Genomic DNA, 56,292 nt, shown 5'->3' with positions numbered 1-56,292 from the left:
GACCCCGGCCCCGGACCTCGTCAGAGTCCCTCTCGGCCGTTGAGGCCCCGCGCCCGGCGTTCGGCGAGGTCGGGTGCGGCCAGAGTGCCGAGCAGAGCCAGCGCCTCCGCCGACGGGGAGCCCGGTTCGGCCTGGTAGGTGACCAGGCACTGGCCGGGCGTGCCGGCGACGAGGAGGACCTCCCTGGCCAGGCGGAGCTCGCCGACCTCCGGGTGGAGGAGGCGGGCGCCGCGGCGCGGGACCGGGCCGGACGCTCGCCCGGCCCACAGGCGCCGGAACGGCGGGCTCTGGACGGACAGCTCGCCCACCAGCTCCGTCAGGCGCTGCTCGCCGGGCGCCGTGAGCACGGTCTCGCGCAGCTCGGCCACGGCGGCGCGGGCGGTGGCGTCCCAGTCACGGAAGAACTCTCGCCCCGCCGGATCGAGGAAGATCATGCGCAGCAGGTTGTCGCCGCGGGCGAACCGGCCGTGCAGCGCGCCGGCGAGCGGGTTACGCGCCAGTATGTCCTGCGACAGGCCCAGCACGTACGCGGGGACGTCCGTCCAGCCGCCCATGAGCCGGAGCACCTCCGGGGCCACGCGCTCTCTGCGCGCCGGGCGCCGGCGGCAGGCGGACGGGTGGGCCAGCCGGTGCAGCTCGGTCGCGGCCGGCTCGTCCAGCCGCAGCGCGCGGGCCAGGCTCTCCACGGTCTGCCGGGTGGGATGGAGCTCACGTCCCTGCTCCAGGCGGGTGTAGTGGCCGAGGCTCAGGCCCGCGAGCCGGGCGACCTCCTCCCGGCGCAGCCCGGGCACCCGGCGGCGGCCCTGCGCCCGCAGCCCCGCCTGCTCGGGGTGCGTCGACGCGCGGTGGCCACGCAGGAACTCTCCCAAGGTCGTGTCACGACCGTTCATGGAATCGAGGCTAGACGAGAGGGCCGGCCAAGGGATCGCCACAGCCAGGGCGTACTTTTCCTAGGAAAGTCCCCATGGGTCGGTCATGTCATAGAAAACCCGGAATTCATCATCTAATCTGACAAAATGCCCCAAAGTACACCCTTGGGGGAGTTTCTGCGCGCCCGTCGCGAAGCTCTCACACCACAGGACGTCGGCCTGCCGGAGTACGGGCGCCGCCGGGTGAAAGGGCTGCGCCGCGAGGAAGTGGCGATGCTGGCGGGCATGAGCAGCGACTACTACGTACGGCTCGAACAGGGCCGGGAGTCGAGCCCGTCGCCGCAGGTGGTCGAGGCGGTGGCACGCGCTCTCAGCCTGGACGAGGAGGCAGCCGAGCACCTGCGCCGCCTGGTCCAGCCGGCCGCCCGGCGTCGAGACGCCGCCGATGACCATGTCAGCCCGCAGCTGCTGCGGCTGATGGACGGCTGGCCCACCTCGCCGGCGTTCGTGCTGGGCCCCGCCCTGGACATCCTGGCCGCCAACACGCTCGCCACCGCCCTTCACGAGGGGTTCACCGCCGGCAATCTGGCCCGCATGGTGTTCACCGACCCCGCGGGGCGGGAGTTCTACCGGGACTGGGAGCGGGCCGCGCACTCCTGCGTGGCCGAACTGCGGGCCGCCTACGGCCACGACCCGGAGTCCGCGCGCATCAACCGGCTCGTCGAGGAGCTCAGCTCGGCCAGCCCCGCGTTCGCCGATCTGTGGTCCCGCCACGAGGTGAAGCCGAAGACGCAGGAGACCAAGCACCTGAGACATCCGCGCGTGGGCGACCTGGACATCCAGTTCTCCGCCTTCACCGTCAACGGCGCGCCGAACCAGCAGCTCGTCGTCTATCAGGCCGAACCCGCCTCGGCGACCGCGGCCGCCTTCGAGCGGTTGCGCTCATCGGCCGTGCGGGAGACGGAAAGACCGCTGCGGGCCCGCCAGGCGACCTGACCGCCCGCGCGGACCGCCTCGAGGGAGCTTCGAGGGGGTTTCGAGAAGGTTTCGAGGGGCAAGGCGGCACGCCCGCGCGGGCTCCACCCGGTGTTCCCTTCCCAGGTTTCCTGGGTGGGGAACTCCCAGGAAGACCCTGACCTTCCTCCCCGTGTGCGACCTGCGCAGACTCGAATCCGTCAGTGGCGGGAAACGGATCCGCCAGGACCCACGAAGGAGAAGGACACGACATCATGGCCATCTGGTTCATCACCGGTGCCTCCCGCGGTCTCGGCGCCGAGATCGCCCGGGCCGCGCTCAGGGGCGGGGACGACGTGGTCGTCGCCGTGCGCGACCCCGGCAGGCTTCCCGAGGACCTCAAGACCTCTGGCCGGGTCCTCGCCGTCACGCTGGACGTCACCGACGGCGTCGCCGTCCCCGCCGCGGTCCAGGCCGCGACGGACCGCTTCGGCGGCATCGACGTGCTGGTCAACAACGCCGGCCGCGGCCTGCTGGGCGCCCTGGAGGAGATCGGCGACGACGAGGCGCGCTCCCTGTTCGACCTCAACGTGTTCGGCCTGATCAACATGACCCGGGCCGTGCTGCCCGGCATGCGCCGTCAGGGCTCAGGCAAGATCGTCAACATCGGTTCGCGAGCTGGTTTCGAAGGCGAGCCGGGAGTCGGCCTGTACAGCGCCTCCAAGTTCGCCGTCGCCGGTGTCAGCGAGGCTCTCGCCGCGGAGATGGCGGCTTTCGGAATCCAGTGCATGGTCGTCGAGCCCGGCGTGTTGCGCACCGACTTCCTGGACGCGAGCTCGCTGTCGCTGGCGAGGGAGCGGATCGCCGACTACGACGGCACCCCCGCGCACGCCACCCTGGACTGGGCCCACGACACCAACCACGCGCAACTCGGCGACCCGGCCAAGGCCGCGGCCCTGATCCACGAGGTCGTCGGCCAGGACACCCTGCCCCGGCACCTGTACCTCGGGCCCGACACCATCGAACGGATCCAGGTCAAGCTCGAACAGATCTACGACGACCTGAACACCTGGTGGGAGAAGTCGACGGCCATCGCACGCGACGACGCCGCGTGGCCCGCGGCCGGCCGGCCCTCGACGCCGGCGTACGGCCGATGATCACATCGGTCCTGCCCGTCTAGCGGGGCGGCAGGCGCGGCACCACGAGCCGGGGCCTGGCCGCCGCGTTGGGCGTGTGGGGCGGCTGGAGGACCAGGCGTTCCTTGGCCGCCTCGATCGCCCGGTCCAGCTGGGTGTCCACCCCCGCCGCGTAGTCCTGCGGGGTGATGTCGACCTCGATGTCGGGATCGGTGCCGTAGTTCTCCACCCGCCAGCCCACGTCGTCGAAGGCGAAGGAGAACTCCGGCTGGGTGGTGACCGTGCCGTCGGCCAGGTGGTGCCGGGGCCAGATGCCGATCACCCCGCCCCAGGTGCGCTTGCCGATCAGGGGACCCAGGCCCAGCAGCTTGAACGTGTGGCTGAAGATGTCGCCGTCGGAGCCGGCCCACTCGTTGGTGATGGCCACCATCGGGCCGCGCGGCGACTCGTCGGGGTAGGGCTCGGGCACGCCCCAGCGGGGGTAGTCGTAGCCCAGGCGGCGCCGGGCCAGCTTCTCCAGCAGCAGCGCCGACACGTGGCCGCCGCCGTTGAAGCGGACGTCCACCACGAGGGCCTCGCGGTCGTACTCGGCGAGGAAGCCCCGGTGGAACTCGGCGTAGCCCTCGGGGCCCATGTCCGGGATGTGCAGGTAGCCGATCCGGCCGCCGCCGAGCTCGTGGCAGCGGGCCCGGTTGGCCTCCACCCAGTCGCGGTAGCGGCCCGGCTGCTCGTCGCCGATGGCCCGCACGGTGACGGTCCGCCGCTCGTCCCCGCGCCGGACCGTCAGCTGGACCTCCTGGTCGGCCTGGTTGACCAGCAACTCGTCCGGGCTCGCGTCCGCGCCGACGGGCTGGCCGTTCACGGCCAGCACCGCGTCACCCGGCCGTACGTCCACCCCGAGGCGGTTGAGCGGCGAGGTCGCCTCCGGGTCCCAGCGGTCGCCGCCGACGATCCTCGCGATCCGGTAGACGCCGTCCGCGAAGGCCCAGTCGACGCCCAGCTTGCCCTGCCGGTAGTGCGGCCGGGACCGGTAGGCGCCGCCGCTCTCGTAGGCGTGGGAGGTGCCCAGCTCGCCGAGCAGCTCCCACAGCAGGTCGGAGAACTCGCCCCGGGTGGTGACCCGGTCGACCAGCGGCAGGTAGCGGCGGTAGACGTCGTCCCAGTCGAGCCCGGCCATGTCCTCGGTCCAGAAGTTCTCCCGCTGCAGCCGCCAGGCCTCCCTGAACATCTGCCGCCACTCCGCCTCGGGCCGGATGGAGACCTTCACCCTGGACAGGTCCACCCACCCGCTCGCACGGCCGGGCGCGTCGTCGTCCTCGGGCTCCTCGCCCGCCTTGACCATCCGCAGCCGCTTGCCCGACTGGTAGAGCAGCGTGGTCCCGTCGCGGCCGAGCGCGAACTCCGACACGTCCCCGACCAGGGTCTCCTGCTTCTGCTTGGCGAAGTCGTAGACGTGCAGGGTGCCGTCGGAGGAGTCGGCGTAGTCGTCGCCCAGGCTGCCCTCGACGGGGAAGGTCAGGTAGACGGCCTTGCCCTTGATCCCGGCGATGGCGTCGTAGCGTCCCTCGGGGACGGGGAAGACGACGACCCGGTTCTCGATGCCGTCCAGGTCGATGACCACCTCGGGCGGCCCGTCGCCCTCGCCCTCGTTCTCGCCGCCGTCGTCGCCGTCACCGTCGTCGTCATCGTCGTCCCCCAGCGGCCGGGGCTCGGGGACGAAGGGCGAGGTGACGTCGGCGCGGAGCGCGATCGCGTAGGGGCGGGAGCCCAGGGGGAAGCTCAGGTCGAAGTGGAGCTCGTCGTAGACCGGGTTGAAGACGCGCCGGCCGATGAAGTACAGGTAGTCGCCGCCCGGGTCGAAGGCCGGGCGGGCGTCCCACAGCACCGGCCGGGTGGCCAGGAACGTCTCGCCCGTCTCGACGCGGCACAGCTTCACCGCCGTCGTCTGCGCGGTGTCGCGGCAGGCGTACGCCAGCCAGCGGCCGTCCGGGGACCAGGCCAGGTCCTCGATCGCGCCGAACCTGCTGGAGTCGATCACCCGGCCCCGCGCCCGGTCCTCCTCACCCGTACGGCCGGAGACCCCGCCGGTCGCGGGGCCGGGCGCGAGGTCGACCAGGATCAGCTCGTTGCGGTGGTTGGCCACCGCGACCAGGTCGGCCACGGGGGAGACCTCCAGCTCGATGGCGCGGCCGGTGTCGAGGTGGTCGAGCCTGGCAGGTTCGACGGTGCCGTCGGCGGTGAGCACCGTCAGCACCTCGCGGTCGCCCTCGTCGCTGGCCGCCGCCACCAGCCGCTCGCCGTCGTTGAGCCAGTTCAGCAGCCGGTACCGCACCCCGTACAGCGCCCCGTGCTGGCGCACCGGACCCTCCCAGGCGGCGAAGGAGAACGCCTTGCCGCGGGTGGTGACGGCCAGGCCGACGCCGTCGGGGCTTAGGGTCGCGCTGTCCAGGAAGTCCTCGGCCGAGGCGAAACGGCGGTTGCGCTGGGTGCGCGAGCTGCGCAGCCGCACCTCGATCGGGCGCGACTCCCCGTCCTCCACCAGGTACAGCTCGGCCCCGGCGTGGTAGACGAGCCTGCGGCCGTCGCCCGACAGGTTGCGGGCGTAGTAGTCGGTGTGGTCGGAGTGCCTGCGCAGGCCGCCGCCGTCCGCGTCGCAGGAGTAGACGTTGCCGACCCCCTCGTGGTCGGAGATGAAGTAGACCCGGTCCCCGGTCCAGCAGGGCGAGGCGAGGTTGCCGGGCAGCGCGGTGAGCCGCCGGAACCGCCCGTCCTCGCCGGTCTCGATCCACAGGTCGCCCATGGTGCCGCCCCGGTAGCGCTTCCAGCGGGCGGGGTCGGCGGTGTTGCGGCCGAGCACGATCCGCGGGCCGTACGAGATGGTGTTGGCCGGGCCGTACGGCAGGCGCTCGGGCACCCCGCCCGGCTCCACCCGGTGCAGCCAGGTGCGCCCGTCGAAGGGCTGGCCCTGGTCGCTGGCGTAGACGACGCCGCCGCGGGGGTCCCAGCCGGTGACGCTGGAGCGCGCCCCGTGGTAGGTCACCCGCTGTGCCGCGCCGCCGTCGGCGGGCATCACGTAGACCTCCTCCGGCCCCTCCTCGCGGCCGACGAAGGCGAGCAGGTCGCCGTCGGGGGAGAAGCGCGGATATCCGGCCTCGGCCACCCCGGCGGTCAGCCGGAAGGCCCGCCCGCCGCCGGCGGTGACCATCCACAGGTCGTCCTCGGCGGCGAAGACGACCATGTCACCGAAGATCGTGGGAAATCGAAGGTAGGCGGGCATCGTGTCACTCCATGATCGGGTGACCGGGTTTCACCCCGGTCACCCGATCATGATTTCACGCCCTCGGCGGCTGGGCGGCCCGCGCGCCCTGGTGGGCGGGCCCCGTCTCCGGCACCCTGGCCTCGGGCTGCCCGGACTGTTTCTTCGCTTCCTTCGCCGAGCGTGTCGCCTTGATCGCGGCCTTCTTGCTCTTCCCCGAGCCCTTCGCGGCCTTGTTCTTGGAATCCTTGGTGTCCTTGGAGTCCGTCATCGTTTCCCCCGTTGTGCTTGATGGACGATGCCGTTGATTAGGCATTCAAAGAGGTTTAGTACCCTTTGCAGGCATCAATCATCCACGTTAGGTGATGTGGCGAACGCGGAGAGTAGCGGGACGGCGAGGTGGGTCAGGGCCTGTTCGCGAGCACGGCCGGCGCGGTGAGACGGCGGGTGAACGTCGATCCGACGATGCGCCGGGCCCGCCGGCGTGCCGCGGGGGCCGCCGGCCGGATGGTTCGTCGCTCGCTCGGTGCTGCTTCGGCGGGCGTCGTCAGCGTTCCGGCGCGGAAGGCCGGCGTGCCGGCCGGTCCGCGCGCCCTGGGGTGGGAGCCGGACCCGGGCGGGGACGGCGTGGTGCCCGGCGGGGCGCGCCGCGGGTTCTCCCGCGGTACGCGGCCACTGTGCGGAACCGGCGTTGACAAGCTGAGGCATCCTCGATTTAACTTGCGGACATAACATGAGGAAGCCTCCGTATGTGCGCGAACAGCATGCCTCCGCATGTGCGAACAGGATGAAGGAGAGGGCATTGCCTGAGGGAATCGCGGTCTCGGTGCACGACACCGCGCCGGTCTGGCGCGGCGACACGGCGGGTGACGCGCTGCGCCGTTCGATCGACCTGGCCAAGGCCGTGGAGGCGCTCGGTTACCGGCGCCACTGGGTGGCCGAACACCACAACACGCCGGCACTGGCGGCGTCGAGCCCGGCGGTGCTCGCCGGGCCCATCCTGGAGGCGACCTCCAGCATCCGGGTCGGCTCGGGCGCGGTGCTGCTGCCGAACCACTCGCCCCTGGTGGTCGCCGAGCAGTTCGGGGTCCTGGCCGGGCTCTACCCCGGCCGGGTCGACCTGGGACTCGGGCGCGCCCCGGGCGGCTCGGGCGAGGTCGCGGCCCGCCTCGGCGACCCGCGCCGGCTGGACTTCGGCGACGCGCTGAACGAGCTGCGCGAGTACTTCGCCGGGGGCAGCGGCGGCGTGCGGGCGATCCCGGAGGCCGCGATCCCGCCCGAGCTGTGGATGGTGGGCTCCAGCGCCGGCAGCGGCGCCTACGCGGGCCGGGCGGGCCTGCCCTACGTCTACGCGCACGCGATCGTGGGGGGCGGCGCCCCCGAGGCGCTCGACACCTACCGGCGGGCCTTCCGGCCCTCGCCGTGGCTGCCCGAACCGCACGCGTGCGTGGCGGCGATCGTCGTCGCCGCGGACACCGACGAGCGGGCGTACCGGCTGGCCTCCTCCTTCGTGTTCGGCCAGATCCTGATGCGCACCGTGGACCCGGCCACCGTGCTCCCCACCGAGGCGGAGACGGCGGCGCACACGTTCACCCCGCAGGAGGAGCGCTTCCTGCGGGAGCGGATCGAGCCGCAGTTCGTCGGCTCCCCGGACAGGATCGCCCCCCGCCTGGCCGGGCTGCTGCGGCGGACCCGCGCCGACGAGCTGTTCGTGCTCACCCAGGTGCCCGACCACGCCGCCCGGATCCGCTCGTACGAGCTGCTCGCCAAGATCGTCTCATCCCTGTAGGCCCGCACGGGCCGGTGCGCCCCGGCACCGGCCGGCGCCGTCCCCCGCCCGCGTTCAGTCCGGCTTTAGAACCGCCGAGCGCTGTGTGTCCAGCCGGAGAACCGCTTCCGGCGCGAGCCGACGTCTGAGCGATGAGGATGAGGATGGGCGCTGCTACGAGGTCCCGGTCACGTAAGCCTGCCACCACGGCAGGGGCCGCCGCGTTGACGCTGGCACTGGCACTGGCCACCGCATGCTCCGCCGGCGCGGACGGCGCCTCGACGGGGGGCGCGAGCCCCACCGGGGAGCCCAGGAACGGGGACACGCTGCGCCTGGCCGTCGAGAAGGAACCGGAGTGCCTGGACCCGCACCAGAGCCCCACCGAGTCCGCCCGGGCGCTCACCCGGCCGATCCTGGACTCGCTGGTCCACCAGGACGCCCGGGGGAGCATCCGTCCATGGCTGGCCACCGGCTGGAAGGTCTCGCCGGACCGGCTCGTCTACACCTTCGAACTCCGCCAGGGCGTGACGTTCACCGACGGGGAGGAGTTCGACGCCCAGGCGGTGGTCGACAACCTCGAGCACGTGGTGGACCCGAAGACGAAGTCGCTGCTCGCCGGCAGCCTGCTCGCGGCCTACCGGTCGGCCAGGGCCGTCGGCCCCTCCACGGTCGAGGTCAGGCTCAAGCGGCCCGACTCGGGACTCCTGGGCGCGCTGGCCCTGCCCAACCTGGGCATCCAGTCCCCACGCACGCTCAAGGGCTCCCCCTCCGCGCTGTGCGCGAAGATCGTCGGAACCGGCCCGTTCCGCAGTGACACGGGGCTCGTGCCGCAGAAGGGCATCGACTACGTCAGGAACACCTCCCACACCTCGCCGCCGGAGGAGCGCCAGGGCCAGGTGCGGCTGGACCGGATCGAGGTCAAGGTCGTGCCGGACAACACGGCCCGGCTGGGCGCGCTCACCAGCGGCCAGGTCGACGCGGTCACCGCGCTGTCGCCGACGAGCCTCAGCACGGTCAGGAACCTGCCCGGTTTCACCGTGCACTCGACGCCGTACCCCGGGATCAACTACAGCTACTGGCCGAACACCGCGAACGGCCCGCTCAGCGACGTGAACGTGCGCAAGGCGCTGCGCGCCGGCATCGACTGGGGACAGATCGTGAAGAACGTCTACTTCGGGGTGTACCAGGGGGCCCGGGGCGTGCTCTCGGCCGGCACGCCCGGCTACGACGGCTCGCTGGCCCGGGCCTACGCCCACGACCCGGCCGGCGCGGCGCGGCTGCTCGACCAGGCCGGCTGGACCGGCCGCGACGAGGCCGGATACCGGACGAAGGACGGCAAGCGGCTGACCCTTCGCCACATGTGGTCCGACGGGTCCGTGGCCAACCTCGCCACGCAGGTCCAGTCCGCCGCCAAGCAGCTCGGCGTCGAACTGGTCGAGGAGAACCTCGACGGCGGGACCTTCGTCAAGCGCCTGCTGGACGGCGACTACGAACTGATCGACACCAGCTTCTCCGCGCCCGGACCGGACGTGCTGCGCGTGCTGTTCGGCGCGGACAACATCCCCACGCCCGAGCGCGGGATCAGCAACAACATGGCACGCTACGACAACCCGGCGGTGGAGGCCGGCTTCCGGCGCGCGCTCGACGCCGAGGACCAGGCCGGGCAGCACCGCGCCTACGCCGAGGTGCAGAGGCGCGTCACCGAGGACGCCGCGGTCCTGCCCGTCTACTCACCCCTGTCCACGGTGACCGTGCGCGACGGCGTCCGGGAGATCGGCTTCAACGCCGACGGCACGCCCGACCTGTACGGCGCATGGCTGGCCTCCTGAAGGCGCCCGCGGCCGAGGCGGCGGCCGCGGGCCCCCCACGCCGCCGCACCGGCCCGGCGCGTCTCGTGCTGGTGCGCGTGGCCGCCTCGGCCGCCGTGCTGTGGGGAGCGGTCACGGCGACGTTCCTCCTGCTGCGGGTGATGCCGGGCGGCACCGCCGACGTGCTGCTCGCCCGCTCCTCCGTGACCCCGGAGGTGCGCGACCGGATCATCGCCGACCACCGGCTCGACGACCCGCTCGCGGCGCAGTACCTGGCCTACCTCGGCAGGATCGCGCACGGGGAGTTCGGCGAGTCGTACGTGCTGCGCAGGCCGGTGTGGGACGCCATCGGATCCCAGCTGCCCCACACCCTGCTGCTGGTCCTGGCGACCCTGCTGGTCACGCTGGTCGCCTCCGTCCTGCTCGCGGTGGCGAGCGCGAACCGCCGGCGGTGGGTGCGGTCGTCGTTCTCCGCGGGCGAGTCGCTGGTGGTGGCGCTGCCGCCCTTCTGGCTCGGGCTGCTGCTGCTGACGGTGTTCTCCTTCAACCTGCGCTGGTTCCCGGCCATCGGGACCTCCTCCCTGTCCGGTCTCGTGCTGCCGACCGCCGCGCTGGCCGCCGGGCCGGTCGCGGTGATGACGGGGGTGCTGCGGGACGGGCTGCTGCGCGCGCTGGAGGACCCGTTCGTGGTGACCGCCCGCTCGCGGGGCATCGGCGAGCTCGCGCTGCGCCTGCGGCACGTGCTGCGGCACGCGCTGCTGCCCGCCACCACGCTCCTGGGCTGGATCGCCGGCTCGCTCGTCGGAGGCGCGGTGATCATCGAGATCGTCTTCTCCCGGCAGGGAATCGGCCGGCTGGTGCTGTTCGCGGTGCAGAACAAGGACATGCCGGTGGTGATCGCGATCGTGCTGCTCACCGCGGCCGTGTTCGTGCTGGTCAACATCGCGGTCGACATCCTCGTCTGGATGATCGACCCCAGGACGCGAGAGGCGGTGAGCTGACCATGGCCAAGAGCTTCTGGCCCGGGGCGATCGTGCTGGCGCTGCTGGCCGTGGCGGCGCTCCTGCCGTCGCTGTTCACCGGGACCGATCCCGACGCGGCGGACCTGAACGCGACGCTGCGGCCGCCGAGCGGCGAGCACTGGATCGGCACCGACCAGAACGGCCGGGACCTGTACGCCAGGATCGTGCACGGAGCCGGCCCCTCCCTGCTGATCGGCGCCGGCGCGGTCGGGCTGGCGCTCGCCGGGGGCGTCCTGGTCGGGGTCGCCGCCGCACAGTTCGGCCGGGCCGTGGACCAGGTGCTCAGCAGGTCGCTCGACGTGACCCTCTCCGTCCCGGGCCTATTGCTGGTGTTCCTGGTCGTCGCGGTGCTGGGACCCGGCGGCGGCCCGGCCAGCGTGGGCCTGGCGGTGATCTCCCTGCCGGGCTTCGCCCGGGTGACACGCGCGGAGGTGATCAGACTGCGCGGAGCGCACTACGTCGAGGCGGCCCACGGGTTCGGCTGGTCGCGCGCCCAGGTGGTCCTGCGGCACATCCTGCCCAACGCGCTCGGCCCGGTCATGGCGCTGGCGACGGTGACCCTGGGCGCGATGATCGTGGCGGGCTCCTCGCTGAGCTTCGTGGGCCTCGGCCCCCAGCCGCCGACCGCGGAGTGGGGCGCGATGCTGGCCGACAGCCAGGAGTTCCTCGCGATCGCCTGGTGGCCGGCGGCGTTCCCCGGGATCGCCATCACCGTCGCGGTCCTGGCCGTCACCGCCGTCGGCGGGCACCTGCAACGGCGGATCGAACGGGGGCGGACATGAGCCCGGCCTCCGGGGACGCGACGGACACGAGCCCGGCCTCCGGGAACACGCGGGAACTGCTCTCCGTCCGGGACCTGGCCGTCCGCTTCCCGGCGGGCCGCGGGCACGTCGACGCGGTGCGGGGCGTGTCCTTCCGGATCGACCGCGGGCAGGTGGTGGCGATCGTCGGTGAGTCCGGCTCCGGCAAGAGCGTCACGGCGCGCAGCCTGGTGGGACTGGCCGGCGACGGCGCCGACGTGCGGGCCGGCGAACTCGCGTTCGGCGGGCTCGACCTGCGCCGGGTGCGGGGCCGCCGCTGGCGCGCGCTGCGAGGGCGGCGCATCGGCTTCGTCCTGCAGGACGCCCTGGGCTCCCTCGACCCGCTGCGCCGCGTCGGCGCCGAGGTGGCCGAGCCCCTGCGCGAGCACCGGATCGTTCCCCCGAAAGAGATCGGCGACGAGGTCGTACGGCTGCTCGGCTCGGTGGGCGTCCCCTTCCCCGAGAGCAGGGCCCGGCAGTACTCGCACGAGATGTCGGGCGGGCTGCGGCAACGCGCCCTGATCGCCTCGGCCCTGGCCGCGCGGCCCGACCTGCTCATCGCCGACGAGCCGACGACGGCGCTGGACGCGACCGTGCAGCGGCAGGTGCTCCGGCTGCTGAGCGAGCGGGCGGGCGACGGCACGGCGATCCTGCTCGTCAGCCACGACCTCGGTGTCGTCGCGGAGATCGCCGACCACGTGTACGTGATGAAGGGCGGGCGGTTCGTCGAGGACGGCCCGACGCGGAAGGTGCTCCAGGCGCCGTCCCACCCGTACACCAGGACCCTGGTCGCCGCCGCGCTCGGGCGGGGCCGCGGGGCCGCGCGGGGGGCGGGCACCGCGCCCGCCGCACCGGACCCGGACCCCGCTCCCGGACAGGTGGTGTTGCGCGCCGGCGGGCTGGTCAAGAGGTACAGGCTGCCGGGCAGGGGCGCGTTCACCGCGGTGGACGAGGTGTCGGTCGAGGTACGGGCCGGTGAGACGCTCGGGATCGTCGGCGAGTCGGGGTCGGGCAAGACGACCGTGGGCCGGCTGCTGCTGGGACCGGTCGCGCCGGACGCCGGCCGGGTCGAGGTCGACGGGCGGCCCTGGACCGGGCTGCGCGGCCCCGAGCGGCGGACGGCCCGCCGCCGGGTTCAGATGATCTACCAGCACCCGCTGGCCTCCTTCGACCCCCGCTACACCGCCCGGCAGCTCCTCGAGGAGCCCCTGCGGGCGGAGGGCGTCCCCGGCGCCGCCGAACGCGCGCGGCGGGTGGCGGAGCTGCTGGAGCACGTCGGCCTCGGCGAGGGGGTGCTCGGCCGGCGGGCGCGGGAACTGTCCGGAGGACAGCGGCAGCGCCTCGCCATCGCGCGGGCACTGGCCCCGCGACCGGACGTCATCATCTGCGACGAACCGGTCTCGGCCCTGGACGCGGTGATCCAGGCACAGGTGCTCGACGTCCTGGCCGACGTCCAGGAGAGGCTCGGCGTGGCCTACGTATTCATTTCCCACGACCTGGGCGTCGTCCGCCGGATCAGCCACGAGGCGGTGGTGATGAAAGACGGGAAAGTGGTCGAGTCCGGCGACATAAGAAAGGTTTTCGAAGCCCCGGAGCACCAATACACAAAGACCCTTCTAGATGCGGTTCCCCGGTTCCACCGGGCCGGTCCCGTCGATTCATGAGCAATTCTCAACCCGCACTTCGGCCTCAAGACGGTCCGCGGGATGCGCCCCCAGTTCGAGGACATCGTGTCCGCGCTCGGCCTGGCCGTGTGGGCGGGCCAGGCGCTCTGGGACTACCTGGACGAGCTGATCACCGTGAAGGAACGCGGGCCCGGCGGCTCGGGGGTGCTGAGCCGTCTGGTGGGCGAGATCGACGAGGACGGTGACCTGACCCGGGAGGACCTGGTGCGCATCGCGCTGGCGCTGCTGATCGGAGGGCACGACACGACGTCCCAGATGATCGCGCTCGGGGTGGTCACCCTGCTGGAGCACCCGGACCGGCTGGCGGCGCTGCGCGCCGACCCGGGCGTGCTGCCCGCCGCGGTGGACGAGTTGCTGCGCATGGTGTCGGTGACGGACGTCTCGGGAGTGCGGGTGGCGACCGAGGACATCGACATCGACGGACCTGTCATCCGGGCCGGCGAGGGAGTCCTGGTGTCCTCCTCGATGACCGACCGCGACCCCGCGGTCTTCCCCGACCCCTACAGGTTCGACGTCCGTCGCGCCGACGGGCGCAACGCCGCCTCCGGACGCCATCACCTCACGTTCGGGTTCGGCATCCACCAGTGCCTCGGCCAGAACCTGGCGCGGACGGAACTGGAGGTGGCGTTCGCCGTCCTTTTCGACCGGATCCCGGACCTGCGGCTCACCGTGCCGCCGGACAGGCTGCCCGCGCGCGGCGGAGGCACCATGCAAGGTGTCCACACCCTGCCCGTCGAGTGGTGAGAGGAGAGACACGATGAAGGTGACCGCCGACCGGCGTCGCTGCATGGCCGCCGGCCACTGCGCGATCAGCGCGCCCGCGGTGTTCGACCACGGGGAGGACGGCCTGGTCGTCGTCCTCGACGCGGATCCGGGCGAGGACGTCCGGGAGGCCGTGGAGACGGCCGAGGACCTGTGCCCGTCCCGGGCGATCGCCGTCGCGCCCGTGAGCGCCGCGCGGGTACCGGGCGGCTGAGGACGGGATCGGCGCGGGCCGGTGGGCCGGTGGGCCGGTGGGACGCAGCGCCGCGTCCCATCGGCCCACCGGCCGTTCCCGGGTCGTTCTCAGGTTCCCGGGTCGTTCCCGGGGCGTTCTCAGCGGTCGACGAACCGCATGCTCTGCTCGTTCCAGCGCTGCCCGTACACCTCGTCCGGGGGCACGGCCGCCTCCACGGCGGCCAGGTCGGCCGGGGTGAGGCTCAGGAAGGCGGCGTCGACGTTCTCCTCCAGGTGGGCGCGGCGCCTCGTTCCCGGAATGGGAATCACGTCCGAACCCCGATGGTGCAACCACGCCAGCGCCAGTTGCGCCGCCGTGACCCGCAGCTCGCCGGCGAGCTCGACGAGACGGTCGGCCAGGGCGAGGTTGCGCGACAGGTTGTCCGGGGTGAACCGGGGCAGCCCGAAGCGGCGGAAGCCGCCCTCCTCCAGCTGCTCCGGGGAACGGATGTCACCGCTGAGGAAGCCCCGGCCCAGCGGGGAGTACGGCACCAGCGCGATGCCCAGCTCCCGGCACGTCGCGACGATCCGTTGCTCGATCCGTTGCTCGATGTCCCGCGACCACAGCGACCACTCGGTCTGCAGCGCGGCGATCGGGGCCACCGCGTGGGCGCGCCGCAGGGTGCCGGGGCCGGCCTCGCACAACCCGATCTCACGGATCTTCCCGGCGGCGGCCAGCTCGGCCATCGCGCCGACGGTCTCCTCGACGCCGACCTCGGTGTCGACGCGCGTGAGGTAGAACAGGTCGATGTGGTCGACACCGAGCCGCCGCAGCGAGGCCTCGCAGCTCCGCCGGACGTAGCGGTTGCGCCCAGGAGCTCACCGTGTCGAGCACCGGTGAGATCCGGGCGGACAGCACGCGGAAATCCATGATCGCCTCCTGGGCGGCCTCCCGAGCCGCCGTCCGGATCGCGGAGGCTCGCAGGAACCGACATTAGGAAGAACGGCTCAAGCGGTCCTAAAAGCGTGCGGCATGGTCGTGGCCGGCCGTTTTCCGCCGTGTCGCCAGGGCGAGTTCCATCCGGGAGCTCACCCCGGTCTTTCGATAGATCCGGGTCAGGTGGACGTCGACGGTCCGCATGCTGATGGTGAGCCGGTCGGCGATCTCGCGGCGCTTCATGCCCGTGCAGATGAGCAGCGCGATCTCACGCTCGCGGTGCGTGAGCCGGCCGAACATCTCCACGGGCCCGGTCTCCGGTTCGAGCTCGGCGGGAACCGGCGCGCTCACCTGCCTGCCGAGCCAGTCGAGCATGGTCACCGCCCCCGACCGGTGCGCCATCTCGGCGGCGAGCCTGGCCGTGCGGGACGACCGGTCGGCCTGGCCCAGTTCGCCGAGCACGCGTGCCTCCTGTCCCAGCGCGTAGCACTGCTCGATCCCCATCCCCGCCGACGCGAAGCGGCCGGCCGCGTCGTGGTAGCACCGCGCCGCCTCGGCGAGCGAGCCTCGTACGCGGCAGAGGTGCCCCCGGGTGAGGTCGGCGTAGGAGAGGTTGTGCGGCATCGGAACGGCGCGGGCGTGTTCCTGGCTTCTGCGCACCCAGCCGTCCAGGGGCATGCCGGCGTCCATCCCGGCGGCGCACAGCATCTCCCAGACGGTGTTCCGGTAGGCCACGGGGATGGTCCGCAGGTCGGCTCCCTTGCCCTCGTTGAGCAGGAGGGCGACGCAGTGCGCGGGGTCGCCGTCGAGCCACGCGCACCTGGCGAGGGTCAGCGCGGCGATCGAGGCGCTTCCGTTGACGTTGGCCTGCGACGGTGACTGCCGGGCCAGCGCCTGCTGTGCGAGGGACCTGGCCCTCCCGCTGCCCACCGGTTGCATCCAGACCTCGGCCGCGGACTTGAGCGCGACCGCCTGGGTGTGCCTGAGGGAGTTGTCCGGGCCGGACTCGATGATGGCGGCGTTGGCGGCCTCGCGCGCCTGTTCGAGCTGGCCCAGGTGGCGCTCGGACTCGCTGAGCAGGACCAGCAGCGCCGGGAGCAGGAAGATCCGCTGACGGTGGCGGGCGACGTCGACGCCCCGCCGCACCTGCCGCTGGGCGTCCACGTAGCGGCCCAGGTAGAGATGGGTGAGGACGACCACGAACAGACCCTCCAGGTGGCGCGCCACCAGGTGCTCCGGAGCGCGGTCCAGCATCTCGCCCGCGGCGGTCGCGTCGGCCAGCGCCCGGTCCACCTCGCCGGAGAAGGTCGCCTCCAGGGCTCGGAGGCCGAGCAGACCGGCGGCGGTGAGATCGTCGCGACCGGCGCGGGCCGCCTGGAGGGCCTGCTCGATCTCGGCCCTCACCGGTATCCGGCCGAGCATGGTCGTGCGGAAGCCCCGCGCGAAGACCAGATGCGGCCAGACCGGTGAGCTTCGCAGGTCCGGCCAGGCGAGATGCTCGTTGAGCAGGCCGAGGGTCTGCACGTCCTGGCTGAGCACGGCCTCGACCATCGACACGGAGGCGACCTGCCCGGCCAGCGCGAGCGGGTCCACCGAGCCGCCGGACTCGTGCACCAGGAAGAGCAGGTCCCGGCTCTCGGTCATCCGCCCGACCCGCCCGAACGCCGTGCTCAGTGCCAGCCGGGCGCGCGTCCCGATCTCACTGGAGACGGGCGCCTCGGCGATCACCGGTGTGAGCCAGGAGACGCACTCGGCGACGTCCGTCTCCATGATCTCGTAGGACGCGTCCACGATCCGCGCCAGCTCGCTCGCGCGGACCCGCGACAGCGAGCTGACCAGGTGGAAGCCGAGCTGCGTGCCGACCTGACCGCGGGCGGAGAGCAGGCGCAGGGCGCGCTGGTGGGCCCGGGTGGCCCAGCAGGGGTCGATCGTCCTGCGCAGCAGCGTGCCGAAGACCTCGTCCCGGACGGAGAACAGCGCGCCGACCGGCTCGACCCGCACCAGGTCGCGCCGGACCAGCCCGCGTACGGCGGCGGAGACCACCAGCGCGTCCAGCTCGGCGACCTCGGCGAGCAGTTCGACGTCGAAACGCGAGCGCAGGATCGCCGCGGCGTTCAGCACGTAGCGCTCGCTCAGCGTGAGGCCCCGGACCTCGGTGAGCACGGCGAACTCGAACGGGGCGACGGCGGTGTCGCTTCCGGACCGCGCGCTGTGCTCGAGGGCCTGCAGGGCGCGCAGGTTGAACGGGTTGCCGCGGCTGCGACGGCGGAGGTCGTACGGGGGCGGGGCGGGCGTCATGGCGAGCATCTGCTCGTCGCCGAGCGGTGCCAGCTCGATGCGCGCGGTGCGGCCGAAGGCCGCGCCGAGGGAGACGGCCTCGGTCAGCGCCTCGGGCGTCTGCCGGGGACGCAGCGACACGACCACGTCGACCAGCGGCGGGCAGGCGCCCTCGGCGATCCCGGCCAGCTCGTGGATGGTCCGCTCGTCGGCGAGGTGGGCGTCCTCGATCACCACCAGCTCGCGGTCCGGCTGCCGCCGGCGGCGGGACAGGCCGGTCACCCCCGGTGACTCCCGATGGCGCTCGGAGGACAGCCGGGCCCGCCGCAGCATCTTCCTGACGGTGTTCATCGTGCCCTCCCTGTCGCTGCGCGAGCAGCGGTAGACGGTGGCGGGCAGGGCGGTCCACTGCCGGTCCCGCACGAGCGCGGAGAGCAGGTGCGTCTTGCCGGCCCCGGGCTCGCCGAACAGGGCGATGAGACGCCCTTCGCTTCCGGGCCCCCAGGTCAGGTGCTGCAATCTGCCCAGCTCGGCCGTGCGGACCACGGCGACGGACGCGGCGACGGACGCGGCGTCGGAGAGGCTCTCTTCGTACGAACTCATGTCTGTGAGGACCCCAGGCGTTCGTGAAGGAAAAACGGCAGGTGGCCCTGATCGCGCTCCCTTGGGCGTACGGGCCGGCGTTTCCGTCGGTGACGGGCTGCGAGGTTCGGGTGCCGGTCCCCGGGTCCGGTGCCGACGGGAAACACTATAAGCCTACCTAATTGGTTGGTTTTTATCACCATCCATCGACGAGGGATCGCGCGGCGCGCCCGGTCGCCCGCTGCCGGGGACGGGCGGGTCGGCCCGGCCCGCTCAGGGCTCCCGGTCGCGCGTGGTGATCCCTTCCAGGAAGAGGCGGAGGATGCGAGGGCTGCCGTCCCTGCCGGGCAGGGACTGCTCGCGCACCCAGGCGACGCCGCTGAGGACGGCGAACAGCTCGTCGGGGGTCAGGTCGGCGCGCACCAGACCGGCGGCCTGCGCGGCGCGGAGCAGGTCCGCGCCGCCGTGATGCATCGCGCTGCACATGGCGTGCGAGGGGGTCCCCTCGTCGTACATGCTCTGCGCGAGGATGCCGACCAGCCCGCGGAAGGTGCTGAAGTGCCGTACGGCCCGTTCCATCCACTCCGACAGTGCCAGCAGCGGGTCGGGGGAGGAGGCCAGCCGCTCGGCGTGGGCGACGAGGTCGGCCAGCCCGTCCCTGGTGGCGGCCTCCACCAGCGAGGCGCGGGCGGGGAAGTGTCGGTACAGCGTGCCGATCGCCACGCCGGCCTGGGCGGCGATGCTCTCCAGCGACGCCTCGGAGCCGTCGGCCTCGAACGCCTTGCGGGCCGCGGCCAGGATCGCGTCGTAGTTGCGCCGGCCGTCGGCCCGTCTGGGACGTTGGGCGATATGGGGCGTACCGGTCGTCATCGAACCTCCCGCTTGACATACTGAGGCGCCCTCAGCTTGACTCTTCCCATCCAAGCTGAGACTTCCTCAGTATAGCTCCGGCCTCTAAACTGAGGGTGCCTCAGTATGTGCCGGGTGATCGGCCCTGGAGGTCCCATTGAGTACCGACAGCGTCTCCGACGGCGTTTCCGACGGGGTTCCGGCCCGGGGCGCCCCCGCCCGGCCGTGGGCCCTCGCGCTCACCGCGATAGTCGGCGCGGAGTTCACGCTGCAGCTCGACGGCACCATCGTGAATGTCGCGCTGCCGACCCTGCAGTCCGATCTGGGACTCTCGATCACCGGCGGATCGTGGGTGCCGAACGGTTTCCTGCTCGCCTTCGGCGGGCTCCTGCTGCTCGCGGGCCGGCTCGGCGACGTGCTCGGCCACCGCCGGGTCTTCCTCGCCGGAATCGGGCTGGTCGTCGTGGCCTCGCTGCTGGCCGGCCTCGCGCCCAACCTGGAGGTCCTGCTGCTCGGCCGGGTCCTGCAGGGTGCCGGCGCGGCGATCGCCGGCCCGACCGGCCTGGCGCTGCTGGCGATCATCTTCGAGGGGGAGCGCCGGCAGCGCGCCTTCGGTCTGTACTCCACCGTCACCGGGCTGGGCGCCTCCGCCGGCATGGTCCTGGGCGGCGTGCTGACCTGGGCGGGGGACTGGCGCTGGAGCCTGCTGGTCAACGTGCCCATCGGCCTGGTCATCATGGCCGTCTCCGTCAAGGTGCTGGGGCTGCGCGACGAGGCCACCCGGTCGCGCCCGCTCGGCCTGCCGAGCGCCCTGCTGGGCACCGTGGCCGTCACCGCCGCCGTTTACGGGCTGGTACGCGCCGCCGAGAACGGCTGGGGCGAGACCGGGGCACTGATCTCACTGGGCACGGCGGTCGTGCTGGCGGCGGCGCTGCTGGTATGGGACCGGCGCACCGAGGAGCCGCTTCTGCCGCTGGTGGTCTTCGCCGGCAGGCAACGGGCGGGAGCCCTGCTGTGCCTGCTGCTGCTCGCGGCGGTGCTCACCGGTTTCCTGATCTACCTGGTCCAGTACCTGCAGGGTGTGCTCGGGCTGGACGCGCTGCGGAGCGGGCTGGCCATCCTGCCCTTCGGCCTGGCGCTGCTCGCCGTCACCCAGCTGCTCACCAGGCACATCGCGTCCGTGAGCCCGCAGGCCCGCGCGATACTCGGCCTGGTCGTGGTGCTGGCAGGGGTGGCGTGGCTGACCCGCCTCGGCACCGACAGCACCTACCTGGCCGGCGTGCTCCCGGCGCTCGTCGTGATGGGACTCGGCGTCGGCGTGGCCATCATCCCGTTCAATATGATCATTCTGACCACCGCCCCGCCCGAGTACGCGGGTGTCACCGCCGGCCTGCTGCAGACGGCGCTGACCATCGGAGGGTCGCTGGGCCTGGCGGCCCTGCTGATCCCGTTCACCGGGGGCGGCGGCGGCGTCGCGGAGAACATCTCGACGGTGTTCGCCTGGGCCTGCGCGGCGATAGTGCTGGCCCTGGCGGTGGCGCTGCTCTTCTGGTTCGGTCCCGGGGCGCGCCGGGCCGAACCGGCCCGGGGCTGAGCGGGACGTGAGCGCCGGCACCGTCCTGCGAGGGGAACGTGCCGGCGCTCTCAGCCCGCGATCGCGTAATCGGTGTCCGCTTCGAGGATCGCGAACTGCAGCCTGCGCATCGTCCTGCGCGGATCGAGGCCGAGTTCCTCCCGCAGCGTCTGCCGGGCGGACTGGAAGACCTCCAGCGCCTCGGCCCGCCGGCCGGAGCGGTAGAGGGCCAGCATGAGGTGCTCGCGGAGGTTCTCGTTCAGCGGGTACTCCTCGACCCACGCCGACAGGTCGCCGATCAGCTCCCGGTGCCTTCCGAGCTGCAGCGAGCAGCGCGCGACCGTCTCCAGGCACTCCAGCCGCACCTCCTCCACCCACCGGGCGAAGGTGCCCACGATGAGCCCGTTGTTGATCCCCGTCAGGACCGGCCCGCGGAACAGGCCCGCGGCGGCGGCGGAGACGCCCAGCGCCCGCTCCGGATCGGTCTCCGGCACGGCCCGTCCCTCGGCGTGCAGGGCCCGGAGGATGAACACGTCGACCGACGACTTCTCGACCTCCAGCAGGTACCCCTGAGCGTGGGTCCGGAGCGCCGCGCCGTCGACCGCCGGTTGGACGAAGTTCTTGCGCAGGTGGGAGATGTAGACGTGCAGCGCGGCACGGGCACGCCGGGGAGGCTCGTTTCCCCACAACTCGTCGATCAGCTCGTCCGTCGAGACCGGCTGGTTCGCGCGGATCAGCAGGGCGGCCAGCAAGGTCTCCACCTTGGGCGCGTTGACCGTGCGCGTGTTCTCGTCCACCAGTCGCAGTGGCCCGAGCAGTTCGTACCTCAATCTGTCTCCCAAGTGGCTTGAGCCTGGCATCAAGTGGTAATCGATCCTTTTTGTCGGCTGAAGCCATTCTTGCGACGGATGAGCTGGTTGCCATCAGCGGAAACGCGTACGACCCCGCTGCCGAGTGCGTAGTCGCCGTGGTCGCTGGGGTCGCTGGGGTCACCGTCTCCGCCGATCACCGCGATGCGCCCGCTCCCTCCGTGACCGCCGTGACCGCCGCGCCCCGGCCGGCCCCGCGCCACCTCCCCGCCCTGCCCCGCTCGGTGAGCCGCCGTACGGCGTGGGTCACGGCGCGGACGCGAAGACGGTCACGTTCGCGAGCGCGGCCGGCGGCTCGGTCCGGGGCTCTCGCTCATGCCCGGCCCTCGCCGTCGGGATCTCCCGCGAGGGCTCGCGCGGCCGCCGCGTCGCGCTCGCTCATGCCCTCGTAGCCGCTGCGCCGGTGCTGCTCGGCCTGGTCGTCGATCCACCGGCCGTGCGCCTCCCACGCCGCCTGCTTGCTCGTGCCCAGGGCCGCGCCGATCTGCGACCACGACGCGCCCGCGGCCCGCGCGGACCGTACGGCGAGCTGGCGCCCGTAGCCCGCCTTGCGCGCGACCACCTCCCCGAGCGCGAGAAGCTCCAGCACCTCGTCGCGGGTGAGGGACGGCACCTCGGGATCGGCGGGGTCATCGGGGTCGTCGGGGTGCTCCCCGCCGGTGGCGTCGCCCGCCGCCGGAGCCAGCGCGTCGCGCACGCGGAGCTCGTCGTAGCGGGCGGCGGCGGTCAGGAGTGTGAAGTCGCCTTCGAGGCTGTCCGGCGTGTACATGTCCCCAGTCTTTCGTCAAGAGGGCTTGACGTCAAGAGGGCTTGACGATGCATCGCAGCCGGGCGCGGAGGTGGCACCACGGAGAACGCCCCGGCCTTCGCGTGGCGTGATGAAGGGAGGTCGGGGTGGTGGAATGTCGAGATCGCGGAGAAGGCTGGGAATCGCCCGACACCCCGCCGGCGCCGCGCCGTCCCCCGTGCGAGGGCATGATCGCGTGCTCGGATTGCGCCCGTGAAAAGAAGAGGTAAATCGAAGCCCTCGGAAAGGATAATGATCTTCACGATTGGGCAGAACGTCCGCACACGGCTTGCGTTCCGGGGAGGTGATGCATGGCCTGGTCACAAGACGAGGAGCGCATGCTGCTGCAGATCGAGCGCCACCTCATCGACGAGGACCCGCGACTCGCCGCGCGGCTGGAGTCGTTCAACGAGCGTGTCCAGCGCAAGGAGGGCGGCGGCCGCGGGCGTGGCACCGGCAAGGGGCGAGGGCGATCCGCCAGACGTCTCCGCCGCTCCACGGTCGTCATCATGTTCAGCTGGTTGCTGATCGCGACACTGATCGTCACGCTTCTCGTCATGGTCCTGCGTCACGAGGCGGTCGCGGCCCTCCCGCTGTGATCGCGGCCGCCGCGTCACCCCGCACCGCGGCCGCCGCCGTGATCGCCGGGGCGCGGGTGACGGCGGCGGGTGGCGCGGTGCGGGGCGCGTGGAGACCGGGAACGGCCGGAGGGCGTCTGGTCCCGGTCGTGCGGGGCGATGGGGGACCGGTCAGTGGTCGGGGTTGAGCGCGGTGCCGATGAACATCGCGGTCAGCAACGTGAACAGGAACGCCTGCAGGAACTGGACGAACATCTCCAGGGCCGTGATGACGATCGCCATCAGCACGCCGGCCACACCGACCGGCACGCCCGGCAAGGTGGGTTCCTCGAACAGGAACCAGAAGCCGACCATGCTGAAGAACGCCAGGATGAGATGGCCCGCGAACATGTTGGCGGCCAGCCGCAGCATATGCGCGAACAGCGAGTTCACGAAGGTGGAGAGCAGCTCCAGCGGGATGACCAGCACGTACGCCAGAACGGGCAGTCCGCGCGGGATCAGCCCGCGGAGATAGCCGACGACGCCGTGCCGCGTGACGCCGAGATAGATCTTCAGGACGTAGACGCTCACGGCGATCACCGCGGGGAAGGCCAGGAACGAGGAGACGGGGATCTGGACGAGCGGGACCACCCCCATCAGGTTCCAGACCCAGACCAGGAAGAAGACGCTGAGCAGCAGGCCCATCCACCGGTCGGTGTCCTTACCGAGAAACGGCCGGGCCGCGTGGTCGCGGACGAACACGTAGCCCAGCTCGACCACGTTCTGCAGGCCGCGCGGCACCACCTTGGGGTTGGCGAAGGCGGCCCAGCAGACGCCGCAGACCAGGGTCGCGGCCAGGACGGCCATCAGGATCGGTTTGGTCAGCCAGTACGGCGCGCCCGCCCACAGCGGGGGGAAGTCGAACAGTTCCAGGCCGGGCGCCTGAAACCCGGGCGACGTGGGCGACGCGGGCGATGTGAACGATTCGAGTGATGAGGTGATCAGGATCGTCATGAGGCGGTCCCAACGGCAGGGGGATACTTTGTGAAGGCTTTCACATGACCCCGTGATCGCGACAATACCTTGAAGGTAATGATCGACTTCGAGGTCAGGGGGAAGGCTCCGGCACCGGTCCCGCAGGCTCCCGTCGCCGCGGGTCACCCCGGGAGGAACCCCTGCCCTCCCGGGAGGGCGCCGCCGGCCGGGAACGTTGTCACCTGAGAGCACCGCCGGCTGAGAGCGCTACCGTCCGAGGGCGCTACCGTCCGAGAGCGCCGCGGGCCGAGGGCGCCGTCAGCCGAGGGCGCGCAGGAAGTCGGCGGCCACCGGGGCGGCGACCGCGCCGCCGCCCGAGCCCTCCTCGACGATCACCGCGAAGGCCACCTCGCCGCGGAAGCCGATGAACCAGGCGTGGGTCTTCAGATCGCCCTGCTCACCGTACTCGGCGGTCCCGGTCTTGCCCCGGGTGCCCTGCGGCAGGCCCGCGTTCTTGGCGGTGCCCTTGGTGACGACCGCGGACATCATCCGGTGCATTTCCGGCACGACGGCCTCGGGCAGGGCCTGCGGCCGAGCCTCCTGCTTGATCGAGGGGACCAGGGTCGGCGGGCGCCAGGTGCCGTCGGCCAGCGCGGCGGCGACCGAGGCCATCATCAGCGGGCTGGCGGTGATCCGTCCCTGGCCGAACGACTCCGCGGCCAGTTCCGCGTCGCTCTCGGCCCTGGGAAAGCTGCCCTTGGCGGCCGCGACACCGATGTCGAGCGGCTTGTTGAAACCGAACAGCTCGGCGGTGCTCAACAGCTTGTCGGCGCCCAGCCGCTCCTTGACCAGTGGGGCGATGGTGGTGTTGCAGGAGTAGGCGAACGAGTCGGACAGCGACACCGAGCCGTAGGCGGCGTGCTCGGAGTTTCGGATCGGCAGGCCGCCGACCGTGACGTTCTTGGGGCAGGTGACCCGATCGCCAGGGTTCATCCCCTCGGCCAGCAGCCCCACGGTGGTGACCGCCTTGAAGGTCGAGCCGGGCGGGTAGTTGCCGTCCAGGGCCCGGTTGAAGCCGCCCTGGTTGTTCACCACCGCGAGGATCTCGCCGGACGAGGGTCTGATCGCGACCAGGGCGGCGGTCTTCTTCAGGTCGCGGACGGCCTCGACCGCGGCCCGCTGGACCCGCATGTCCAGGGTGGTCTCCAGGGCCTCGCCGCTCTTGCCCTCGACCGTGCCGAGCTTCTTGACCGTCTTCTTGTCCGGGCCGACGAGCTCGATCTCGGTGTCCGGGGTGCCGGCCAGACGCTCCTGGAAGGTGTGCTGCAGTCCGCTCGCGCCGACCGCGTCACCCACCTTGTAGGGGACGCCCAGTTTCGCGACGCTCTTCGCCGTGGCCTTCTCCAGGTAGCCGACGAGCTGCTGCACCGAGCCGCCCACGTCGGAGCCGTCGATGCGGTCGCCGTCCGCCGAGGTGATCGCGGCCCGTTCCGGCCACTTCGTCCTCAGCGCGAAGGCGGTGGTCGCGGTCAGGTCGGGGTGGACGGCGCTGGGCGACCACTTGACCCGCCAGTGCCGGTCGACGACCGCCAGGTCGACGTTGCCGGAGTAACTCCACTCGCCGACGTCCTTGAGCCGCAGCGTGGCGGTGTAGGAGGCCTGTCCCGTGCCGTCCCCGGTCTCGCGCACCCCGTCGAGCCGTACCGTCGTGCTTTCCACCGCGAGAGCCTTGCGCATGCCGTCGTACGCCTTGGCGAACGCCGGGTCCGGCGTTCCGAGCTCGGCGCGCATGCCCGCCAGGTCGCCGCCCTGCCAGGCGCCGACGAACCGCTCCGCGGTCTCCTGGGGGGTTCCCCTGGTGTGCAGGTACCACCAGGCGCCGCCGCCGGCGGCCCCCGCCACCAGCACGACGGCTGCCGATGTGATCGCGATCGTCTTGCCCCGTGCCACCTGATCCCCCAGTTCTCTTTTCCCCAGGGCCGCAGCCTAGCGTGACCAACGCGACATATATGGATAAATGGTCACTTGGCCTGTGTGCGACTGGGTGCGTAGCTCGTCACGTATTCCTGGCCGGACAGCTCCTGGATCGCGAACATGATCTCGTCGGTCACCCTGCGCCGGTCGCGCGCGCTCGTCTCGGAGCCGGTGAAGGTCATCGGCTTGCCGATGCGGACGTTCACCCGGCCGAGCCTGGGCCTCGCGGCGCCGATCGGCAGCACCTCGCCGGTGCCCTCCATCGCCACCGGGAGCACCGGCGCGCCGGTGGCCAGGGCCAGCCAGGCGACGCCCACCTTGCCCCGGTAGAGGCGCCCGTCGGGGGAACGGGTGCCTTCCGGGTAGATGCCGAACAGCTCGCCCTTCCTGAGCACCTCCGCCGCCGCGTCGAGCATGTCCTGGGCCGAGGTGGGGCTCTGCCGGTCGATGCTGATCTGGCCGGTGGCGCGCATCCACATCGCGGTGACGGGATTGCCGGTGAAGTACTCGGACTTGGCGACGAAGCGCACCTGGCGCTTGAGCACCAGGGGCAGGAAGGTCGAGTCGAGGATCGACAGGTGGTTGGAGGCCATGATGGCCGGACCCGTGACGGGAACGTGCTCGTGCCCGGTGACCGAGGTCGGCCAGAGCAGGTGCAGGACCGGGCCGCCGACGATCTTGGTCAGGCGATAGAGCACGGGCTCTCCTCATGAGACGGGTTACCCAACACTAGGTGGTGGCCCGGCGGCCGACGGTTGTACGCACCCGCACAAGCGGAGCGCCCAGGTTTGTAGCCCTCCTCCATCGCCGCCGCTCTTTTCCAGGGCGAAACCGGTGAAAACCCCCACCGGTCACGGAGGAAAAGAAACGCCCCGCGGGCCGGGAGGGCTCACGGGGCGTGACGTTTGGTGCCGATGTGGCGGTCGCCTCCTCGGCGAGAGGCACAACACGGCTCCAGCCGAACGGTATTCCGTGAAGGCGGTAATTTGCGGCCCGGGGGACACAAACCACATCGGCACGATCACTCTAACGGACGTCTGCCGCAGGTTATTCCGATTTGAGGTCACCGGCGTGTCCGGCGAGGCCCTCCGGCCCGGATATCCGCAGGTCACAGCCCTCGGTGGTGGTTTTGGAGAACCGCGGGCCGGGGCCGGGGCTGGGGCCGGGGCCATCGGCCCGGTGGGTCCGCCAGGCTCGGCGCTCCGGGAGCGAGGGGATGACGGGAGCGACGGGAGCGAGGGATGGCGGGGGGACGAGGACGGCGGGAGCGAGGGGATGACGGGGGCGACGGGGGCGACGGGAGCGGAGCCGGGCCTGGAGCGCGGGGAGAGGCCGGGTACGGGGGTCCGGCGCCCCCGCGGGGATGCCGGGACCGGCCGTCCCGCCGTCGGGCGGGCCGGGAGCGGGCCGGGAGCGGGCCGGGCCGCCCCTGCGACCTTCCGGGCCGTCGTGGCCACCCCGGTCCCGGCGTCGATTAAAACGTGTTACTCGATCTAGGTGAGACCTTCTCCAAGGCCGGTGCCCGGCCCGGTCCCGCCTCACCTGCGGGATGGCGTAACGCATTGGAAACGAGGCTTTCATTCCCCATTGACAAGGGAGGCGGCCGGGATTAGCGTCCGCTCATTCTACTAAAACGTTTTTAGGGAATGAAGAGGTGGCGCGGTGACCGTACCGGACGAGGGAGAGACGCCACTCCGGCCGCCCTCCGGCGAGCCCCCTCCGGTCCTGGCGCTGGCCGGGGTGAGCAAGGCGTTCGGCGCCGTGCGGGCGCTGCGCGACGTCTCCCTCGACCTGTACGCGGGAGAGGCGCACGCGCTCGCCGGGGAGAACGGCGCGGGCAAGTCCACCCTGGTGAAGATCCTGGCGGGGGTGCACCGCCCGGACAGCGGACAGGTCCTGCTCGACGGCGAGCCGGTGGAGTTCGGCAACCCTGCCGACGCCCAGCGGGCGGGTGTGGCGGTGATCTACCAGGAGCCCACGATGTTTCCCGACCTGTCGGTCGCCGAGAACATCTTCATCGGCCGCCAGCCCAGGAGCACGCTCGGCCGGATCGACCGCGGGGCCATGCGCGCCCGCGCCGCGGAGCTGTTCGCCGGGCTCGGCGTGGCCCTCGACCCCGAACAGCCGGCCCGCGGGCTGTCCATCGCCGACCAGCAACTCGTCGAGATCGCCAAGGCGCTGTCGCGGGACGCGCGGGTGCTGGTCATGGACGAGCCCACCGCGGCGCTGTCGGGCAACGAGGTGGCCCGGCTGTTCAACGTGGTCAAGGCGCTGCGCGAGCAGGGGTGTGCGGTCCTGTTCATCTCGCACCGCCTGGACGAGATCTTCGAGCTCTGCCAGCGGGTCACCACGCTGCGCGACGGCGCCTGGATCGCCGGCGAGCCGGTCGCGGGCCTGACGCACGAGCACCTGATCCGCCGAATGGTCGGCCGCGACCTCGACACCCTCTACCCCAAGCAGGAGACCGAGGTCGGCGAGGTGGCGCTCAAGGTCGACCGGCTCACCCGGGAGGGCGTGTTCACCGACGTCTCCTTCGAGGTGCGGCGGGGCGAGATCGTGGCCCTCGCAGGGCTTGTCGGGGCGGGACGCAGCGAGGTCGCCCGCGCGGTCTTCGGCGTGGACCGCTGGGACGCCGGGACCGTCGAGGTGAACGGCAAGCGGCTGCCCGCCGCGTCCCCGACCGCCGCGATGTCCGCGGGCCTGGCCCTGGTCCCCGAGGACCGGCGCCAGCAGGGCCTGGTGATGGACCACTCCATCGAGCGCAACATCGGGATCACCGGCCTGAGGGCGCTGCGCCGCGGCCCGGTGATCTCCCGCGCCGCCGAACGCGACCGCGCCCGCGACTGGGCGATCCGGCTCCAGCTCAAGTTCAACCGGCTGTCGGACGCGGCCAACGTGCTCTCCGGCGGCAACCAGCAGAAGGTCGTGCTGGGCAAGTGGCTCGCCACCGGCCCCGACGTGCTCATCATCGACGAGCCCACCCGGGGCATCGACGTGGGGACCAAGGCCGAGGTGCACCGGCTCCTGTCCCAGCTGGCCGCAGACGGCCTCGCCGTACTGATGATCTCCTCCGACCTGCCCGAGGTGCTCGGCATGGCCGACCGGGTCCTGGTCATGCAGGAGGGACGGCTCGTCGCCGAGATCCCGCGCGAGCGGGCCACCGAGGAGAGTGTCATGTCAGCGGCGACCGGGAGGGCCTCGTGACCGGGCGGAACGAGAGCCCTCGAGGACGGCGGGGCACGGGCGCCGCCGAGAGCATCGGGGGAAACGTCCAGGGCGTGCGACCGGCGGGGGAGGGCGCATGAGCGCCGTCACCGCCGGGCGGAGCGCCCGCGGCCTGGTGGACCTGGTGTTCCGGGCCCGCGAGCTGAGCATCGTGGCGGCGCTGGCCGTCCTGGTCGCGGTGACCGCGAGCACCAACGGCAACTTCCTGTCCGCGCAGGGCCTGACCGACATCTTCCTCAACGCCTCCATCCTGGTGCTGCTCGCCGTCGGCCAGTCCGTCGTCGTCATCACCCGCAACATCGACCTGTCCGCGGGCTCGGTCGTCGGCCTGGTGGCCTTCACCGTCGGCGACCTGCTGTCCGCCGACCACGGCAGGGGCATCGTCTTCGCCGTCGTGCTGGGCGTCGCGATCGGCGCGCTCTGCGGCATGATCAACGGCCTGCTGGTCAGCTTCGGCCGGGTGCCGGCCCTGGTGGTCACCCTCGGCACGCTGTACGTGATCCAGGGCGTCGACCACTACATCGCCCACGGGCGGCAGATCAACGCCGTCGACCTGCCCCCGGCGCTGCTGTCCCTGGGCAACGGCTCGGTGCTCGGGGTGCCGTACCTGCCGGTGATCGCCGTCGTGGTGATGCTGGCCGTCGGCTACTACCTGCGCTCCTACGCCTCGGGCCGCGACTTCTACGCCATCGGCTCCAGCCCGGAGGCCGCGAGCCTGGCGGGCGTGCCGGTGCGGCGCCGGGTGATGGGGGCCTACCTCTTCAGCGGCGCGCTCGCGGGCCTGGCCGGGGTGCTGTGGCTGTCGCGGTTCGGCACCGTGGTCGCCGACGCCGCCAACGGCTGGGAGCTCCAGGTGGTCAGCGCCGTCGTGGTCGGCGGAGTCGCGATCACCGGCGGCGTCGGCACCGTGTACGGCGCGGCGCTCGGCGCGCTGCTGCTCACCACCATCACCAGCGCGCTGGTCGTGCTCAAGGTCAACCCGTTCTGGCAGCAGGCCATCACCGGAGCGCTGCTGCTCCTGGCGATCAGCGTCGACCGGCTGCTCGCACTGCGGGTCGCGCGGGTACTGCGGAGGAGGAACTCCCGACATGGCTCCTGACGTGACGACCGTGAAGCCCGAGGCACGGGCCGTGCCGCCCGGCGGCCGGCCGGAGCGCGGCTCGCTCGGCCGCCTGCTCCGCTGGGACGTGTTCGTCGGCCTGCTGCTGGTCCTCGTCTTCATCGGCGGCTCGGCCGGATCGCCCGGTTTCGCGAGTGTCGGCAACCTGTCGTTCGCGCTCGGCGACCTGGGGGAGATCGCGCTGATCGCGCTGGCCATGACCATGCTGGTGGTGGCCGCCGAGGTGGACCTGTCGGTGGCCTCGGTGCTGGGCCTGTCCAGCGCGCTGGTCGGCGCGCTCTGGGACGCGGGCTGGGCGATCGAGACGATCATTCCGCTGGTGGTCGTGGTGGGAGCGGTGTGCGGGCTGGTCAACGGCCTCCTGGTGACCCGGCTCGGGCTGCCCTCGCTCGCCGTCACCATCGGCACCCTGGCGCTCTACCGGGGCCTCGCCTACGTGGTGCTGGGCGACAGGGCGATCGCGGAGTTCCCGGCGCAGTACACGGAGCTGGCCGTGGGCGACGTGCCGGGCACGCCGATCCCGTACCCGGTGGCGCTGTTCGTCCTGCTGGCCGTGGTCACCGCCGTGGTGCTGCACGCCACCGGCTTCGGCCGCTCGCTGTTCGCGATCGGCGCGCAGGAGGAGGCGGCGCGGTTCGCCGGCATCCGGGTCAAGCGGATCAAGCTGATCCTGTTCGTGCTCTCGGGCACCGTCGCGGCCTTCGCCGGGGTGATCTTCACCCTGCGGTACGGCAGCGCCCGCGCCGACAACGGCATCGGGCTGGAACTGGCCGTCATCGCCGCCGTCCTCCTGGGCGGCGTCGACTTCGACGGGGGCAGGGGCACCCTGGGCGGCGTGATCGCCGGAGTGCTGCTCATCGGCCTGCTGCGCAACCTGCTCATGCTCAACGACGTGGCGACCGAGATCCAGTCGATCGTCACCGGCCTGCTCCTGATCATCTCGGTGATCACTCCGCGTCTCGTCACGGCGGTGGCGCGGCGCAGGCACGCCAGAGCCGTCCGGGAGGCGTCACCCCAGCAGGCCGACACCTCGTGAGATGACGAGCACCGAGAGGATGAGCGCCGACACCGACTCCACGGCCATCAGGAGCTTCGCCCGCACCGACAGCGGCATGGTGTCGGTGGGGCTGAACGCGGAGGAGTTCGTCACCGACACGTAGAGGTAGTCGGCGAAGCCGGGCGTCCATCCCGACTCCGCCGACGACCGGGCCGCCACCTCGGCGACGGCGTCGTGGTCCTCGTCCTGCGGGAAGCGGAAGTCGGCCACCGGAAGGTCGCCGCCCTTCGCCTGGGTGCGCCGCACCGGCCCTCCCCGGTCGAGCTCCCAGAAGGCCAGCCCGAAGATGATGATGTTGGTCACCCACACCTGGACGGCGGCGAGCAGCAGCTGCTTGCCCTCCCTGACCTGCCCGGACACCAGCTCGATGACGAGCAGGACCAGCGACACCCCGTTGGCCACCGCGATGACCAGGACGAGGGCGATGGACAGCCGCCTCATCAACCGGTTCTCCCGGACCATCCGCCGGGGATTGATCGCTATCAGGGGCACCAGCAGCAGCAGTTCCAGCACGGGGATGACGAAGCGCGGCCCGACGATGAGCCTGCCCGGCAGCGCCGCGTACAGCGCCGCGGCGACCACCACCGCGCACGCGGCGGGGAGCCGGGGCTCGCCCGGGTGCCCGCGCCGCTCCGACCGCTGCGTCGCGTTCACGCCGTCAGGCGCCGGCGGCCGCGGAGGCGAGGAGCGCGACGCCGCGCAGCGGCGCCGTCTGCTCGTCGGTCAGGCCGTGCCGCTCCTGGAGCTCGGCGACGTCGCCGTGGCTGACCAGGGTACGGCCGGACCCGTCCTGCCAGATGAGGATCTTCAGGGGCAGGTCGAGGGCGAGCAGCGGCGCGGCGACCATCAGCGGGGTGCCCGCCGCGGGGTCGCCGAAGATCACCAGCTTGGCGGGCCGCATGCTCAGCCCGGCCGCCGCGGCGGCCACGTCGTGCTCGACGACGGCGAAGAGCGTCAGTCCCCTGCCCGTGATCAGCTTTTCGAGCCGGTCGAGCGTCTCGGCGACCGAGCCGGACGAGACGCGGGTGACGGTGTTCATCGATGCCTCCGGTGCGAGGAGCCCCGGCCCCCGGTCCCGGCGGAACAGGTGGGGCGGGTGGAAACGCGGTGTCGTGCGCGAGGCCGGGTCTCGTCGCGGGAATCCGCGGCCGGGAATTCCGGAACGGCGGGAGCCTTCAGAACAGGAAGGTCAGCGGCAGGCAGCACCCGAGCAGGGCGACCGCGGCGCCCGCGCAGGCCGCGATCCGCGTGGTCAGCAGATCGTTGACCAGGGGGCCCATCACCGACCGGTCGCGGCAGAAGTGGACGAGCAGGAACAGCGCGACGGGCACGCCGAGCGAGATGACCACCTGGCTCACGATCAGCAGGCTGGTCAGCGGCACGCCGAGCACCAGGGCGAGGACGGCCGGTGTCATCGTCACGACGCGCCGCAGCTGGATCGGCACCCGGAGGTTCAGAAAGCCCCGCATCACCACGTCTCCCGCCAGGGTGCCCACCCCGCAGGAGGAGACCCCCGATGACAGGAGCATGACGGCGAACGCGAGGGCGGCGGCGCCGCCGACCCGGTTCAGCAACTCCTCGTGGGCGGCGAACAGGTCGCCGGTCCAGGCCCCGCCCGCGGCCGCCCCGAGCCCGGCGCCGAGGGCGATCATCGACACGTTCACGATCGTGGCGGTGCCGAGCCCGAGCAGGCAGTCGATCCGCAGGGCCCGCCGGACGGACGCGGGCCGCCGCCACGCCGCGCCGGCCGGCCATCCACGGCCCTGCACCAGCGCGGAGTGCAGGTAGATGGCGTGGGGCATGACGGTGGCGCCGACGATCCCCATGGCGAGGATCAGCGAGCCGCCGCCGTCCAGGCGGGGTATCAGCCCGCCGGCCAGCTCGGTGACGGACTGCCGGCCCACCGCGAAGACGTCGTAGACGACCCCCGCCCCGACGAGCAGGAGGCTCGCGGCGCTGACGAGCTCGAACCGCCGCGTCCTGCCGTGCCGCCGCAGCTGGAGCATGAGCAGCGCCACCACGGCGGTGACCACCGCCGACATCGCGGGCGGCATTCCGAAGAGCAGCTGCATCCCGATGGCCGCGCCGACGAACTCGGCCAGGTCCGTGGCCAGTACGACCACCTCGGCCTGCAGCCACAGCAGGAGGCTGCCGCGGCGGGAGAAACGCTCGCGGCACAGCCGGGGCAGGCTCTTGCCGGTCGCCATGCCGAGCTTCGCCGCCTGGAACTGGACGAGGAGCGCGACGAGGCTGGCCAGCACGACGACCCACACGAGCAGGTAGCCCGACGTCGCCCCGGCGGTCAGGTTGGTGGCCACGTTGCCGGGGTCCACGTAGGCGATCGCCGCGACGAACGCGGGCCCCAGGATCGGAGCCGCCCGCGAGCCGCCCGGCCGCGAGGGAGGCCGGGACGTCGACCGGGACGTCGAGGCGGGCGGGGGCAGCGTCAGCGTGTCGTCGTCGTTCATTCATGCCTCCCGGCGCGTCGTGCCTGCCGTCACCTGTTCGGCGGGCGTTCACCGGCGACCGGGCATCGAGCTCCGCCTCGGCAGTGCGAAACCGTGCGACGTCCCGTGCTCACGAATGAATCACCAGAAAATACGAATTGGCGATATATCACAGCCTCGGTGTCGCAAATCAAGGATTACCCAGCGAAAGAATGAAGACAAGCGGGCGAGGTCTGGCCGGGGCAAACAAATAGCATGCCTCGAGAATCCGCCTCTTATATTCCAAAAATGCGACAAGTCGCATAAATGGCGATGGTCGCAGAGGGTGTGTCATCCTCCGCCTGGAGCGCCTGGAGCGCCTGGAGCGCCTGGAGCCGGTGGTTCGGGGGAGGGCGCCCGGTCGGCGGAGCAGTGTGGGCGACCCGTGTCTCTCGTCTCGCCGGGCCGCCGGCGACCCGTGGTCGCGGACCGGGTCCGGGGATCACCCCAGCGGCTTGACCCAGCGGGACCACTGGGGCTGCGGCGCGTAGCCCGCGGCGCCCCAGGTGTGGTGGGCCTGCTCGTTGTCGTGCAGCACCATCGCGTCGGCCCGGAACGCGCCGAACGTCGCGAAGCGCTCCTCGGCCGCGCGGATCAGCGCGGTCGCCACCCCCCGCCTCCGGAGAGCGGGATCCACGGCCAGCCGGTAGAGATGGGCTCGCCAGCCGTCCCAGCCCGCGATCAGCGTGCCGGCGGTCTTCCCGCCGATCTCGGCGACGAGGACGGCCTCGGGATCCCGTTCGATCAGCGCGACCACCTTGGCCGGATCGTCGTGTCTGTCGGTCCCCTCGGCGGCCACCAGCCAGAAGGCCAGCAGCGCCTCGACGTCCTCGAGCCGCCCGTAGCGGATGTGCACGTCCACGGACGGGAAGCTACCAGCCCGCCGGGGTGGGGCCGGAAGGGCCCCGTCCCGGGCGTTCAGGCGGGTGCGCCCAGGGACTCCGCGTCGGGCAGGGACGCAGGAGATGCCGGAAGCGGGGACGCCGGGGACGCCGAGGACGCCGAGGACGCCGAGGACGCCGAGGACACAGCCTCGGGCGGCGGCTCCGCCGTCTCCGAGCCCACCGCGATGGCCGACCGGGGGGTGCGCTCCCGCACGTCCTCACCGCGGATCGCCATCACGGCGGGCGGGCTGCCCAGGTCGCCGTACCGGGCGGCGACGGCGGCGGTGATCGCCCGGCCCGCGTCGGCGACCGTCTCCTTCGCCGAGCCCGGCGGGTGAGCGGCCGACAGGTGGCCCAGCAGCGCCGCGAACCGCAGCTCCTCGGCCGCCGCGCGGGGAAGCCCGTCGTCGGACGGCGGCAGCGGCCGGTCCAGCCAGAACACCCCGCCGCGCAGGAGCGCGGGGTATGTCACCTCGCCCCGCTGGAGCGTGAGCACGGAGTCGACCAGCAACCGCCCGAACTCCTTCAGGTCGGTGTCGGGCGGCAGATCGGTCGTGACCAGCAGCGAAACCCTCAGCGCGTCAACCATGAGCGGCTATCCCTCCTTGAGGTGGCTCATAGTAGGGGTCGCCACCGACAGTTACGGCGCGCCCGGTGGAACGTGTCGCGATCAGATCCCCGACACGGTGCCGGGCGGACCCGCCGCCCGGGACGAGCGCGAGGGCCGCCAGTGAATCTACGTTGTAAAGGCGAGGGGACGGGATGAGAGGCTCCGGGCCGTGTCCGGCTCCATAACACCATGTCGGAGGCGATGAGTGTGTGATTGGCTGTTCGCAATGGACATCTCATCGCGGGCTTCCGCCTACCTCGCGGCATATCACGAGCAGCTCCGGGCCAGGCCGATGCCGGGCCGTACGGCCGAGCGGATCGGGCCGCTGCTCAGGACCGTGTCGAACGGTCACGGCCAGGGTTTTCTGACATATCGGGACCTGGGCGGTCTGGAGGGTGCCGAGCTGGATGCCTTCATCGCGCGCCAGCGGGACTTCTTCACCCGGGTCGGGCGCGAGGTCGAGTGGAAGTACCACGGCTACGACCTGCCCGCCGACCTGCCCGAGCGGCTCGTGGCGGCCGGGTTCGAGCCGCAGGAGCGGGAGACGGTGTTCGTCGGAGAAGCCGGTGAGCTGGCCGGTGCCAAGACGGCGCCCGCCGGGGTGCGGCTGCGCGAGGCGGCGGGGCGGGACGACCTGGAGCGCATCCGCGAGCTGGAGGAGACGGTCTGGGACGCGGACCGCGGCTGGCTGCCCGGCATGCTGGAGCGCGACCTCGCCGGTCCCGGGGACCCGTGCGCGGTGGTGATCGCCGAGGCGGACGGGCAGGTGGTGTGCGCGGCGTGGGCGCGCTTCCACGAGGGCACCGACTTCGCCTCGCTGTGGGGTGGTTCGACCCTGAAGGAGTGGCGGGGCAGGGGCGTCTACCGGGCGATGGTGTCGTACCGGGCGGAGCTGGCGGTGGCGCGGGGGTTCCGCCTGGTGCAGGTGGACGCCTCCGACGCCAGCCGCCCGATCCTCGCGAGGCTGGGCCTGGAGGCGATCACCACGACGACGCCGTACATGTGGGTGCCGCCGACTCTCTGATGCCGATCACGCGGGGTGCCGCTATTCTGGCGCGGACCCGGAAGCGGTGTCACGGTGTCGCCGGTCAGGCGCAGTCGTGCCGCCACGCTGCGCCGTCGCGGCTCGCCCACGAGAGGACACGCATGCCCGAGGTGCTCAGCAGGCGCGCGCTCAACCGGGCCACCCTGGAGCGGCAGCTGCTGCTGGCCCGGGCGGAGCTGCCCGCGCTGGAGGCGGTCCGCCACCTGTACGGCATGCAGGCCCAGGCGCCCGACCCTCCCTACATCGGGCTGTGGACCCGCCTGGCCGGGTTCGCCGCCGACGATCTCGCCCGGCTGATCAACGAGCGCCTGGTGGTGCGGCTGTCGCTGATGCGCTCCACCATCCACCTGGTCACCGCCGACGACTGCCTGGCGCTGCGCCCGCTGCTGGGGCCGACGCTGGCACGGGGCCTGCGGGGGTCGGCGCACGGCAAGGGCCTGGCGGACGTGGACCTGGACGAGCTCGCCGCCGTGGGGCGGAAGCTGGTGGAGGAGCGCCCCCTGACCTTCCGCGAGCTCGGCGCGCTGCTGCGTGAGCGGTGGCCGGAGGCCCCGGCCACCGACCTGGTCGCCGGGGTGCGCAACACGCTGGCGCTGGTCCAGGTCCCCCCGAGGGGGATCTGGGGTGTGGGCGGGCAGGCCGCCCACACCACCGCGGAGGCGTGGCTGGGCCGGTCCCAGGACGGGCGGCCCGGCCGCGTCCTGGCCGAGGAGGCGATCCGCCGCTATCTCGCCGCCTACGGTCCCGCCACGGTGATGGACGTCCAGCAGTGGTCGGGCATGACCCGCCTGGGGGAGATCGTCCGCGAGATGGACCTGCGGGCCTTCGCGACCGAGGACGGCGCGGAGCTGTTCGACCTGCCGGAGGCGTCGCTCCCCGGCCCGGGGACTCCCGCCCCGGTGCGCTACCTGTCGGAGTTCGACAACATGCTGCTGTCGTTCGACCGGCGGACCAGGACCCGGATCGCGGAGGAGGAGTACCGGGGGCGGATCTTCACCGTCAACGGCATCATCAAGGCGACGGTGCTGGTCGACGGCTTCGTACGGGGCATGTGGAAGGTGACGGGGAAACGGGGCGAGGCGATCTGCGAGGTCGAGCTCTTCGCGCCGGTGAGCGAGGGGGAGCGGGCGGACCTGGAGGTGGAGGGGGCGCGCATGCTCGACTTCGTCGCCCCGGCGGCGACGTCCCGCGACATCCGCTTCCGGGAAGCCTGAGCGCTTTCGGGAACATGGGCGTTTCACGGAATCCTGGGCGCTTCCGGGAACATGAGCGGTTCCCGGAAGCCTGAGCGGTTCCCGGAACATGAGCGGTTCCGGGAAGCCTGGGCGCGCCGTCCGGCCGGCGCCTGGCCATCCCCTTCAGGGCGCGGGCGCCCGGGGCAGGCCCGAGACGACCATGGCGATCAGCATCTCGTAGCTGGTGTTCAGGTCCTCGTCCAGGCCGAACCCGCCGGCCGCCTCCAGGGAGGCGAAACCGTGCACGGCCGCGCGGACGCAGCGGGTGGCGTGGAGCGCCCGAGACCCCTCCAGCCCGTAGCCGCGCAGCACGGCGAGGATCACCTCCAGCAGGCGGGTCGCCGTGCCGACCAGGTCGGGATCGAGCAGCGGGTTGTCGGGGAAGGCCGCGTAGCGGTGCGGGAAGTCGACCACGTAGCTCCGCCAGGCGCGCATCAGGGCCGCCGTCGCCTCGTCGCGGCTCTTTCCCGTCGCCGCCGTGCCGAGCCGCGCCGCCATGTCGTCCATCACGCGCAGGCCGACGAGCTTGCGCAGCTCGGGCAGGCCGCGGACGTGCTTGTAGAGGGAGGGGGCGGCGACCCCGGTGCGAGCGGCCACCGCGGCCAGCGTCAGCGCGCCCGGCCCCTCCTCGTCGATCAGGGCCAGCGCCGCGTCCACCACCGCGCCGGGGGTCAGGCCCGCCCTAGGCACGGACCGCTCCGGCCAGGAAGCCCTCCAGGGCGGCGAAGGTGGCCTCGGGCAGCTCGGCGTGCGGGTAGTGGCCGGCACCCTCGATCATCGCGACCCCGGCCGTGGCGGCGTACGGCCTCAGCACCTCCTCGGCCAGGCGGGCCTCCGCGGCGGGGTCGGGGAAGTCGGGATCCTTCGACCCCATGACGATGAGCACGGGGCAGGTCATGCGGGGGGCGCAGTCGGTCCAGTGGCCCTCGGCGGGGGCGACCACCCCGGAGACGGCGGCCATCCTGCCGGGCTCGCGCAGCGTGGCCTTCAGCTCGCGCAGGTAGCCGGGGAGGTCGGCGGGCCTGGCCGTGGGATAGAGCGAGCGGTAGTACATCCCCCACAGGAGCGGGCTGGCCATGACGAGATCCTTCACCAGCCGCAGCATCAGGCTGAGCTGCGGTTGTCCCACGAAGGGCGCCAGCATGGCCACGGCGCGCACCTCGCCCTCGGCGGCGGTCGCCGTGGTCCACGCCACCGCCCCGGCGCTGGAGGAGCTGCCGACGAGGACGGCTGGGCCGCCCAGGTGGCGGACCAGGGCCAGCAGGTCGGCGCCGATCGACCGGGGGCTGTGGTCGGGCCAGCCCGTGCTGGACTCGCCGTGGCCGCGCACGTCGACCGTGGCGACCCGGTAGCCCGCCTCCGCCAGCCGCGGCGCCAGGAACCGGAACACCCTGCGGGTGTCGCCCATGCCGTGCGCGCACACCACCAGCGGCCCGTCCTGCGGCCCGATGACCTCGTACGCCAGCCGCCCGCCGGGCATGTCCAGGAACTCCGTACCCGTCACGCGCACTCCATGGCTATTGCTCATAGCTCAAAAGCTATGGCTAGTAGCTTTTGTCGTCAAGCGCGGATCCGCGGCCGCCGGCGCGGCCACCCGGAGCGGCCGCCACCGCGAACCTCCCGCGCGGCGACGAGGAACGCGCCGGCTTCGACGTCCGGTACGCGGTGGTTCCCCGGCCCGGGGCCGGGATCTCCGGCGACGCCGCGGTCCTCGCCTCATCCTCCGGACCGCGTCGTCGCCCTCCCGTGAAAGTCGTTGCCCTCCCATGAAAAAAGGGCCTGTACGCTGGGCTTTGAGCACATCGGTTTCCAAACGGAACCACCAGCCTGCCACCGCGCCTCCCGGCAGCCACCCGTCCGGCGACCGTCGTCATCGATCATGGCGACGTGAGCGAACCCGCCGGCCGGCGAAGCCGGTGATGTGGTGACCGCCCGGTCCCGACCGAGGCACGTGTCCGATCAGGCGCCGTGGTGAGGGAGAACGGATCATGAACGTTGCATATCGCCGGAGACGGGCCTTCTCGGCTCTCCACGGCGTCAGCGAGGGTGACCGGCCGGGCGGTCACGGCGAGGCGACGAGCAGCGTCAGGCCATGACGGGCGACGAGGGGACGCGCTCCCCGGCGTCGAGCGGCCCGGACGCGGGCCGGGAGCCGGTGGGCCTGCGCGGCCTTCCCCGTCCCGTGGCGGCGGTGGTAGGGGCCGGGGGAGTACTCGGGGCCGCGCAGGTCGGTATCGGGTACGCGCTGGAGCAGCGAGGATTCGTCCCGGATCTGATCATCGGAACCTCGGTGGGCGCCTTCAACGGGGCGATCGCCGCCGCTCACCCCGGCGAGGCCGCACCATGGCTGGATCTCGTGTGGACCCGCGCGCGTCGCCGTGAGGTGTTCCCGTTCGGCTACCTGTCCTCGCGGGCCAGCGTCTTCGCCGATCGCGGCCTGCGCAGGCTGATCGCCCAGGCCGCGCTGCCGTCGCGGATCGAGGAGCTGGAGATCCCCTTCGCCGCGGTGGCCATGGATCTGGCCACCGGCGCTCAGGCGCTGCTCGACCACGGAGACCTCGAGTCCGCGCTCCTGGCCAGCGCGGCCATTCCGGGGATCCTGCCCCCGGTGGACCGGGAGGGCCGGACGCTCGTCGACGGGGGAGTGATCGCCTTTGTCCCGGTACGGGCGGCCCTGCAGGCAGGGGCGGCCAGCGTGGTGGTGCTGTCGACCGGCCAGAAGAGCTGGTCGCCGCTCCCGGCCGATCCGCCCCGCCGGGCCGGCGCGGTCGCGGCCAGGGCGGGGCTGCTGCTGTTGGAGCATCAGATCGAGCGCGACCTGCGCGAGGTGTCCGAACGGATTCCGACCGTCGTGGTGCCGACCGGAATCGAGACCTGGCCCGCCCCGTGGGACTTCGGCCATTCCCGGCGGCTGATCAGCACCGCCTCCCTCACGGCGGGCCGCTTCTTCGACGGGCTGCGCATCAGCGGGCCCGGCCTGTACCGGGTCGACGGTCCCGCGGCGACATCGGCCGGCCCGGCCGGGGCGTGGACCGACGTCCGGGAGGTCGGCCGGTGAGCACCGTCGCGTTCCTCAACATCGCCATGCACGGGCACGTCAACCCGACGCTGCCGGTCGTCGCCGAGCTCGTCCGCCGTGGACACTCCGTCACCTATCACACCTCGCCCGCGTTCTCGAAGGAGATCGGGGCCACCGGTGCGACCGTGTGCCGCTACCCCGGGGGTGACCAGCCGCTCCCCGATCCGCCGATGCCGCTCACGATGCTGGACGGGCTCGCGCGCACCGCCGTCGCCCTGCTGCCCGCCGTGCTCTCCGACCTGCGTAGCGTCCGGCCGGACCTGGTCGTCCACGGCGCCATCTGCCCCTGGGGCGCGGTCGCGGCCCGGGAACTCGGGGTGCCGGCGGCGGCGACGTTCACCACGTTCGCGTTCAACCGGCATGTGCCCAGCCTCACCCACGTCTCGTGGGAGTTGCTGGCCGCGGCGGCGAGGCGTCCCCGCAGCGCCCAGGGCTACCTGCGGTCGCGGTGGGCGTTGCACCGCCGCTACGACACCCGTGAGCTGCCCCTGATCGACCTGGCGAACATACGCCAGCCGCTCAACCTGGTCTTCACCTCGCGAGTGTTCCAGCCCGGCGCCGAGGACTTCGACCAGTCGTACCGGTTCGTCGGCCCCAGCCTCGGCGCCCGTCCGCCCGACCCGTCGTTCCCGGCCGATCGCCTGCGGGACCCGGTGCTGTACGCCTCGCTGGGCACGGTGTTCGACGCCGGCCCGCGGCTGCTGCGCGACTTCGCCACCGCGCTCGCGCCGCTGGGCGGCACCGTGATCGTCTCCACCGGGCGCACCGATCCGGCCGCGCTGGATCCGCTGCCGGGCAACGTGCTCGCCCGCCGTTCCGTACCGCAGCCGGAGGTGCTGGCCCGCGCGGCGCTGTTCGTCACCCACGGTGGGATGAACAGCGTCAACGAGGCCATGTACGCGGGGGTTCCGATGCTGGTGGTCCCCCAGGGAGCGGATCAGCCGCTGGTGGCCCGGAGGGTGGTCGAGCTCGGCGCCGGCCTGTCGATCCGTCCTCGGGACGCCGCCGTGGAATCCGTGAACGCCCTCGCCCGGCGCCTGCTCGACGAGCCGGGCTTCCGGGCCGCGACGGCCGCCTTGCAGGTCGCCCAGCGCGAGGCAGGCGGCTACCTGCGCGCCGCCGACGAGCTCGAGCACTACCTGCACCCGGGCGGCCGGGACGGCCGGTCGGCCGCCCCGGACGATCCGCCGCCGGAGAGCTGAACGATGTCACCCGTCGTGGTCGTCCTGCTGTTGCTCGCGGGGTTGTCCGAAGCCGCCGGGCGGATCCTGCCCCTGATAGCTCGCCGGCCCAGCGTGTCGCGGTCCGTCGCGATCAGGCTCCTGCTGATCGGTGCCGTGGTCGAGGGCGTCGTGTTCGCCCTGTGGCCGGTGGCCGCGTGGACCCTCGCCGAGCTGCTGGTGTCCGCTCCGCCGTCGGACGGAGCCGCGTTCGTCTGGACACCCGGCCGGGTCGCCCCGCTGCTTCTCGCCGCCGTCCTGGCGTTCCCCCTGCTCGGGCCCCTGCTGCACCTGCTGCTCGTCGCGGGGGTCGGGGCCGGTCTCGCCGCCCCGCTCGCCGCGGCGACGGGGCTGGGCTGGTGGGCCGCCGCGGGCTGCCTGGCCGTCGCCGGAGCCGGGCTCGCCGTCGCCGTCGAGGCTGTCCGGCGACTGGTCGTGAGGATCAGCGCCACCGGGACACGGGAGCTGCTCACATGATCGAGTTCCCGTTCCTCGTCCTCGTTCTCGTCCTGGTGTTCGGGCTGGTCCTGCTCGCCGAAGCCCTGCTCGCCCGCTACGAGTTGATGGCCTACACCGCCGGCTGGCGGGTTCCCACCGTCGAGCTCCCCCAGGGCATGCCCTACGCGCGGGGCGCGGACCCCGACCGTCCTCCGGACGCCTACCTGGTCTATCTGGACGGCATCGGGAAACGTCGCTTCCGCGACACCCGCGACGGGGGCCAGCTGGTCGAGGCCCTGATCGCCGGAGCGCCGGAGCTGCGGGTGCTGGGTCAGGTGCAGCCCTACTCCCCGCTGGCCGACCCGCTCGTCAACCGGCCCGTGTGGGAGTGGCTGCGCCACCGCGTCGGGCTGTTGCTGTTCCTGCACAACGTCATGCAGATCTTCGTCGCCGCCGACCACCGGTACCGTCCCCTGTACAACCGTGCCGTGGGCGCCCAGATCGCCAACCAGCTGCGCCTGGCCGCCTACCGGCCCGACAGCGGCATACCCGTGGTGCTGCTCAGCTACAGCGGCGGCGCCCAGGTCGCCACCGGCGCGGTCGAGGAGCTGCGCACCCACCTGCGCGCCCCGCTTCTGCTGATCACGCTCGGCGGGTTCCACAACGGCGCCAACGATCTCACCCACGCCCATCACCTGCATCAGCTCACCAGCGGCGGTGACTGGATCGAGCGGAGCGGCACCTGGCTCTTCCCCCAGCGCTGGCGGCTGTTCTCCCGCAGCGGATGGAACCGGGCCCGCCGCGCCGGAAAGATCACCGTGCACCGGCTCGACCCGGCCACTCACGTGGGGCAGGACAGCTACATCAGCCCCGAGGCGCGGCTGCCCGACGGCCGCAGCCACCTCGACCGCACCGCCGGCACCGTGATCGCACTCATCCGGGCCCACTGCGGCGCCTGCCGCGACAGCTGATCCGTCGCCCGAGGAACCGGCCGGGACGCGGGAGGCGCGGACGGCGGGCGCCGGTGCCGACCGGCCCCCCGGTACCCGGCGGTCACCTTCGAGCCGCGAGGACGTGGAGCCCGGTGATCTCACGGTGCCGGTATCGGTGCCGGTGCCCGTGCCGACGCCGACGCCGACGCCGACGCCGGTGCCGGTGCCGGTGCCGGTGCCGGTGTCGCGGTCCGGTGCCGGTCCGGTGCAGGTGCCGCGGTCCGGCGCCGCTGGTTCGGTGCAGGCGCAGGTGCATGGGTCGCGGCCCGGTTCCGGGCCAATCCCGGGAATTGGCCGTTCTCTCGATGCGGAAGCTGCTCGATGATGTGCTCATGATCTCTGTCAGCGCTCTCGCGGGCATCGCCGCGATCGCCCTCGGCCTGGTGCTCACCCCCGGCCCCAACATGATCTACCTGGTGTCGCGGTCGGTGACGCAGGGGCGCCTGGCCGGCATGATCTCGCTGGCGGGCGTCGCGGCGGGTTTCCTGGTCTACCTGCTGGCGGCGGTGGCCGGAATCGCGGTGATCTTCGCGATGGTGCCCGCCCTCTACGTCGGGATCAAGCTCGCGGGCGCCGCGTACCTGCTGTGGCTGGCCTGGAAGACGGTCCGGCCCGGCGCCCGGCCGGTCTTCGCGCCGGGCGTCCTTCCCGCGGACCCCCCGCGGCGGCTGTTCTCCATGGGGCTGGTCACCAACCTGCTCAACCCCAAGATCGCCGTGTTGTACGTGTCGCTGCTGCCGCAGTTCGTCGATCCCGCCCGTGGCGACGTCGGCACGCAGAGCCTGCTGCTGGGCGCCACCCAGATCGTCATCGCCCTGTCGGTCAACGCGCTGATCGTGCTGACCGCGGGCTCGGTCGCGGCCTTCCTCGGCGGGCGGCCCACCTGGATGCGCGTGCAGCGCTATCTGATGGGCGCCGTGCTCGGCGGGCTCGCCCTCCGCATCGCCACCGACCGCTCGCCCGCCGTGGCCGCGTAGGGGGACGTCCCGGTCACCAGTGGCGGCCCGTCGCGATGTCGTCCAGATGCGGTGCCGACAGGTGCAGCACCCGGTAGGCGGTCCCGTCCCCCTCCCCGGGAACCTCGTGCTCCCAAAGCGTGAAGCGCACCAGCTCCCAGTGCCGGGGGTCGACGGCGAGGGCCGCGGAGTGCACGCCCGCCGTGGCGGCGTGCCGGCGCAGGCCGGCCAGGGCCCGCTCGACCACGGCCGCGGGGTCGGTGTCGGCGGGGATCGGGTCGGTGCGGAGCGAGGCCGCGCGGGGGACCGCCGCCGCCGACGGCCCCCGCTCGTAGCCGGCGCCGGTCCAGTGCCGGACCACCGGCCTGCCGAAGTCGCGCACGATGTTCTGGAAGCCGCCCCCGCCCCACAGGAAGGAGTTCATCCCGGCCGGCGAGCTCCACAGGTAGAACGGCGCGTACCGGTTGACCGCGGAGCCGTCCACGCCCCGCTCCCTGATCAGGTACGCCTTGAGGCCCAGCCCGGCGTAGCCGTCGAGCGCGTGGCCCCTGGTCGCCACCCGCTCACGGATGATCCCCATGTCGTAGTCGGCGGGCAGCCCGATCTCGTACTGCATGGCGTGCATGGAAGGAGACCTCCTGGTGGTGGCGCGGGACGGGCGTGGAAGCCGGACGGCCCACGGGTGGCCCGGCTTCGCCGGGGCGGTGAGGGCGAACCGGTGGGCCGGCTCCGAGGAGTCCCGCGGGGCCGGCTCCGGCGTCGTTCCCAGCCGCAGGGCCGTCCGCCTGTCGTCACATGCTCTCGGCTTCGGGACTCAGCCGTGGCCGAGGTCGATGACGCAGAAGAGGTTTCCCTCGGGATCGGCGAGGACCACGAAGTCGGGGTCGTCCGGGTAGAGATCCCAGGCGACCCGTTCGGCGCCCAGTGACACCAGCCGCTCGACCTCGGCCTTCTGCTCCGCGGCGTCGGGGACGAACAGGTCGAGGTGCATCCGGGGGTGCTCCTGGACCGGCGTCCGCGTCAGGCCGAGCGCCAGCGGGACGCCGTCCCCCCGCACGGGCTCGATCACGGTCCAGTCGTCCCGGGCCTGCCCCTCGCGGGGCGCGTAGTCCAGTGCCCGCGTCCAGAATCCGACGGCGCGCCCCATGTCGGTGACGCCCAGCACCACCTGCCCGATCCTCACCATGTCCCAATCCTGGCAGGAACCCCCATTCTCGGGGAAATCCGATGTCCCGGTGTCACGGCCGCGCCCGGACGTCCTCCTCACGGGATTCCCGGCCTCGCGTCAACTGTGGTTGACGTGAGCGTTCTGTCAACTTATATTGACGGCAGCGGGAGATGCGCGGGTCCGGAGCAGGCCTCGTCGCCTGGTCGCGTACGGGCTCCGCGCCCGTTTCCGGCCGTCCCGGCTCCCGGCGGGCGACGTGTTACCGCGCCCGTTTCCCCATTCGACCAAGCGCGACCAAGCGCGACCAAGGAGGTGCCCGATGTCCGTCGACGTCGTGATCGCCGGTGGCGGCCCGAACGGGCTGATGCTGGCCTGCGAACTGAGCCTGGCCGGTGTCCGCCCGGTGCTGCTGGAGCGGCTGCCGGAACCGGGTGACGAGCCCAGGGCCAACGGCCTGGTCGGGGAGGTGGTCAGGCTTCTCGACGGCCGGGGCCTGTACCGGCGCCTCACCGGCGCCTCGGAACCCCCTGCGCCGGTGCCGTACTTCATGTTCGGCGGCATGCTCCTGGATCTGAGCGCGCTGGATCCCGGCCCGCTGCACACCCTTCCGGTCCCGCAGCGTCGCCTGGAACAACTGCTGCAGGAGCGGGCGATCGAACTCGGGGTGGAGATCCGGCGCGGCCATGAGCTGGTCGACATGTCACAGGACGAGGAGGGCGTCACCGTCGAGGTCCACGCCCCCGACGGCGACTACGAGCTGCGCGCCCGCTACCTGGTCGGCTGCGACGGCGCCCACAGCCTCGTACGCAAGAAGGCGGGCATCGGCTTTCCCGGCGTCACCACCGAGGACGTCGTGTCCCGCAGTGCCCACGCCGCCCTGCCGGCCTCCCTGCTCGACCCCGCGACCGGCGAGCTGCTGCTGGCCGGGGAGCGCTGGAGGCCGTTCATGATCCATCGCACCGCGCACGGCGTGTTCGCCCTCGCGTCGTTCGAGCCCGGCGTACACCTCGTCACCACCATGGAGTGGGGGCGGGAGCAGGTCGACGAGCGGGTGCCGATGACCCTGGAGGAGCTGCGCGACAGCGTGCGCAGGGTGCTCGGGGCCGACCTGCCGATGAGCCCGCCCGGGGGGCGGGGTCCCCACGTGCTCCGCCGCCTCACCGGCGGCAACACCCGCCTGGCCGACCGCTACCGCGCCGGACGCGTGCTGGTGGCAGGGGACGCCGCGCACGTCCACTCGGCGGCCGGTGGTCCCGGGCTCAACCTCGGCCTGCAGGATGTCGTGAACCTCGGCTGGAAACTCGCCGCCGAGGTCCGCGGCTGGGCGCCGCCGGGACTGCTCGACACCTACCACGACGAGCGGTACCCCGCCGGCGAGCGGGTCGTCATGCACACCCAGGCGCAGTCCGCCCTGCTCGCACCCGGGGGAGAGGTCACCGCGCTGCGCACGCTCTTCGCCGAGCTGCTCTGCCACGACGAGAACCGGCGGCGCGTCGCCGAGCTCATCGCCGGCTCCGACATCCGCTACGACATGGCCGGCATCGGGACGACCCCCGGCCCGGCCGGCGGGGACGTTCACCCTGACGCGGGCCGCCCTGACACGGGCCGCCCTGACACGGGCGGCCCCGGCCCGGCCGGCAGCGGTGTTCGCCCTGGCGCGGCCGGTGCCGGTCCGGCGCCGCACGCCCTTCTCGGGGGCCTGGCGCCGGAGCTGTCCCTCACCACGGACGCGGGCACCACGCGGCTCGCCGACCTGACCCACGGCGCCCGCCCGCTCCTGCTCGACCTCGGCGGCGGGGACGTGCTGGCCGGGACGGCGGCGGGCTGGAAGGACCGGGTGGACCTCGTCACCGCCGTCACCGCCGTTCCCGACCGGCGGGTCCCCGCCGGGCTCCTGGTCCGCCCCGACGGCTACGTCGCCTGGACGGCCCCGGACGAGGGGACGGGCGTCCCTGCGGACCACGGTCTCCGCGAGGCGCTGTCCACCTGGTTCGGCGCCCCCGCGTGAGCCGCCGGCTCCGGCGCCTCGCCGTGTCCTTCAGGATCGGCGCCCCCGCGTGACCCTCCGGGCTCGGCCGTGATCCTCGCCGGGGCGTTCCCCGGCTGGGCCGGTCCACAGCGGTAACGGGGGCCGGTCCGCCGGGGGAGCGGGCCGGTTCGCCGGAGGAGGGAGGCCGGCCCCCGAGCCGGCCTCCCTCGCTGGTCCCTCCAGTTCTTCCGGTCCTTCCGGGTCCTTTCCCGGTCTTCCCGGTTGCCGGTTCTCTCCGGCTTTCCTGCTTGCGGTCAGAACCGGTCAGAAGTCGTCGGCGGTGCGGATCCGGTCACGGATCCAGACGCCGGCCTCCTTCAGCGACGTGGTACCGGTCCAGGGGCCGCCGGCGTCGCACGTGCCGGTCTTGAAGACCGCGCCGGAGCGGTGGTCGTCGGAGAAGTTCCAGTTCACCCAGCTGATCTTCTTGCTCGCCATCAGGTCGAGGTAGCGCTGGGACATGGCGAAGTCGTTGGCGTCCTCCCCGGCGTAGTTCTGCGTGCCGAACTCGGTGACGAACATCGGGATGCGGTCGGCCGCGCGGGACAGCGCGTTGAGGTACTCGGTGCCGTGCGAGGCCGCGTAGAAGTGGAAGGTGTACATGATGTTCGAGGCGTTGACCGGGTTGCCCGTCACCTCGGTCTCCGTGGCGCCGTCCGACACCCCGAGCGAGGACCAGGCGCGGGTGCCGACCAGGACGATCCCGTCGGGGTCCTGCGCCCGGATCACCGGGATGATCTGCTCGGCGTAGCCCTTGATGGTGCTCCAGCTCACGCCGTTCGGCTCGTTGGCGACCTCGTAGAGGATGTTCGGCCTGGCGGCGTGCCGCTGGGCGATCTCGGTGAAGAAGGTCCTGGCCCGGGAGAGGTTGTAGTTGGGGTCGCCGGGGGTGAGCATGTGCCAGTCCACGATGACGTACATGCCCAGCGCGCTGACCTGCTCGATGAGCGTGTGCGCGAGGTCGGTGAACGCCCGCGGGTTCGTCTCGTAGCCGCCCTCCTGGACGTACGTGGACAGGCGCACCACGTCGGCCTTCCAGTCGGTCGCCAGCGCGTTCAGCGAGCCGGTCGTGACGCACTGCCGGTACCACTGCAGGCCGTGGGTGCTCATGCCGCGCAGCTGGATCTGCTTGCCGTTCTTGTTGCACAGCTTGGTGCCGCAGACCCGCAGCTGCCCGTTGGCCGCGACCGGCGTGCCGCCGCCGCCACCCGCCTGGGTCGTCGCCGTGACGGACGCGCTCCTGGCCGACTCGTTGTTCGCGGCGTCGCGGGCGGTGACGGTGTAGGTGTGGGTCGTCGAGGCGGCCAGCCCCGAGACCGTGGCGCTCGTGCCGGTCACGGTGGCGACCACGGAGGAGCCCTCGTAGACCCGGTAGTCCTTGACCGTGCCGCTGTTGTCGGTCGAGGCGTTCCAGGCCAGGCTGATGGAGGAGGACGTCGTGCCGGTGCTGCGCGGGGAGGACGGCACGCTCGGCGGCGTGGTGTCGCCGGGGTTCTGCCCGCCGCCGCAGGGGGCGCCGTTGAGCGTGCAGTTGACCGGCGAGCCCGAGCCGGAGGCGGTGAAGCCGAAGGTGGTGCTCGCCCCGGGCGCCAGGGTGCCGTTGTACTCCCGGTTCCTGAAGGTGTACCGGCTGCCGCTGCTGGTCATCAGGGAGTCCCAGTACGTACCGAGGCTCGTGCCCGACGGGAGGTCGAAGGAGACCGTCCAGCCGTTCAGCGTGGCGGTCCCGGTGTTCTTGACCGTGTACTGGCCGCTGTAGCCGCTGCCCCAATCCTGCGCCTTGGTGAACGTCGCGGTGTCCGCGTGGGCGGCGGACGGGACGAGCAGGGTGAACAGTAACGTCAGCAGCCCGGTCAGCACCAGGGCTGGGGTGGTGCGCCGCATCATCGCTCCTTGCGTGGGGGGTGGTGGACACGTCATGGCGCTTTATTAGGAAACTTTCCTAACGTGACACGTGACGTTAGGTGGCGTGGGCCTGTCACGCAAGACCCAGATCTCCTTGCCCGCTTAAGAAAATTTAATCGTTAGGAAGCTTTCCTAACGGTTTTCGCCGGGGCAGGATGGCGTTCACCCCCCGATACGCCGCGACTCAGAGGTGGCCGCCATGAAACGTTCACGCACGGCTCTGCTGGTCCTCGCGACCCTGCTGCTACCGACCTCCGCCCTGCCCGCCTCCGCGGCCGGAACCGCCGCCTGGCAGCTCCGCTGGGCGCCGGACGCCGCCCAGACGGGCCTGTCCGCCTTCGAGACCATCGAGGACGACCGGGCCGGCTCCCACCCGTCCGCCGCCCCGCACATCAAGGTCTCGGGCGGCGCCTTCCGCTTCGACATGCACACGGCCGACCGCGACACCGCCACGGACCGGCAGCGCCACGAGGTCACCGGGATGCGCAACGGCGGGTCGTACCTGCAGTGGCGGCTCGGCGAGACCTGGCGGGTCACCTACTCGATGTACATCCCGAGCACGCTGAAGGCCACCACCACCTTCACCCACATCATGCAGACCAAGCAGCCCGGCAACGGGACCTCCCCCATCACCGTGACCTCGCTGCGCAGGGTCGGCGGCAAGCAGACCATCGAGCACAAGATCTTCGCCGAGGATGTCCTGGTGGGCCGGACCGACCTCGAACCGTTGCAGGACAAGTGGGTCGACGTCGAGTACGAGATCAAGATCGGGAACGGCACCGCCGGGTCGGTGCGCTGGGTCCTGCGCAGCGGCGGGACCACGGTGATCGACGCCGTGAAGACCGGCGTCGACACCTTCCTGGCCGACCGCGTCCGCCCCAAGTGGGGCATCTACCGCTCCCTCGGCGACACCTCGGGTTCGCTGCAGAACACCTATCTGCTCCTGCGCGACATGCGCGGCTACCAGCTGGAGGGCGGGACCACCCCGCCCACCCCCACCCCGACGCCCACCCCCACCCGGACGCCGACGCCGACCCCCACGCCCACCCAGACGGGCGCCACGTCCTGGAGGGCCGGCACCGCCTACGCCGTCGGCGCCCAGGTCACCCACTCCGGCGTGAGCTACCGGTGCCTGCAGGCGCACACCGCCCAGGTCGGCTGGGAGCCGTCCACCACCCCCGCCCTCTGGCAGCGCCTCTGAGCCGTGCGCGCCGAGGTCGGGCCCGTACACCCGCGCCCGTACGCGCCGAGGTCGTACGTCCGGGCCCGTACGCCCGCGCCCGGACGGTCAGCCGGCCGGGCCCGGGCCCTGCCCGATGATCCGGTCCGCGAACCTGGCGACGAGCTGCGCGCGTACGTGCGCCGGAAGGGCGCAGCCGTGCGCGACGAGCGTGTCGAGCGCGGGCAGCTCGAGGAGGACGGCCCAGTCCTGGACGTCGTCGCAGTAGGAGACGTCGAGGTGGCGGAGGTCCTTCAGCGTCTGGAGCGGGGCCAGCGACCGCACGGGCGTGTTCCTGATCGACAGGTGCTCCAGGGTACGCAGGCCCTCGATGCCGTCCAGGCCGGTCAGCGGCGTGTGCTCCAGATCCAGCCGGGTCAGCGAGGTGAGGGCCGAGATGTCCTCCGGGACGCGGTGCAGGCGGCTGCCGGACAGGTCGAGCTCCTCCACCCCGGAGGGCGCGGCCAGGGCCGAGAGCAGGAGCGCCGGGGGCGGGAGTATCACCGGCCGGGGCTGGGCGAGCACCGGTGACCGTCCCATGGCGGCCTCCTGCAGGACGCGCCACCTGTCCACCGGCGCGCCCTGCCCGCCGAGACGGACGTAGCCCGACGGCAGCCACGGCGCCACCCGCTCGGCCACGATGTCGTCGCGGTCCCCGGCGCCGACGACCCCGGCCAGCAGCCGGCCGTAGTGCTCGTACGCGTGCTCGGCGGGCACGAACAGGTCCGCCACGATGTCCCCGCCCACGACGAGGACGCCGTCGTTGCCCGAACAGAAGATCACCCCCGCGGCGACGCTGCCGAGCACGAGATGGTCCGCCGCGCTGTGGATCGCGCGGGCCCGCAGGTCACCGGTGACCGCGAGGTAGCTCTCCGAGGCGTCGCCGTCGTCGAGAAGCCCCTCCACCACCAGCCCGCCGATCACGATCAGCGGCGCCTTCACGTCGAGCCAGCCGGGAACGTACGTGTCGCCGAACCAGATCGTGGCGCGGTGCACGATCCACCCCGACTCCGTCCGCTCCGCACCGTCGGGAAAGACCGAGGGCGTCTCGCCGGGAAACGCCAGCGACCACGCCTGCGCGAACAGCAGACCGTAGACGGGAGGCATGATGTGGTGCGGCCACTCGCCGGCCTGGGCCGGCCGCCGCAGCCAGGATCCGATCGGGTGCAACTCCTCCGCGATGTCGCCGAAATAGTCCAGCGCCGCCGCGCCGGCCCCGGCCTGCCGCCGGAGCGCCGTCAACGCGTCATCGAGACGCTCCGACGCCCCGGAGAAATGCTCATCGGTCAGATCCATGTCACATACCGTACTCATCACCACGAAATCCGAGAGCCGTTCGGATGACGCTCCCGGATGGCGGGCGTGTCGGAAAACCACCGGGTGCGACCACGCGGCGACGAAGGGCAAAGTGGATCTTCACTGGGACGTCGGGTACCGTGCCCGAGGCCCCTGGGCACTTCGGCCCGGCCCGCGAACGCGGGCCGGGCGCGGACCACGGTGACATTGGAAGGATGGACACATATGGAGGCCGGAAATCGCCGGACCCTGCGGTTGCTCGTCACCGGAGGCGGGACCGGTGGTCACACCTACCCCGCGCTGACCACCGTCGCGGCCCTGCGCGACCACGCCGCCGCGCGAGGGCTCGACCTGGACGTGCTCTGGGTCGGTACGGCGGCCGGCCTGGAGGCCCGCGTCGCGGCGGAGCACGGCATCCCGTTCCGCGCCATCACGGCGGGAAAGCTCAGGCGCTCGCCCAACCCGCGAGAGCTGGCCACCAACCTCGCGGACCTGTTCCGGATCCCGGTCGGCGTGTTCCAGGCCTTCGGCATCGCCGCCCGCTACCGGCCCGACGTGGTGCTGTCGACCGGCGGGTACGTGTGCGTGCCGCTGGGCGTCGCCTCCCGGTTGCTGGGCCGGCCGCTGGTGATGCACGAGCAGATCACCTCGCTCGGGCTGGCCAACCGCATCCTGTCGCGCTTCGCCCGGCGCATCGCGCTGACCCACCCCTCCTCGATCGAGCACCTGCCCGCGGGGGTGCGCGACCGGGCCGTCATCACCGGCAACCCGGTGCGTCCCCACCTGCTGCGCGGCAACGTCGACGCGGGACGTCGCCACTTCGGGCTCTCGTCCGACCTGCCCCTGGTCTACGTGACCGGCGGCGCGCAGGGGAGCCGCCAGATCAACACCATGGTCGAGGCGATCCTGCCCGCGCTGCTCTCCCGCGCCCAGGTGATCCACCAGTGCGGTCCCGGCTGGATCGCCCAGTTCACCCGTATCGCCGCCGGGCTCCCCGTGGCGGTGCGCGACCGCTACCGCCCGGTGCCGTACGTCGGTGCCGAGCTGGCCGACGTGTTCGCCGCCGCCGACGTCGTGGTCTCCCGCAGCGGGGCGGGCACGGTCGCCGAGCTGACCGCGGTGGGCAAGCCGTCCGTCCTCATCCCCCTGGTGCCCTCCGCCGCCGACGAGCAGCGCCAGAACGCCCGCTACCTCGCCGAGGCGGGCGCCGCCCGCGCGCTCCTGGAGGACGGCCCCACCGCCGACCACCTCCTGGCCGAGCTCGACGCCCTCCTGCGGGACCCGCACGCCCGCGCCGCCATGGCCGGTGCCGCCGGCGCCCTGGGCCGCGTCGACGCCGCCGACAGCCTGGCCCTGGTGCTCCTGGAGGCGGCAGGGGCGAACGGCAAGGCCGGCTGAGCCCGGTGCCGGGTGTCCGGCGCGCGGGAGGCCGATCGGGCGGGAGCGTGACCTTCCCGGCGGGGCCTTCCTCGCCTCTCCGGTCGTCCGCGGACGTCCTCGCCACCCGGATCGGCGGGAAGGTCGCCTCCGGCCGCCCGCCACCTGACCCGGGGACCCGCGGTCCCGTTTTCCGGACGTCCCATTGACTTTCCGGGCGTCCCGTTGAAAGGGAAAGTCAGGCACCCAAACGCCGGTCGGGTAACGGCCGGCCACGGCGGGGGGATGCACATGAGGAGACCATGTCCCTCGCGTCCTCAGGAGCCTGCCGACCATGAGCGAGCCGTACGGCACCAGGGCGGCGGCTCTCCTGTGCCGGGCGGCCCTGACGGTCACCGGCCTGCTCGTGCTCGCCGGTTGCGGCGGCGGTGCCGAGCCGCCGGTGATCACCGTGACGGTGACGGAGAGCCCGGACGCTCCGGGCTCCTCGGAGACGGGGGAGACTCTCGCGCCGATGAGCCCTGCGAACACGCCGGAGCCGGAACCGCCGCGGGAGCGGCCCACCACCGATCCGATCGCCCCGCCGGGAAGACCGTGCCCGGCCGGTGGCGGGGATCCCGTCGAGGGCCCCTGTCCGAGCATCGGCGGCAGGAGGCCGGCGCCCAGTCTCACCGCTCCACAACCGACACACGAACCGCCCGTGTCGTCGCCTTCTCCCGACCCGATTTTCTCCCCGGGCCCGCCCTCTCCCCTGCAGACGGGGTGAGCGTGCCGCAGGCCGGCCAGGAGAACCCCGACCAGTCCAGGCCGCTCGACGTGATAGGGCTGATCGCCCTTCTGCTGACCGTCAGCGGCGCGGTGCTCATCTACATGGGATGGGCCTACCTGGACGGCTATCTGGGGTCGTTCCAGCTGAAGGCGACGGACATGGGCTTCGGGGTGGACGAGTACGCCCTGCGGGGCCTGAACATCTTCTCCCCGGCCTTCCTGCCCTTCATGGTCGGCGGTACGGCCGTTCTCCTGGCGGGTACGACGTACCGGTCGTCGCTGACCGCCGCGCTTCCGCAACGGGCCCGCGCGGCGGGCGCGGCGCTGGCCGCGAGGAGGCGGGTCCGGATCGCGGCGGACCCGAGATTCGGCGGAGCCGTCGTGACGGCCTGCGGGGCCGCTCTGGCGTTCGCCGCGCTGGCCGGATGGCAGGTCGACACCTTCGTCGTGCTGGCCCTGAGCATCGTCGGCCCGCTGCTGCTCACCTGGCCGACGCGCCGGCTCGCGGTCGGCCGCACGGCGTTCGCCGCCGCCGTGGTGACCTCGGTCCTCTGCCTGTTGTGGGCGGCGTCCCTGCACGCGTACCGCAAGGGAGAGGCGACGGCGGAGCAGCTCGTGGCCTCCCTGCCGCACCACACCTCGGTCGCCATCTACAGCGGGAAGACGCTCGCGCTCAACGCTCCGGGAGTCACCCGCGTCACGCTGGCGGACAAGACCTACCCGTTCCGCTACGAGGGACTGCGCCTGCTGATGACGCGCGGGGATCGTTACTACCTGATCCCTTTGATCACGGTGGCGGACTGGAGGAAGGGGAACGGGCGCACGTTCGTGATCGTCGAGCGTGAGGACCGGCGGGTGGAGCTGCTGCCGGGCACGCGAACCGGATGAGGCACCCCGCGGGAGCCCTCCCGGTGGCCGTGCGGGGGCGGTGTCTCATGGACGAAGGTTTACCTGACAGGCGGTGCAGGCCCGGCACCTGCCGGGGGGCGGCCTGAGTAATCTGGCGACCGCACGAAGTGAAGTGCGGTGACGCCGAGAACTCCGAGAACGCCGAGAATGCCGCACCGCGAGCGTTCGTCCCGGGATTTCCAGGAGATGCCGCGGGTGGATGAGCGTGCGGTCTCGCACGGCCGCATGCTCCCTGGCAGGCGCGTCCTTCATGGGGCCGTCCCGCCACGGGGTTTCACGCGGACCGCCGCTGAGAGGCAGGTTGGTTATGGCCCGTAAGGAAAAGCTCTCGCCCGAGGCGATCGGCGAGATGTACAACCAGCTCACCGATTCCTGCGCCGACGCGTTCGGCGGCAACCTCCACGTCGGCTACTGGACGGACGACTACGACGAGGCGCCCGTCGCCCAGGCGACGGACCACCTCACCGACCTGGTGGCCGAGCGCCTGGAGGTCGTTCCCGGGGAGCGTGTCCTGGACGTCGGCTCCGGCACCGGCAGGCCCGCCGCGCGCATCGCCACCGCGCGCGACGTCCACGTCACCGGGGTCACCCTGAGCGAGTACCAGGTGCGGCTGGCCGAGGCCCGCCCCGAGGCGGGCCGGGGCCAGGGGTACGCCGACTTCCAGCTCGCCGACGCGATGTGGCTCCCCTTCGACGACGCCTCCTTCGACGCCGCGTACGCCATCGAGTCGCTCGTCCACATGGAGAACCCCGCGGCGGTCCTCGGCGAGATCGCCCGGGTGCTGCGCCCCGGCGGGCGGTTCGTGGTGGGGGAGTGGTACCTGCTCGGTCCGCTCGCCGACGACGACGCCGCGGACCTGGAGCACTTCTCCCGCAATTTCAACGTCCACTTCCTGCCCACCGTGGACGAGTTCTACGAGGAGATGGACCGCGCCGGGTTGAAGATCGAGATATTTCACGACATATGGCCAAACATCAGCCGGTCCTTCCAGCTCGTGGGCGACATCCTCCCGGCCTCCGCCATCCAGTTGGGCGGCGAGATCGGCGAGCAGCTCGCCGTCTGCGCGGAGATGTACCGGCGCTTCGGGGAGATCCCGCAGATCAGCTACGCCCTGTTCACCGCGGTCCGCCGCTGAGAACTCGTGACCCTCAGGGACCGGAGCCAGAGCCGTTTGATTGACAGACCCTTACCTGGCCGCTGTCCGGCACCCATAGCAGCACCCAGCTGGCCATCAACGACGCTACGGGCGCCATCAACCGTGAACGGTATCTGCCCTTCGGCCAGCGCCGCGGCGAAGACGATCTGCCCTTCACCGATCGTGGCTTCCTCGGCAAGAGCGAAGCCGCTGCCACTAGCCTGAACTACCTCGATGCCCGCTATTACGACCCCACCATCGCCAAATTCATCTCCACTGATCCCCTGCTGGATCCCCGTAAATTCGAATTCGGGATAAGGGGATCGGGAACGGTTGCTTCAATGGTCGCGTCCAAGGCCTATATTGCCGGAATGTTCAGGGGAGGTCGCGGAGGGCTGAACAGCCGAAGCGTTGGGTGGTAGGAGAATCGCCGCCCGGGTCGTGCGGCCGACACCGGCAGGCCGCCGGGACGGGTTCGCCGGCGGCGGGCCTTTCGGGTGTCGTCGGCGGGCGGGTGCCGTCAGT

At 72.3% G+C, this 56,292-nt stretch carries 47 protein-coding genes and 3 pseudogenes; 27 read left to right on the top strand and 23 right to left on the bottom strand.

What is annotated here, in order from left to right:
• Positions 1-20: 20 nt before the first annotated feature.
• A complete protein-coding gene (locus AB0G15_RS21105) occupies positions 21-890 on the bottom strand; it encodes a helix-turn-helix transcriptional regulator (protein ID WP_362842169.1) in 870 nt (289 codons plus the stop codon).
• A 144-nt stretch (positions 891-1,034) separates the two neighbouring features.
• On the opposite strand from AB0G15_RS21105, the gene AB0G15_RS21100 reads away from it, so the two are divergent.
• Together AB0G15_RS21100 and AB0G15_RS21095 are read left to right on the top strand one after the other, a co-directional pair.
• Complete coding sequence (locus AB0G15_RS21100) at positions 1,035-1,865, top strand: helix-turn-helix transcriptional regulator (protein WP_362842166.1); 831 nt, start codon at positions 1,035-1,037, stop codon at positions 1,863-1,865.
• A 233-nt stretch (positions 1,866-2,098) separates the two neighbouring features.
• Entirely contained in the window at positions 2,099-2,980 is an 882-nt protein-coding gene (locus tag AB0G15_RS21095; protein WP_362842163.1) for an SDR family NAD(P)-dependent oxidoreductase, read from the top strand.
• Positions 2,981-2,999: 19 nt separating this feature from the next.
• Here the strand turns inward: AB0G15_RS21095 and AB0G15_RS21090 are convergent, their stop codons facing one another.
• Both AB0G15_RS21090 and AB0G15_RS21085 read right to left on the bottom strand, forming a co-directional pair.
• On the bottom strand, positions 3,000-6,236 hold the full coding sequence (locus AB0G15_RS21090) for a PDZ domain-containing protein (RefSeq protein ID WP_362842160.1): 3,237 nt from the start codon (positions 6,234-6,236) through the stop codon (positions 3,000-3,002).
• A gap of 55 nt (positions 6,237-6,291) precedes the next feature.
• A complete protein-coding gene (locus AB0G15_RS21085) occupies positions 6,292-6,486 on the bottom strand; it encodes a hypothetical protein (RefSeq protein ID WP_362695961.1) in 195 nt (64 codons plus the stop codon).
• A 531-nt stretch (positions 6,487-7,017) separates the two neighbouring features.
• Here AB0G15_RS21085 and AB0G15_RS21080 point away from each other — a divergent pair.
• From AB0G15_RS21080 to AB0G15_RS21050, 7 genes are all read left to right on the top strand, one after another.
• On the top strand, positions 7,018-8,004 hold the full coding sequence (locus tag AB0G15_RS21080) for an LLM class flavin-dependent oxidoreductase (protein ID WP_362842157.1): 987 nt from the start codon (positions 7,018-7,020) through the stop codon (positions 8,002-8,004).
• Between the two features lie 203 nt (positions 8,005-8,207).
• Positions 8,208-9,812, top strand: coding sequence for an ABC transporter substrate-binding protein (locus AB0G15_RS21075; protein WP_362842155.1), 1,605 nt, complete (start codon positions 8,208-8,210; stop codon positions 9,810-9,812).
• Positions 9,797-10,792 (top strand): ABC transporter permease, encoded by a 996-nt coding sequence (locus AB0G15_RS21070; RefSeq protein ID WP_362842152.1) that lies wholly within the window; start codon positions 9,797-9,799, stop codon positions 10,790-10,792. The genes AB0G15_RS21075 and AB0G15_RS21070 overlap by 16 nt, the downstream gene beginning before the upstream one ends.
• Positions 10,793-10,794: 2 nt before the next feature.
• A complete protein-coding gene (locus tag AB0G15_RS21065) occupies positions 10,795-11,595 on the top strand; it encodes an ABC transporter permease (RefSeq protein WP_362842149.1) in 801 nt (266 codons plus the stop codon).
• Positions 11,592-13,277, top strand: a complete 1,686-nt coding sequence (locus AB0G15_RS21060; RefSeq protein WP_362842146.1) for an ABC transporter ATP-binding protein — start codon at positions 11,592-11,594, stop codon at positions 13,275-13,277. Before AB0G15_RS21065 ends, AB0G15_RS21060 begins: the two co-directional genes overlap by 4 nt.
• 42 nt (positions 13,278-13,319) lie before the next feature.
• Positions 13,320-14,042 (top strand): cytochrome P450, encoded by a 723-nt coding sequence (locus tag AB0G15_RS21055; protein WP_362842143.1) that lies wholly within the window; start codon positions 13,320-13,322, stop codon positions 14,040-14,042.
• A 13-nt stretch (positions 14,043-14,055) separates the two neighbouring features.
• Entirely contained in the window at positions 14,056-14,274 is a 219-nt protein-coding gene (locus AB0G15_RS21050) for a ferredoxin (protein WP_362842141.1), read from the top strand.
• Positions 14,275-14,393: 119 nt separating this feature from the next.
• On the opposite strand, the pseudogene AB0G15_RS21045 reads toward AB0G15_RS21050, so the two are convergent.
• From AB0G15_RS21045 to AB0G15_RS21035, 3 genes and pseudogenes are all read right to left on the bottom strand, one after another.
• Positions 14,394-15,095 (bottom strand): annotated as a pseudogene (locus tag AB0G15_RS21045) (aldo/keto reductase); the annotation flags it as partial.
• 157 nt (positions 15,096-15,252) lie between these two features.
• Positions 15,253-18,051, bottom strand: a complete 2,799-nt coding sequence (locus AB0G15_RS21040; protein WP_362842138.1) for a LuxR C-terminal-related transcriptional regulator — start codon at positions 18,049-18,051, stop codon at positions 15,253-15,255.
• A 252-nt stretch (positions 18,052-18,303) separates the two neighbouring features.
• Positions 18,304-18,900, bottom strand: coding sequence for a helix-turn-helix domain-containing protein (locus AB0G15_RS21035; RefSeq protein WP_362695965.1), 597 nt, complete (start codon positions 18,898-18,900; stop codon positions 18,304-18,306).
• 136 nt (positions 18,901-19,036) lie between these two features.
• Here AB0G15_RS21035 and AB0G15_RS21030 point away from each other — a divergent pair, with 136 nt between their 5' ends.
• Positions 19,037-20,473: an MFS transporter gene (locus AB0G15_RS21030; RefSeq protein WP_362842136.1), complete on the top strand. Its 1,437-nt coding sequence runs from the start codon at positions 19,037-19,039 to the stop codon at positions 20,471-20,473.
• Between the two features lie 50 nt (positions 20,474-20,523).
• On the opposite strand, the gene AB0G15_RS21025 is transcribed toward AB0G15_RS21030, so the two are convergent.
• Both AB0G15_RS21025 and AB0G15_RS21020 read right to left on the bottom strand, forming a co-directional pair.
• Positions 20,524-21,282, bottom strand: coding sequence for an AfsR/SARP family transcriptional regulator (locus tag AB0G15_RS21025; protein WP_362842133.1), 759 nt, complete (start codon positions 21,280-21,282; stop codon positions 20,524-20,526).
• A 352-nt stretch (positions 21,283-21,634) separates the two neighbouring features.
• A complete protein-coding gene (locus tag AB0G15_RS21020) occupies positions 21,635-22,090 on the bottom strand; it encodes a hypothetical protein (protein WP_362842130.1) in 456 nt (151 codons plus the stop codon).
• A gap of 329 nt (positions 22,091-22,419) precedes the next feature.
• Here AB0G15_RS21020 and AB0G15_RS21015 point away from each other — a divergent pair, with 329 nt between their 5' ends.
• Positions 22,420-22,707: a DUF3040 domain-containing protein gene (locus AB0G15_RS21015; protein ID WP_362842127.1), complete on the top strand. Its 288-nt coding sequence runs from the start codon at positions 22,420-22,422 to the stop codon at positions 22,705-22,707.
• 150 nt (positions 22,708-22,857) lie between these two features.
• Here the strand turns inward: AB0G15_RS21015 and AB0G15_RS21010 are convergent, their stop codons facing one another.
• The 3 genes from AB0G15_RS21010 to AB0G15_RS21000 form a co-directional block, all read right to left on the bottom strand.
• Positions 22,858-23,679 carry a F0F1 ATP synthase subunit A gene (locus tag AB0G15_RS21010; RefSeq protein WP_362842124.1) on the bottom strand — a complete coding sequence of 274 codons (822 nt, stop codon included), beginning with the start codon at positions 23,677-23,679 and terminating at the stop codon, positions 22,858-22,860.
• 279 nt (positions 23,680-23,958) lie between these two features.
• Positions 23,959-25,590, bottom strand: coding sequence for a penicillin-binding transpeptidase domain-containing protein (locus tag AB0G15_RS21005; protein WP_362842121.1), 1,632 nt, complete (start codon positions 25,588-25,590; stop codon positions 23,959-23,961).
• A 71-nt stretch (positions 25,591-25,661) separates the two neighbouring features.
• A complete protein-coding gene (locus AB0G15_RS21000; protein ID WP_362842118.1) occupies positions 25,662-26,312 on the bottom strand; it encodes a lysophospholipid acyltransferase family protein in 651 nt (216 codons plus the stop codon).
• A 1,042-nt stretch (positions 26,313-27,354) separates the two neighbouring features.
• Between AB0G15_RS21000 and AB0G15_RS20995 the strand changes: the two genes are divergently transcribed.
• From AB0G15_RS20995 to AB0G15_RS20985, 3 genes are all read left to right on the top strand, one after another.
• Positions 27,355-28,818 (top strand): sugar ABC transporter ATP-binding protein, encoded by a 1,464-nt coding sequence (locus AB0G15_RS20995; protein ID WP_362842332.1) that lies wholly within the window; start codon positions 27,355-27,357, stop codon positions 28,816-28,818.
• Between the two features lie 97 nt (positions 28,819-28,915).
• Positions 28,916-29,938 (top strand): ABC transporter permease, encoded by a 1,023-nt coding sequence (locus tag AB0G15_RS20990; RefSeq protein WP_362842116.1) that lies wholly within the window; start codon positions 28,916-28,918, stop codon positions 29,936-29,938.
• On the top strand, positions 29,928-30,995 hold the full coding sequence (locus tag AB0G15_RS20985; protein ID WP_362842114.1) for an ABC transporter permease: 1,068 nt from the start codon (positions 29,928-29,930) through the stop codon (positions 30,993-30,995). Before AB0G15_RS20990 ends, AB0G15_RS20985 begins: the two co-directional genes overlap by 11 nt.
• On the opposite strand, the gene AB0G15_RS20980 is transcribed toward AB0G15_RS20985, so the two are convergent.
• The 5 genes from AB0G15_RS20980 to AB0G15_RS20960 form a co-directional block, all read right to left on the bottom strand.
• On the bottom strand, positions 30,969-31,670 hold the full coding sequence (locus tag AB0G15_RS20980; protein ID WP_362842112.1) for a hypothetical protein: 702 nt from the start codon (positions 31,668-31,670) through the stop codon (positions 30,969-30,971). The genes AB0G15_RS20985 and AB0G15_RS20980 overlap by 27 nt on opposite strands.
• A 4-nt stretch (positions 31,671-31,674) precedes the next feature.
• Complete coding sequence (locus AB0G15_RS20975; RefSeq protein ID WP_362842111.1) at positions 31,675-32,055, bottom strand: DUF302 domain-containing protein; 381 nt, start codon at positions 32,053-32,055, stop codon at positions 31,675-31,677.
• A 136-nt stretch (positions 32,056-32,191) separates the two neighbouring features.
• Positions 32,192-33,484 (bottom strand): Nramp family divalent metal transporter, encoded by a 1,293-nt coding sequence (locus AB0G15_RS20970; RefSeq protein ID WP_362842108.1) that lies wholly within the window; start codon positions 33,482-33,484, stop codon positions 32,192-32,194.
• Between the two features lie 460 nt (positions 33,485-33,944).
• Positions 33,945-34,364, bottom strand: coding sequence for a GNAT family N-acetyltransferase (locus AB0G15_RS20965; protein WP_362842105.1), 420 nt, complete (start codon positions 34,362-34,364; stop codon positions 33,945-33,947).
• Between the two features lie 56 nt (positions 34,365-34,420).
• The gene (locus AB0G15_RS20960; protein WP_362842102.1) at positions 34,421-34,975 is read right to left on the bottom strand and encodes a hypothetical protein; all 555 of its coding nucleotides are present in this window, start codon (positions 34,973-34,975) and stop codon (positions 34,421-34,423) included.
• A gap of 247 nt (positions 34,976-35,222) precedes the next feature.
• Between AB0G15_RS20960 and AB0G15_RS20955 the strand changes: the two genes are divergently transcribed.
• Both AB0G15_RS20955 and AB0G15_RS20950 read left to right on the top strand, forming a co-directional pair.
• Entirely contained in the window at positions 35,223-36,020 is a 798-nt protein-coding gene (locus AB0G15_RS20955) for a GNAT family N-acetyltransferase (protein ID WP_362842100.1), read from the top strand.
• 122 nt (positions 36,021-36,142) lie between these two features.
• Positions 36,143-37,255 (top strand): winged helix DNA-binding domain-containing protein, encoded by a 1,113-nt coding sequence (locus AB0G15_RS20950; protein ID WP_362842097.1) that lies wholly within the window; start codon positions 36,143-36,145, stop codon positions 37,253-37,255.
• Between the two features lie 144 nt (positions 37,256-37,399).
• Here AB0G15_RS20950 and AB0G15_RS20945 read toward each other — a convergent pair whose 3' ends face one another.
• Positions 37,400-37,966: a TetR/AcrR family transcriptional regulator gene (locus AB0G15_RS20945; protein WP_362842095.1), complete on the bottom strand. Its 567-nt coding sequence runs from the start codon at positions 37,964-37,966 to the stop codon at positions 37,400-37,402.
• Entirely contained in the window at positions 37,959-38,804 is an 846-nt protein-coding gene (locus tag AB0G15_RS20940; RefSeq protein WP_362842093.1) for an alpha/beta hydrolase, read from the bottom strand. The genes AB0G15_RS20945 and AB0G15_RS20940 overlap by 8 nt, the downstream gene beginning before the upstream one ends.
• 564 nt (positions 38,805-39,368) lie before the next feature.
• Between AB0G15_RS20940 and AB0G15_RS20935 the strand changes: the two genes are divergently transcribed.
• The 5 genes from AB0G15_RS20935 (at position 39,369) to AB0G15_RS20915 (ending at position 43,982) form a co-directional block, all read left to right on the top strand.
• Complete coding sequence (locus AB0G15_RS20935) at positions 39,369-40,334, top strand: patatin-like phospholipase family protein (RefSeq protein ID WP_362842090.1); 966 nt, start codon at positions 39,369-39,371, stop codon at positions 40,332-40,334.
• Complete coding sequence (locus AB0G15_RS20930; protein ID WP_362842088.1) at positions 40,331-41,557, top strand: macrolide family glycosyltransferase; 1,227 nt, start codon at positions 40,331-40,333, stop codon at positions 41,555-41,557. The genes AB0G15_RS20935 and AB0G15_RS20930 overlap by 4 nt, the downstream gene beginning before the upstream one ends.
• A gap of 3 nt (positions 41,558-41,560) precedes the next feature.
• Positions 41,561-42,052, top strand: a complete 492-nt coding sequence (locus AB0G15_RS20925) for a hypothetical protein (protein ID WP_362842085.1) — start codon at positions 41,561-41,563, stop codon at positions 42,050-42,052.
• Positions 42,049-42,984, top strand: a complete 936-nt coding sequence (locus AB0G15_RS20920; protein WP_362842083.1) for a hypothetical protein — start codon at positions 42,049-42,051, stop codon at positions 42,982-42,984. Before AB0G15_RS20925 ends, AB0G15_RS20920 begins: the two co-directional genes overlap by 4 nt.
• 353 nt (positions 42,985-43,337) lie before the next feature.
• Positions 43,338-43,982 carry a LysE family translocator gene (locus tag AB0G15_RS20915; RefSeq protein WP_362696019.1) on the top strand — a complete coding sequence of 215 codons (645 nt, stop codon included), beginning with the start codon at positions 43,338-43,340 and terminating at the stop codon, positions 43,980-43,982.
• Between the two features lie 13 nt (positions 43,983-43,995).
• Here AB0G15_RS20915 and AB0G15_RS20910 read toward each other — a convergent pair whose 3' ends face one another.
• The gene (locus AB0G15_RS20910; RefSeq protein WP_362842080.1) at positions 43,996-44,586 is read right to left on the bottom strand and encodes a DUF4865 family protein; all 591 of its coding nucleotides are present in this window, start codon (positions 44,584-44,586) and stop codon (positions 43,996-43,998) included.
• A gap of 189 nt (positions 44,587-44,775) precedes the next feature.
• Complete coding sequence (locus tag AB0G15_RS20905; RefSeq protein ID WP_362842077.1) at positions 44,776-45,147, bottom strand: VOC family protein; 372 nt, start codon at positions 45,145-45,147, stop codon at positions 44,776-44,778.
• 301 nt (positions 45,148-45,448) lie between these two features.
• Here AB0G15_RS20905 and AB0G15_RS20900 point away from each other — a divergent pair, with 301 nt between their 5' ends.
• Positions 45,449-47,137 (top strand): FAD-dependent monooxygenase, encoded by a 1,689-nt coding sequence (locus AB0G15_RS20900; protein ID WP_362842075.1) that lies wholly within the window; start codon positions 45,449-45,451, stop codon positions 47,135-47,137.
• A gap of 285 nt (positions 47,138-47,422) precedes the next feature.
• Here AB0G15_RS20900 and AB0G15_RS20895 read toward each other — a convergent pair.
• Together AB0G15_RS20895 and AB0G15_RS20890 are read right to left on the bottom strand one after the other, a co-directional pair.
• Positions 47,423-48,352 (bottom strand): annotated as a pseudogene (locus AB0G15_RS20895) (glycoside hydrolase family 5 protein); the annotation flags it as partial.
• A gap of 324 nt (positions 48,353-48,676) precedes the next feature.
• A pseudogene (locus AB0G15_RS20890) lies at positions 48,677-49,042 on the bottom strand (cellulose binding domain-containing protein); the annotation flags it as partial.
• Between the two features lie 220 nt (positions 49,043-49,262).
• Between AB0G15_RS20890 and AB0G15_RS20885 the strand changes: the two are divergent.
• A complete protein-coding gene (locus AB0G15_RS20885) occupies positions 49,263-50,264 on the top strand; it encodes a carbohydrate-binding protein (protein ID WP_362842072.1) in 1,002 nt (333 codons plus the stop codon).
• A gap of 87 nt (positions 50,265-50,351) precedes the next feature.
• Here AB0G15_RS20885 and AB0G15_RS20880 read toward each other — a convergent pair whose 3' ends face one another.
• Positions 50,352-51,578 (bottom strand): hypothetical protein, encoded by a 1,227-nt coding sequence (locus AB0G15_RS20880; protein WP_362842069.1) that lies wholly within the window; start codon positions 51,576-51,578, stop codon positions 50,352-50,354.
• 225 nt (positions 51,579-51,803) lie between these two features.
• Between AB0G15_RS20880 and AB0G15_RS20875 the strand changes: the two genes are divergently transcribed.
• From AB0G15_RS20875 to AB0G15_RS20860, 4 genes are all read left to right on the top strand, one after another.
• On the top strand, positions 51,804-52,976 hold the full coding sequence (locus AB0G15_RS20875) for a UDP-N-acetylglucosamine--N-acetylmuramyl-(pentapeptide) pyrophosphoryl-undecaprenol N-acetylglucosamine transferase (RefSeq protein WP_362842066.1): 1,173 nt from the start codon (positions 51,804-51,806) through the stop codon (positions 52,974-52,976).
• A 741-nt stretch (positions 52,977-53,717) separates the two neighbouring features.
• Positions 53,718-54,611: a hypothetical protein gene (locus AB0G15_RS20870; protein WP_362842063.1), complete on the top strand. Its 894-nt coding sequence runs from the start codon at positions 53,718-53,720 to the stop codon at positions 54,609-54,611.
• Positions 54,612-54,939: 328 nt separating this feature from the next.
• Complete coding sequence (locus AB0G15_RS20865; RefSeq protein WP_362842060.1) at positions 54,940-55,767, top strand: methyltransferase domain-containing protein; 828 nt, start codon at positions 54,940-54,942, stop codon at positions 55,765-55,767.
• 62 nt (positions 55,768-55,829) lie between these two features.
• Positions 55,830-56,189, top strand: coding sequence for an RHS repeat-associated core domain-containing protein (locus AB0G15_RS20860; protein WP_362842329.1), 360 nt, complete (start codon positions 55,830-55,832; stop codon positions 56,187-56,189).
• Positions 56,190-56,292 lie beyond the last annotated feature (103 nt).

The sequence above is a fragment of the Streptosporangium sp. NPDC023825 genome (assembly GCF_040639575.1).
Taxonomy (GTDB): Bacteria; Actinomycetota; Actinomycetes; order Streptosporangiales; family Streptosporangiaceae; genus Streptosporangium.
This window is presented reverse-complemented; position numbering and strand designations above follow the sequence as displayed.

Excerpts from the sequence above, each read along its gene's own strand:
- AB0G15_RS20900 (WP_362842075.1), top strand. The coding sequence starts at position 45,449 with ATGTCCGTCGACGTCGTGATCGCCGGTGGCGGCCCGAACGGGCTGATG.
- AB0G15_RS21035 (WP_362695965.1), bottom strand. The coding sequence starts at position 18,900 with ATGACGACCGGTACGCCCCATATCGCCCAACGTCCCAGACGGGCCGAC.
- AB0G15_RS20960 (WP_362842102.1), bottom strand. The coding sequence starts at position 34,975 with ATGGTTGACGCGCTGAGGGTTTCGCTGCTGGTCACGACCGATCTGCCG.
- AB0G15_RS20925 (WP_362842085.1), top strand. The coding sequence starts at position 41,561 with ATGTCACCCGTCGTGGTCGTCCTGCTGTTGCTCGCGGGGTTGTCCGAA.
- AB0G15_RS21095 (WP_362842163.1), top strand. The coding sequence starts at position 2,099 with ATGGCCATCTGGTTCATCACCGGTGCCTCCCGCGGTCTCGGCGCCGAG.
- AB0G15_RS20885 (WP_362842072.1), top strand. The coding sequence starts at position 49,263 with ATGAAACGTTCACGCACGGCTCTGCTGGTCCTCGCGACCCTGCTGCTA.
- AB0G15_RS20865 (WP_362842060.1), top strand. The coding sequence starts at position 54,940 with ATGGCCCGTAAGGAAAAGCTCTCGCCCGAGGCGATCGGCGAGATGTAC.
- AB0G15_RS21065 (WP_362842149.1), top strand. The coding sequence starts at position 10,795 with ATGGCCAAGAGCTTCTGGCCCGGGGCGATCGTGCTGGCGCTGCTGGCC.
- AB0G15_RS20905 (WP_362842077.1), bottom strand. The coding sequence starts at position 45,147 with ATGGTGAGGATCGGGCAGGTGGTGCTGGGCGTCACCGACATGGGGCGC.
- AB0G15_RS20910 (WP_362842080.1), bottom strand. The coding sequence starts at position 44,586 with ATGCACGCCATGCAGTACGAGATCGGGCTGCCCGCCGACTACGACATG.
- AB0G15_RS20875 (WP_362842066.1), top strand. The coding sequence starts at position 51,804 with ATGGAGGCCGGAAATCGCCGGACCCTGCGGTTGCTCGTCACCGGAGGC.
- AB0G15_RS20970 (WP_362842108.1), bottom strand. The coding sequence starts at position 33,484 with ATGAACGACGACGACACGCTGACGCTGCCCCCGCCCGCCTCGACGTCC.
- AB0G15_RS20940 (WP_362842093.1), bottom strand. The coding sequence starts at position 38,804 with ATGAGCAATAGCCATGGAGTGCGCGTGACGGGTACGGAGTTCCTGGAC.
- AB0G15_RS20880 (WP_362842069.1), bottom strand. The coding sequence starts at position 51,578 with ATGGATCTGACCGATGAGCATTTCTCCGGGGCGTCGGAGCGTCTCGAT.
- AB0G15_RS21015 (WP_362842127.1), top strand. The coding sequence starts at position 22,420 with ATGGCCTGGTCACAAGACGAGGAGCGCATGCTGCTGCAGATCGAGCGC.
- AB0G15_RS21010 (WP_362842124.1), bottom strand. The coding sequence starts at position 23,679 with ATGACGATCCTGATCACCTCATCACTCGAATCGTTCACATCGCCCGCG.
- AB0G15_RS20935 (WP_362842090.1), top strand. The coding sequence starts at position 39,369 with ATGACGGGCGACGAGGGGACGCGCTCCCCGGCGTCGAGCGGCCCGGAC.
- AB0G15_RS20955 (WP_362842100.1), top strand. The coding sequence starts at position 35,223 with ATGGACATCTCATCGCGGGCTTCCGCCTACCTCGCGGCATATCACGAG.
- AB0G15_RS20990 (WP_362842116.1), top strand. The coding sequence starts at position 28,916 with ATGAGCGCCGTCACCGCCGGGCGGAGCGCCCGCGGCCTGGTGGACCTG.
- AB0G15_RS21040 (WP_362842138.1), bottom strand. The coding sequence starts at position 18,051 with ATGAGTTCGTACGAAGAGAGCCTCTCCGACGCCGCGTCCGTCGCCGCG.
- AB0G15_RS21020 (WP_362842130.1), bottom strand. The coding sequence starts at position 22,090 with ATGTACACGCCGGACAGCCTCGAAGGCGACTTCACACTCCTGACCGCC.
- AB0G15_RS21050 (WP_362842141.1), top strand. The coding sequence starts at position 14,056 with ATGAAGGTGACCGCCGACCGGCGTCGCTGCATGGCCGCCGGCCACTGC.
- AB0G15_RS20950 (WP_362842097.1), top strand. The coding sequence starts at position 36,143 with ATGCCCGAGGTGCTCAGCAGGCGCGCGCTCAACCGGGCCACCCTGGAG.
- AB0G15_RS21090 (WP_362842160.1), bottom strand. The coding sequence starts at position 6,236 with ATGCCCGCCTACCTTCGATTTCCCACGATCTTCGGTGACATGGTCGTC.
- AB0G15_RS20985 (WP_362842114.1), top strand. The coding sequence starts at position 29,928 with ATGGCTCCTGACGTGACGACCGTGAAGCCCGAGGCACGGGCCGTGCCG.
- AB0G15_RS20975 (WP_362842111.1), bottom strand. The coding sequence starts at position 32,055 with ATGAACACCGTCACCCGCGTCTCGTCCGGCTCGGTCGCCGAGACGCTC.
- AB0G15_RS21085 (WP_362695961.1), bottom strand. The coding sequence starts at position 6,486 with ATGACGGACTCCAAGGACACCAAGGATTCCAAGAACAAGGCCGCGAAG.
- AB0G15_RS21060 (WP_362842146.1), top strand. The coding sequence starts at position 11,592 with ATGAGCCCGGCCTCCGGGGACGCGACGGACACGAGCCCGGCCTCCGGG.
- AB0G15_RS21070 (WP_362842152.1), top strand. The coding sequence starts at position 9,797 with ATGGCTGGCCTCCTGAAGGCGCCCGCGGCCGAGGCGGCGGCCGCGGGC.
- AB0G15_RS20915 (WP_362696019.1), top strand. The coding sequence starts at position 43,338 with ATGATCTCTGTCAGCGCTCTCGCGGGCATCGCCGCGATCGCCCTCGGC.
- AB0G15_RS20920 (WP_362842083.1), top strand. The coding sequence starts at position 42,049 with ATGATCGAGTTCCCGTTCCTCGTCCTCGTTCTCGTCCTGGTGTTCGGG.
- AB0G15_RS21055 (WP_362842143.1), top strand. The coding sequence starts at position 13,320 with ATGCGCCCCCAGTTCGAGGACATCGTGTCCGCGCTCGGCCTGGCCGTG.
- AB0G15_RS21105 (WP_362842169.1), bottom strand. The coding sequence starts at position 890 with ATGAACGGTCGTGACACGACCTTGGGAGAGTTCCTGCGTGGCCACCGC.